Raw genomic sequence first — 52468 nt, 5'->3', positions numbered from 1 at the left:
TGATGGCGCCGATCGAGAAGCCGGAAACAAGCTCCACCAGCGTGTATCCGAGATGCGGCGCAATCAGTGGGAATTCGTCGAACAGCGCGTAGGCGATCGCGCTTGGCGCCGGCATGATGTAGTGCGGCACATTGAAGAGCCGCAGCGCCAGCTCGATGCCGCCGATGATGATCACCGCGACCGCGATGATGGCGGCGACCTCGGCACCCGACCTGATGCCGGGGCCGCTGGCGAAGGCCGAAAGATTGGTCAGGCTGACGTCGTGCCCGTCGCCCGACTTTGTCTTCGAGAATTCCGGTATGGCGTCGCCTCCGCTCACGGCCTGATCCTCACAATTTCGGCGGTGCCGCGCTCCCGCGCCTTCGGCCGCACGCGTTCGCCGACAATGTCCATCTTGATCGTGTTGGTGAGATCGAAGACCTCCTTCGTCGCCATGATCTCCAGCGAGCGCGGGCGTGGGAATGGCACGCGATATTCCTTGGCGACGCGCCCCGGCCGCGCGCTCAGCACCACCACCCTGTCGGAAAGGAAGATCGCCTCCTCGATGCTATGGGTGATGAAGACGATGGTGGTTTTGGTATCGAGCCAGATCTCCTCGACGAGACGGTTCATCTCCTCGCGGGTAAAACTGTCGAGCGCGCCGAAGGGCTCATCCATGAGCAGGACGGAGGGCTTCAGCGCCAGCGCCCGCACGATCGCCGCGCGCTGCTGCATGCCGCCCGAAAGCTCGCGCGGAAACTTGCCGCCGAAGCCGTCTAGCCCGACGCGATTGACGAGGTGGGCAATCCAGGCGCGATCCGGTTTCTCGCCTTTGATCTCGAAGGGAAAATGGATGTTGGCGTCGAGATTGCGCCAGGGCAGCAGGTTCGCCTCCTGGAAGACGATGCCGATATCCGGATGCGGCCCGGTGATCTCTCTGCCGTCGAGCCGGATGGTCCCGCTGGACAGGCGATGCAGCCCGGACATCGACCACAAAAGGGTGGTCTTGCCGCAGCCGGAGGGGCCGACGATCGAGACGATCTCATTGGCGTGGACGTCGAGGCTGCAACGGTCCAGCGCCAAGAGGTCGCCGGAAGCCGTATGATAGATCTTGGTCGCGTCCTGCACGCCAAGCTTCGGGGTTTTTGCACTGCCCGCGTTCATGCGCCCCTCGGAGATTGCGCGATGATCCAGTGGGTCATACGGTCGCAGAAATCAGTCTGTAACTATCCTACTTTACTGTCAAGCGGCGACCGTCGCTATCGCTGGCAAGATCGCTAGGGCCAGCCATATCTGTTTGTTTAAATTACATTTTCTATTTCTTGAAAAGCTTGTTGCTTTCCTACATACTTCGGAAACACGTCGCGTGAAGCGGAGCAGGCAAGCGGTGCGCAAACATGGTAGAGGTCGAGTTCCACGAACGTCAGGGGAATGACTCATGACCGAAGCTGAAGGCCATGCACGACTGACTTCGGATGGCGAGCCGGATACACGCGACCATGTCAGGCGCATCCCCGACATCATCTCGCTGGTCAAGGACTCTTACAGTGAGCTGCGCCCGGCGGAGCGCCGCGTCGCCGACGTCGTGCTCGACGACGTCAGGTTCGCGGTCGACGCTTCCAATGCCGTGCTCGCCCAGCGCGCCGGGGTGAGCGAACCGACCGTGACCCGGTTCTGCCGCGCCATCGGCTGTGAAGGTGTGCGCGACTTCAAGCTGAAGCTGGCGCAGAGCCTCGTCGTCGGCGCGCTCTATCTGAGCAAGCCGCCGCCCGCGAGCGCCGACAATGGCATGCCGTTCTGGAATGCCGTGTTCGGCGAGGCACGCCGGGCGCTGCAGGAAGCCGAACGGCAGCTCGATCCGGCGCAGCTGGTGAAGGCGGCCGAGCTGATCGCCAAGGCACGCCAGGTCACAGTGTTCGGTCTCGGCGGCAGCTCCTCGGCGCTGGCGCAGGAAACCCAATACCGGCTGTTTCGCTACGGCATCACCGTCAGCGCCCAATGCGACCCCTATCTGATGCGGATGACCGCCTCGACCTTGAAGCCCAGCGATCTGGTGATCGCCATCTCGGCGACGGGACGCACGCGCGAAGTGATCGAGGCCGTCGAGCTCGCCAAGCATTACCGCGCCAACGCGATCGGCGTGACCGCGCCCGACACCGACCTTGCCCGCGCCTGCGATGTCAGGCTGACGGTCGCGGTGCCCGAATATCCCGACACGCTGAAGCCGACCGCCTCCCGCTTCGCCTTCCTGGCCGCGATCGACCTGATGGCGGTGGCGGCCGCCTACAAGCTCGACGGCTCGGCCCGCGAAACGGTCCGCCGCATCAAGTACAACGCCCAGATCCACAGGACGGGCAAGGAGATGGAACCGCTCGGGGACTGAAGGCCCTTTTTCCTTCTCCCCTTGTGGGAGAAGGTGGATTGGCGCGCAGCGCCAAGACGGAAGAGGGGTGCTGGACGGAGTGAGACGTTGGTGTTCCTCTGGAACACCCCTCATCCGTCGCCTTCGGCGACACCTTCTCCCACAAGGGGAGAAGGGAAGACCGGGCAGCGCCGACTTGAAAAGGTAGAAGGACAACAGATGCTCGACATGGCACCATCGAAACAGGCGGCCACCTGGCTTTCCTCCCTCGCCCGCGCGCTCGAGGCGGGCGACGCCGAGGCCGCGACCAATCTGTTCGCCGAGGACTGCTACTGGCGCGACCTGCTGACCTTCACCTGGAACATCAAGACGATGGAAGGCCGCGCGACGATCCGCGACTTGCTGAAAACCACGCTGGCGACGACAAGGCCGACTGCCTGGCAGCTCAGTGGCGAAGGAAGCGCGGACGAAGGCATCGTCGAAGCCTGGTTCACCTTCGAGACGTCATCGGCATGGGGCCAGGGCATCATGCGCCTGCAGGACGGCCAGTGCCGGACGCTGTTCACGGCGATGACCGACCTCAAGGGCTTTGAGGAGCGCAAGGGGCCGGCGCGGCCTCTGGGTGTTCGCCACAAGGCCGATCCGGACCGCGAGACCTGGTCGGAGGCGAGAGCGCGCGAGACGCGTGAGCTCGGCGCCGGCCAGCAGCCTTATTGCCTGGTCATCGGCGGCGGCCAGGGCGGCATCATGCTGGGCGCAAGGCTCAGGCAGCTCGGCGTGCCGGCCATCATCATCGAGAAGAACGCTCAAGCCGGCGATTCCTGGCGCAACCGCTATCGCTCGCTCGTGCTGCACGATCCGGTTTGGTACGACCATCTGCCCTACATCCCGTTTCCAGAAAACTGGCCGGTGTTCACGCCCAAGGACAAGATGGGCGACTGGCTGGAAATGTACACGCGCGTCATGGAGCTCAACTACTGGACCTCCACGAGATGCGTCAGCGCCAGCTATGACGAGGCCGAAAAAATCTGGACGGTCGAGGTCGATCGCGCCGGCGAGCGCATCACGCTGAAGCCGAGGCATATCGTCTTCGCGACCGGCGCCTATGGTCCGCCGAGGCAGATCGACCTGCCCGGCGCCGAGGCGTTCCAGGGCGAGATCCTGCACTCCAGCCAGTATTCCAGCGGCGAGAAATTCCGCGGCAGACGCGTCGCGGTCATCGGCGCGGCAAGCTCGGGGCACGACGTCAGCGTCGACCTTTGGGAAAGCGGCGCTGAGGTGACGATGATCCAGCGCTCGCCGACGACGGTGGTCAAGTCCGACACGCTGATGGAAGTCGGCTTCGAGATCTTTTCGGAAAAGGCGCTGGCGCGCGGCATCACCACCGAGAAGGCCGACATGATCGTCGCCTCGACGCCGTTCGCGCTGCTGCCGCAAAGCCAGCGGGCGCTCTACGACATCATCAAGGCGCGTGACGCGGCGTTCTACGACCGCTTGCGCGGCGCTGGCTTCGCCATCGATTTCGGTGACGACGAGACCGGACTGCTGATGAAGGCCTACCGCACCGGCTCGGGCTACTACATCGACGTCGGCGCTTCGGATTTGATCATCAACGGCGAGATCGGCGTTCGCAGCGGCGTCGGAATCAAGTCGCTGACGCCGACAGGGATACTCTTCGACGACGGCACCGAGCTTGCGGCCGACGTGGTCATCTCCTGCACCGGCTATCAGTCGATGAACGAGACGGTGGCGGCGATCGTCTCGCGTGAGGTCGCCGACAAGGTCGGCCCGTGCTGGGGGATTGGCTCGGGCGTGAGAGGCGACCCCGGACCATGGCAAGGCGAATTGCGTAACATGTGGAAGCCGACCGCGCAGGAGGCGCTATGGTTCCACGGCGGCAATCTGGCGCTGTCGCGTTTTTATTCGAAGTATGTGGCGCTGCAGATCAAGGCGAGGATGGAAGGTATTGAGACGCCGGTTTATGGAGCGCCGGGGGTGAAGCCGTAATCTCCCTCCTTGAGGGGGAGATGGCCGGCAGGCCAGAGGGGGTCGCCGCGCGTCGAGCGCCAACTTCCATCCGTTGCAGGAAGGCGAGCCCGGTCGAACCGACCCCCTCTGTCGCCTTCGGCGACATTTCCCCCTCGAGGGGGGAGATCACCCACGCCCGAAATGCCTAGCCACGACATCGACATGCGTCTCATGCGCATGCGCTTCGAAGCGCTCGGTATCGCCGAGATCGCCTGCCGCCTCGTTCGGCCACCAGGTGCCGCCGATCACGATGCCGTCCGAGATCAGCCTTTGCTCGGCGACCAGCGAGGCGCCGACCGCATCGACAAAGGTGAAACTGCCCGGGCGCAGCCGCAGCACTGCGATATCGCCGACCGCGCCGACCGTAAGCGCGCCAAGATCGGTCCGCCCGATCGCCTCGGCCGGCCGCTGTGTCGCCGCGCGCAGCACCTCGACAAGCGGCATGCCGAGCGCCAGCAGTTTCGACATGCACACCAGGATGTCGAAGGCCGGCCCGTCGACGCAGTAGAGATGCACGTCGCTACTGATCACATCGGGCGCCAGCCCTTCGCTGAGCATCGCCTTGGCAACCTCGAAATCGAACGAGCCCATGCCATGGCCGATATCGAAAATGACGCCGCGCTCGCGCGCCAGCCGCATGTCGGGCCGCACCGCGCCGGAGGCGAAGATCGGCGCGTTGGGAAACGGCCGGAAGCAGTGGGTGAGAATGTCGCCCCTGCGCAGCCGCGGCAGCACTTCCGAGCGGCCCGGCGGCGGCTCGTCGATATGCGCCATCAGCGGCAGGCCGACCTGATCGGCGGCTTCCAGCGCTAGGTCGACCGGCGCAATGCCGCTGGTGCCGCCGGCATGGCGGCCCGAGCGGACTTTGACGCCGACAACCACGTCTGCGTGCTCGCGCACCGCTGCCACCGTCTCGCGCGGTTCGCAGAGCCTCAGATCGCTGCACTCGCCGACCGAAACGGTCTGCGAGAAGCCGAAAATGCCGGCAAAGGAAATGTTGACATAGGCCAGGATGCGGACCTTCGAGCGCTCGATGACGTGACGGCGAAAGCCGAGGAAGTTGCCGGCGCCGGCACTTCCCGCGTCGATGAACGTGGTGGTGCCGCTTTTGGCGGCGAGGAGGTCGGCGTCGACGCCGAGCGAGGTGCCGCCCCAATAGACGTGGCTGTGCAGGTCGATGAGGCCGGGCGCGACGATGGAGCCCGTCGCATCGATGACGCGCGCGGCACGGTCGAAGGGAATGTCGGCATCGATCGCCGCGATGCGGCCGTCGGCGATGGCCAAATCGCGCTGCGCATCGAGACCAGACGCCGGATCGATGACGCGGCCGCCCTTCAGGAGGAGATCAAATTGCATCGGCGTCCGCCTCCGTTCCGCCTAGACCGGCCTGTAGGCGACGGCCTCGACCTCGATCTTGATGTCGATCATCAGCCGCGATTCGACGGTGGTGCGCGCTGGCGGATCCTTTGGAAAATGCCTGGCATAGACGGCATTGAAGGCGCCGAAATCGCTGGCATTCTCGAGCCAGACCGTCGTCTTGACCACGTCGTCCATGGTGCAGCCGGCCAGCGCCAGCGCTGCCTTGACGTTCGCAAGCACCTGCTCGGTCTGCTCGGCTATGCCGCCCTTGACCACCATGCCGTCGCTGCCCACTGGCACCTGGCCCGAGACATAGACCATGTCGCCGGCCCGGACCGCCGGCGACAGCGGCACATGGGATGTTCCAAAACACTGTTTGGGCACGGAAAAGTCTCCTGTTCAAACATTGGCGGCAATCGCCGCAGAGTCCGCGCGGGCTCTTTCGCTGCGCCGGTTTGCCCGTTTCCCGCCAGAAGGTCTACGCCTGTCCGAGCGATTCTCATACAGGCTGTGTTGGAAAGCAACATTTTTTGGAAGTCATGTTGCTTTATTACAAGAGCACCAGCATCCTACATGGCAGGCGGTTGCGCTAAGACATCCGGGAGGCGAGGATTGGCGAGGGAAAAACGAGGAGCCGCATGATCGATTTCGGTGGCCGCAGCGTGGTCGTGACAGGTGCCGCCGGCGGCGTCGGCAGCGCCCTGGTTGCCGTCCTGTCCGCCTGCGGGGCCAGGGTGATCGCCTGCGATCGCGAGGGCACCGACCTGACCGGCGCGGGGATAGAAGAGACGCATCATTTCGACCTGCTCGATGACGACGCCGTCGCGGCATTTGCCAAGCGCATTGGCGAAGGCGCTGCACCGGCGGCGGTCATCTCCAACGCCGGCTGGACGCGGGCGGAAACGCTCGCCGATGTCTCGACGGCAGCCCTCGATCACGAAATGGATCTGAATTTTCGCAGCGCCGCACTGCTGTCGCAGGCACTGCTTCCCGTCATGCGCAACCAGCCGCAGGGCGCCGCCTTCGTGTTCATCTCCTCGGTCAACGCGCAAGCCCATTTCGGCAACCCCGCCTACGCCGCCGCCAAGGCAGCACTCAACGCCTGGATGCGCGCCATCGCCACCGAGGAAGGCCGCAACGGCATCCGCGCCAACGCCGTCATTCCCGGCTCGATCCGGACCGGGGCCTGGGAGCATCGCCTTGCCCACAAGCCGGAGATCCTCGCCGCCGTCGGCAAGCTCTATCCTCTGGGAAGGCTGGTCGAGCCGGTCGAGGTCGCCCGCGCCGCAGTATTCCTGGCGTCGCCCTTTGCCAGCGGCATCACCGGCACGACCTTGAATGTCGACGCCGGCCTGATGGCAAGCAATCTGCCGTTTCTGGACCAGATCGGCGACTGATCGGATCAAGTCGAGCCTTCAATTGACCGAAACATCGCAACACCCAAAACATCGCAATATAGGGGAGCAGAAGTGACCTTCGACAAAAATCCGTTTCCGCCCGGCGACGCCGACCGCCATGCGCTCTGGGAGATGCTGGTGCGGCGCGACATCGACGCCTTCCTCGGCCAGGACTGGACGATGGTCGAGGATGATTTCGTGGCCTCGAGCTTCTTCGGCATGCACGCCCATTTCCTCAGCGATGCGGATGCCTGGCGGCTGCAGTTCCCGACGCTCGCCTCCTATCGCGACGAGTGGCTGCGCCAGGCCGGGGAAACCGCGGCGACCAAATTCGCCGAGCCGCTGCGCGAGGCGCTGTTCCGCATCACCAACATGCGCGACATCGATGTCGACGGCGACCGCGCCGTGCTGCACAAGAAGTTCAACGGCTCGGTCGCCAAGACGGACGGCAGCGCCGAGAGACTGAAATGGCAAACCCTGTATTTTTGCGCCAAAGTCGAGGGTCGCTGGAAAATATCGGGCTTCGTCGGCTACATGCCGCACCCGCTCGGCAGCTAGAGGCCGGCCATCACAACGATGCCGGAACCTTTTGATGCCAGCGGGACAGCGCCCCCCTCTGTCCTGCCGGACATCTCCCCCACATGGGGGGAGATCGGCCGTCATCCCGGCTTTCGCCAATCTCCATCGTTGCAGAAGTGAGCGGGGCGCTGAAGCTGCCAATCTCCCCCCTCGTGGGGGAGATGCCCGGCAGGGCAGAGGGGGGCGCGAAGGATCGCTACAGAACGGCTTTAGTTCTGCCGCTCAGCGGTCGATCCGCGTCGACAGGATGATCGAGGACGACGTCCGCTCGACCCCGTCCATCGCGCCGATCTGGTCGAGAAGCGTGTCGAGATCCTTGATCGACGGCGCGTCGACGATGACGATCATGTCGAAATTGCCGCTTACAGAATGCAGCGTCCGCACCGGTGGCAGCGCCTGTAGGCTGCGCACCACCTTGTCGGCAAGCTTGGGCGTGACGGTGAGCAGGACATGCGCCCGCACCAGTCCCTGTTCGTAATCGGGTGAAAGCCTGACGCCATAGCCGGTGATGATGCCGCGCTGCTCCAGCCGCTCGATCCGGCTTTGCACGGTTGTCCGCGACACGCCGAGCCGCCGCGCCAGCTCGGCCGTCGAGGCGCGCGCATTCGCCCGCAGCAGGGAGAGCAGGGCCTGTTCGGCGTTGCTAAGCACTTTCGACGAACCTCATCGGCATATTAATCAATCAGCCGTTTCGTTTCGCACAATTCCACGCTTCCTTTCGACAGGCAAGCTGCGATTCTGTGCGTCGCAATCAATGTTCGGGCGAGGGAACTGTCATGAAGAAAATCATTGTTGTCGGCGCCGGCAAGATCGGCTCGACCATCGCCGAGATGCTGGCTTCAACCGGCGACTATCACGTCACCCTCGTCGACCGCTCGGCGGCGCAGCTTAGCGCGGCCGAACTGCCTGCCACGGTCGAGACGCTGGAGCTCGACATCGAAGCATCAGGCACGCTCGAAGCGGCCATGGCCGGCAAGTTCGCGGTGCTCAGTGCTGCACCCTTCCACCTGACCACGCGCATCGCCGAAGCGGCGGCCAGTGCCGGCGTCCACTATCTCGACCTGACCGAGGACGTCGTCGCGACCCGACGCGTCAAGGAGCTGGCGCGCTCGGCCAACAGCGCTTTCATCCCACAATGCGGGCTGGCGCCGGGCTTCATCTCGATTGTCGCCAATGATCTCGCCAGCCGCTTCGACACGCTGGAAAGCGTGCGCATGCGGGTCGGCGCGCTGCCGCAATACCCCTCGAATGCGCTGAACTACAATCTGACCTGGAGCACGGACGGCGTCATCAATGAATATTGCGAGCCTTGCGAGGCGATCGTCGAAGGCGAGTTGATCGAGGTGCCGCCGCTGGAGGAGCGCGAGGAATTCTCGCTCGACGGCGTCACATACGAGGCGTTCAACACGTCGGGTGGGCTCGGCACGCTGGCCGAGACGCTGAAGGGCAAGGTGCGCACACTGAACTATCGCACCATCCGCTATCCCGGCCACGCCGCGATCATGAAGGCGCTGCTCAACGACCTCGGCCTGCGCCACCGCCGCGACGTGCTGAAGGACATTTTTGAGAGCGCCCTGCCGGCGACGCTGCAGGACGTGGTCATCGTCTTCGTCACCGTCAGCGGCCGCAAGAACGGCCGCCTGCTCCAGGAGACCTACGCCAACAAGATCTACGCCAAGCGCGTCGGCGAAATAGTGCGCAGCGCCATCCAGATCACCACGGCCTCCGCCATCTGCGCCGTGCTCGACATGCTGGCCGACGGCACCTTGCCGGCGAAGGGCTTCATCAAGCAGGAGGACATCGCGCTCGACGCTTTCCTCGCCAACCGCTTCGGCCATGCCTATGCGCAGCATGAGATGGTTAGCCGGCTGGCGGGGTGAGGTGCCACCTCTGTGGAGAAGGATGGGAGCCGGAAGGAATAAGTTCGCGCCATTCCTCTCCCCCGTCGACCGGGGGAGAGGTGTCGAGCGAAGCTCGACGGAGTGGGGGTCGACCTGGCTCGGGCGCCGTTATTTCAGATCGGGGCGATGCCTCGCCCTAATTGAGCCCCTGTGGTGAGTTGTCAGCGGCGGCGCATTTGAGGACCGGCTTCCCCCACTCCGTCGCTGCTTCGCAGCGCCACCTCTCCCCCTCCGGAGAGAGAGGAAAGGCGCCTGGCGACGTAGGTTCGCGCCGTTCCTCCCCTTGTGTCCAACAAGAGGGAAGGGTGAAGCACCTCAAATATGCAGCGCATGCCCCATCGCCTTCAGCGCCGCTTCCTGAAAACCTTCGCCCTGCGTCGGATGGGCATGGATGGTGCCAGCGATGTCCTCCAGCCGCGCGCCCATTTCCAGCGCCAGGCCGAAGGCCGTCGACAGTTCCGACACGCCTTGGCCGACCGCCTGGATGCCGAGCACAAGATGGTTGTCCGCCCGGGCAACGACCCGGACGAATCCCTCCTCACCCATCTTCGTCATGGCGCGGCCATTGGCGGCGAACGGAAACAGCCCGACCTTGATCTCGTCGCCGAGGGCCTTTGCCTCGTCCGGCGACAGGCCTGCGGTGACCAGCTCCGGATCGGTGAAGCAGATGGCGGGAATGCAGCGCTTGTCCCAGCTGCGCTTGTGGCCGGCGACGATCTCGGCGACCATTTCGCCTTGCGCCATCGCCCGATGCGCCAGCATCGGCTCGCCAGTGACGTCGCCAATGGCAAAGATACCGCGCATCGAGGTGCGGCACTGGTCGTCGATGCGGATGAATTTCCCCGCCATGTCGAGGTCGATCTGGTCCAGCCCCCAGTCTTCGATCACCGGCTTGCGCCCAACGGTGACCAGGATCCTGTCGGCAGCGATCTTGGCATTCTTGCCGTCCTTCGTCTCGACCAGCAGCGCATCGCCCTTAGTCGACAGCCCCTTGGCCTTGGCGCCCACCAGCACCTCGATACCGAGCTCGGTGAGCCGCTTCACGACCGGCCGCGTCAGCTCTGCATCATACAGCGCCAGCACGCGCGGCAAAGCCTCGACCACGGTCACCCTGGCGCCCATCTTGGCGAAGGCAATGCCGAGCTCGAGCCCGATATAGCCGCCACCGACGACGGCAAGCCTTTCCGGCACTTCGCTCAGCCCAAGCGCTTCGGTCGACGAGATCACCGGCCCACCAAACGGCAGCGACGGCAGCTCGACCGGCGCCGAGCCTGTCGCGATCACCACCGTCTCGGCGCGGACCACCTGCATCCCGGTCTCGGTCTGGACCTCGACGGTCTTGCCGTCGCGGAATTTCGCCCAGCCGTGCACGGTCTTGACCCCGGCCTTCTTGAGCAGGCCGGCGACGCCACTATTCAGTCGGCTAACAATACCGTCCTTCCAGGCGATGGTGGCTTCGAGATCAATGGATGGTGCTGCGATTGAAATGCCGAGCGGGCTCTTGCCGCCGGCCATGTGGGAGATTTTCTCGAACTCCTCGGCCGCATGGATCAGCGCCTTGGACGGAATGCAGCCGACATTGAGACAAGTGCCGCCCGGTTTGCCGAACTCGACGATAACCGTGTCGATGCCGAGCTGGCCGGCGCGGATGGCGCAGACATAGCCGCCAGGCCCGGCACCGATGACGAGCAGCTTGCAGGAGATTTCTTTCATGTTGTGACCCTAACTCGTCGCCGCACTCGATCCGAAGAAACGTTCTGTAGCGATCCTTCACGCCCCCCTCTGCCCTGCCGGGCATCTCCCCCTCAAGGGGGGAAATTGGCAGCTTTGGCGCTCCGCCTAGTCTTGTAACGCTGGAGATTGTCGAAAGTCGGGATGAGAGCCGATCTCCCCCCTTGAGGGGGAGATGTCCGGCAGGACAGAGGGGGGCGCGAAGGATCGCTACCGCTCTCATTCTGCGCCACTGCGATCCTCTGTTCATGGCACTAATCCACAAAAATCAGCGCCGGGGTCTCCAGCAGCGTCTTGATCCGTTGAATAAACACCGCGGCGTCCCAGCCGTCGATGACGCGATGGTCGAAGCTGGAGGACAGGTTCATCATCTTGCGCGGAATGAACTGGGTTCCGTCCCATACCGGCCGCACCATCATCTTGTTGACGCCGATGATCGCCACTTCCGGGTGATTGATCACCGGCGTCGTCGCGACGCCGCCCATGGCGCCGAGCGAGGTGATGGTGATGGTCGATCCCGAGAGCTCGTCGCGCGTCGCCGTGCCTGATTTGGCCGCCTCGGCCAGCCTGACGACCTCGGCGCCGCAGTCCCAGATGTCGCGCGCCTCGGCGTGCTTGACCACCGGCACCACCAGCCCCGAAGGCGTCTGCGCGGCGATGCCGATATGGACGCCGCCATGCTGGTGGATGATGCCGGCCTCGTCGTCGAACAGCGCGTTGAGGTTGGGCTGGTCGGCAATCGCCCTGACCATCGCCCGCATCAGGAACGGCAGCAGCGTCAGCTTCGGCCGTTCCGCGCCGCCGCGCTTCTCCTTGTTGAGCGCGGCGCGCAGATCCTCGAGCGCGGTGACGTCGATCTCCTCGACATAGGTGATGTGCGGGATGCGCGACTTGGCCAGCGCCATTTTCTCGGCGATCTTGCGCCTGAGCCCGATGATCTTGATGTCCTCGACCGCCTCGTTGCGGGCGAGGCCGGAGACTTTCGCGAGCTGCGGTCCACGCGCCAGAAACGCCTCGATGTCCTCATGCTGGATGCGGCCGGCCGGGCCCGTTCCCGCGACCTGCCGAAGATCGACGCCGGCCTCTTTCGCTCTCAGGCGGATAGCGGGCGACGCCAGCGGCTTTTCACCTTCGGGGCGCGGCGCGCTGCTAACCCTGGACCTGACGCCGTCATCCTCGGGCTCGTCCCGAGGATCTTCCGACCTCTCGGAACTGGTCGCGTCATATCCGTGTGGGACGGCGGACCCTCGGGACGAGCCCGAGGATGACGGCGCTAAATTGAGTGATGACGGCTCCAAGCCCGAGGACGGGCGCGCCCGTGCATCGTCAGTACCGTCCGCCGTAACGTCCGCAAGCGCCTCGCCCGCGCTGACATTGCCCTCGCCCGCCACCTTCAGCCGCACGATCGGCGAGCCGATCGCCACCGTGTCGCCGATCTCGGCGCCGAGCCACAGGATCTCGCCGTCGACAGGCGACGGAATTTCGACCGTCGCCTTGTCGGTCATCACAGCGGCAAGCACGGCGTCCTCGCGCACGAGATCACCGACCTTGACCTGCCATTCGACGAGCTCGGCCTCGGCGACACCTTCGCCGACATCGGGCAGCTTGATTACATATTCGCCCATCGTCAGGCCTCCCCTACCGAGGCGTTTGCGCTGCCCCTCACCCCTGCCCATTCCGGGGCGAGCCGCTTGTCTCGCCCGTCCTTCGGACCCCCGTGAAGAACGGGGAGAGGGGGATCGCCTACGTGGCGGCCAGCCCCTTCTCCCCGTCCCTCACGGGGAGAAGGGGCTGGCCGGCAGATGAGGGGCGGCGCCATGGTTGGCAATTGGTCCGAAGCGATTGCTCTGCCTCCCATCTTCAGGCCTCCATCGTCTCAAGCAAGGCCCGGCCAAGCCGGGCGGGGCCTGGAAAATAATCCCACTCCTGCGCGTGCGGATAGGGCGTGTCCCAGCCGGCGACCCGCGCCACCGGCGCTTCCAGATGATAGAAACAATTTTCCTGCACCAGCGCCGACAGCTCGGCGCCAAACCCCGATGTCAGCGTCGCCTCGTGCACGACCACGCAGCGGCCCGTTTTTCTCACCGAGGCGACAATCGTCTCGAGATCGAGCGGCAGCAGGGTTCTCAGATCAATGATCTCGGCGTCGATGCCGGTCTCCTCGGCCGCCGCCTGCGCGACATAGACCATCGTGCCATAGGCGAGCACGGTGACAGCGGCACCCGGCCGCCGGATCACCGCCTTGCCGAGCGGGACCGTGTAATGGCCGTCGGCGACCTCGCCGAGGTCATGTTTCGACCACGGCGTCACCGGGCGCTCGTGATGACCGTCGAACGGGCCGTTGTAGAGCCGCTTCGGCTCCAGGAAGATCACCGGATCGGGATCCTCGATCGCCGCGATTAGCAGGCCTTTGGCATCGTGCGGATTGGACGGCACGACGACCTTCAGGCCGGAAACGTGGGTGAACAGCGCCTCCGGGCTCTGGCTGTGGGTCTGGCCGCCGAAGATGCCGCCACCGGTCGGCATCCTGACCACGATCGGACAGGTGAAATCGCCGTTCGACCGGTAACGCAGCCGCGCCGCCTCCGAGACGATCTGGTCGTAGGCCGGATAAACATAGTCGGCAAACTGCACCTCGACGCAGGGTTTTAGGCCATAGGCGGCCATGCCGATGGCCGAGCCGACGATGCCGGCTTCGCTGATCGGCGCATCGAAGCAGCGGCTCTTGCCGTACTTCGCCTGCAGCCCTTGCGTGCAGCGGAAGACGCCGCCGAAAAAGCCGACATCCTCGCCATACACGATGACGCGTTCGTCGCGCGCCATCGACACGTCCATGGCATCGCGGATCGCCTCGATCATCGTCCGTCTTGGCATGATCAGACCCCTGCCTGCTGGCGCTGGCGCCTGAGATGCGGCGGCATCTCGGCATAGACGCCCTCGAACATGTCGCGCGCCGAGGGCTTGCCGCCGGCATGCAGCGTGCCGTGCCGCTCGGCCTCCCTTTGCGCCGCGATCACCGTTTCGAGGATTTCTGCCTCGGCCTGGGTGTGGCGCTCGTCAGACCAGACGCCGCGCTGGATGAGGTGGTTTTTCAGCCTGACGATCGGGTCGCCGAGCGGCCATGCGTCGGACTCGGCCTTCGGCCGGTAGGCGGACGGATCGTCGGAGCTCGAATGCGCGCCGACGCGGTAGGTGACGTATTCGACCAGCGTCGGCCCGAGATTTTTCCGCGCCCGCTCGGCGGCCCATTTGGCCACCGCATGGACGGCGAGGTAATCGTTGCCGTCGACCCGCAGCGAGGGAATGCCGAAGCCGAGACCGCGCGCGGCGAAAGTGCCGGAGCCGCCCCGGGCGATGCCCTGAAAAGTCGAGATCGCCCACTGGTTGTTGACGACGTTGAGCACGACCGGCGCCTTGTAGGTCGAGGCGAAGACCAGCGCCGAATGGAAGTCGGACTCGGCGGTCGAGCCGTCGCCGATCCAGGCGGCGGCGATCTTAGAATCATTGCTGATCGCCGAAGCCATCGCCCAGCCGACCGCCTGGATATATTGCGTCGCCAGATTGCCGGAGATCGAGAAGAAGCCATGCTCCTTCGACGAATACATGATCGGCAATTGCCGCCCCTTCAGCGGGTCGGCCTCGTTCGAATAGATCTGGTTCATCATCGTGACCATCGGATAGCCGTCGGCGATGAGCAGCCCGGCCTGCCGGTAAGTCGGAAAGTTCATGTCGCCCGGCGCCAGCGCCTTGCGGAAGGCGCAGCTCACCGCCTCTTCGCCGAGGTGCTGCATGTAGAAGGAGGTCTTGCCCTGCCGCTGCGCCATCTGCATGCGCGCGTCAAAGCTGCGCAGCGTCATCATGTGGCGCAGCCCTTCCAGCAATTCGTCGTCGGAAAGCAGCCCGGCCCATGGCCCGACGGCTTCGCCGGAGCGGTTCAAGACACGGATGATCGAGAAAGCCATGTCGCGGACGGTGCGCGGATCGACATCGATCTCGGGACGCGGCACCGAGCCGGCCTTGGGGATGGTCACGTCAGAGAAATCCGGCGTCCCGCCCGGCCGCACCTCCGGCTCCGGCACATGGAAGCGCAACATTCCTGTATCGGCCATGACCAAGATCCTCCAATGTTGCCTGGCGCGATAGTTGCACACCGCCGGACCAGTGCCAATTCGTCGGGCAAGGCTTCAGGCCAGCGACGCACCGGCCAGCACTCGCCAAGATGAAGATATGTCGGCGAAATTTCTTGTCGATCTTCCGCCGCCACGCGCAATTTGGCGCATGATTGCGCCGGGTTTCCCGCCAGATGAGCAATTCTCGGCGGATTGAGAGGCTTCGCGCGGCGTCTCCTTCTCCCCTTGTGGGAGAAGGTGGCCGAGCGAAGCTCGGTCGGATGAGGGGTGTTCCAGCCTGGCAAGGACGGCGCTCCGTCCAGCACCCCTCAACCGTCTTGGCGCTGCGCGCCAATCCACCTTCTCCCACAAGGGGAGAAGGAAGAAGGAGCCCCGCCGTTCACCCCGCGCCCGCATCATGCTAACCATCCCCGCATGGCACAGAAGAAAGGTTACGAGGTCGATTCGTGGTTGGCGCGGCCCGATCCGCGCATCTCGATCGTCCTGCTCTATGGTCCCGATCGCGGGCTCGTCGCCGAGCGGGCGAAGGCCTTTGCCGGCAAAACCGGCCTGCCGCTCGACGATCCGTTCTCGGTGGTCAGGCTGGACGGTTCGGAAGTCGATCGCGACGAGGGCCGCCTGCTCGACGAAGCCCGCACCGTGCCGATGTTTTCAGAGCGGCGCCTGCTCTGGGTGCGCAATGCCAGCGGTCAGAAAGCGCTTGCCGACGACGTCAAGGCGCTGACCGCGGAGCCGCCGCAAGACGCCATCATCCTGATCGAGGCCGGCGACCTGAAGAAAGGCGTCGGGCTGCGGGCCATCGTCGAAGCGGCCGACATTGCCATGGCCTTGCCGTGCTACGCCGACGAGGCCCGCGACATCGACACGGTCATCGACGACGAATTGCGCAAGGCCGGCATGTCGATGACGCTGGAGGCGCGCCAGGCGCTGCGCCGGAACCTCGGCGGTGACCGGCTGGCCTCGCGCGGCGAGATCGAGAAGCTGGTGCTTTACGCCCATGGCCAGACCGAGATCGGCATCGAGGACGTCAAAGCGACATCGGGCGACGTCTCCGGTCTCTCCTTCGACGACGCCGTCGATGCCTTGCTCGAAGGCAAAGTCGGCGACTTCGACATGGCCTTCACCCGCCACTGCCAGTCCGGCGGCCAGGCTTTTCTGGTGCTGTCGTCGGCGATGCGGCAGCTGCAGGCGATCCAGGCGATGCGCGGCCAGATGGACACCGGCGGCCGCAACGCCGCTTCGGTCGTTGCCGCGGCGCGCCCGCCGGTTTTTTTTACCAGGCGCAAGCTGGTGGAGAAGGCCCTCGAACGCTGGAACAGCGAGGCGCTTGGCCGCGCTTTGACCAGGCTGCAGACGGCGGTCCTGCAGACGCGCCGACGGCCGGATCTGTCGGTCGCGCTGGCACGGCAAGCGCTGCTCGGCATTGCCGTGGAGAGTGCAAGGCTGGCTCAGCGCGGATGATCTCCCCCCTTGAGGGGGAGATGTCGCCGAAGGCGACAGAGGGGGTCCCAGCGCGTGGAATGCCGACGCCTTTCGCGACGACAGACGACGTAGGCGCTAGATGTGAGCCGACCCCTTCTGGCCTGCCGGCCATCTCCCCCTCTAGGGGGGAGATCAGCAGCCTCGGCGATTTCGCCAATTACCAGAGCACTGAAAAAGGAAGAGCGGCATTCGCCAGCCCTCGTTGTATTACCAGGGCGAAGATGTCCGCCGGGTTGCTCCTAAGCCGAAGATTATTTGCCGGCTAAAAACAGGCGTGCCTCAGCACCTACCGCTCCTGCTTCAGCCTTCGGCACAATTCATCGAGCTGGTCCAATGTCCGATAGGCGACGCGCAGCACGCCGCCGCGTTCCTTGTGCTCGATCGTGACGATCATGCCTGTCGTGTCGGTCATCAGCTTTTCCAGCGCCAGCGTATCGGCATCCTTTTGCACCGGTTCCGCAGCCGGTCGCTTCACCGTTGGAGCGCCAGCCGGCATCTGCGCCAGCGCTTCGGCCTGGCGCACCGAAAGCCCCTCCTCGACGATCCTCTTGGCCAGGCCCGCCGGATCCTCCGCCGTAACCAATGTGCGGGCGTGGCCGGCCGACAGCGCGCCGTCGACCAGCATGTCGCGGATCACGTCCGGCAGCTTCAGCAGCCTCAGCGTGTTGGCGACATGGCTGCGGCTCTTGCCGATCACCTGGCCGAGATCGGCCTGGGTGTAGCCGTGATCGTCGATCAACTGCTGGTAGCCCATCGCCTCCTCGACCGGATTGAGGTCGGTGCGCTGGACGTTTTCGATGATCGCCAGCTCGAGTGCGGTGCGATCGTTGACGTCGCGCACGATGATCGGGATCTCGCTCAGCCCGGCGCGCTGCGCCGCCCGCCAGCGCCGCTCGCCGGCGATGATCTCGTAGCGGCCAGCTTGCGTCGGCGACGGCCGCGCCACCACCGGCTGCACCACGCCGTGCTCGCGGATCGACTGGGCAAGATCGGTCAGGTCGGCGTCGCCAAAATGCCGGCGCGGATTTTTAGGGTTCGGGCTCAGGAACTCGATCGGCACCTTGCCGTCGGCATTCATGCCTTGCTTTTCCACTGCTGCCGGACGATCGATTTCGCCGATCAGCGCGGCCAGTCCCCGCCCCAGTCTTTTTCTTGAAAGGTCTTCGCTCATCGTCTGTCCAGATCGTTTCGGTATCGAATTATCTTCTGCATACCAGTTCCCAGTTTTGGGCGACTGCATCAAGCGGCGCGCAGTTTGCGCTCGCGGCGGATCACCTCGGAGGCAAGCTGCAGATAGGCCTGGCTGCCGGAGCATTTGAGGTCGTACAGGATCGCCGGCTTGCCGTAAGACGGCGCCTCGGAGACACGCACATTGCGCGGGATGACAGTTTCGTAGACCTTGTCGCCCATATGCGCCCGCACATCCTGCACCACCTGGTTGGCGAGGTTGTTGCGGCCGTCATACATGGTCAGCACGATGCCCTGAATGATCAGATCTGGATTGATCGAGCGGCGCACCTGCTCGACCGTCTCCAGCAACTGGCTCAAGCCTTCAAGCGCGAAGAATTCGCATTGCAGCGGCACCAGGACCGAATCGGCCGCCGCCATCGAGTTCAGCGTCAGCAGATTGAGCGATGGCGGACAATCGATCAGCACATATCCGAATGGGGCGCCACGCTCGCTCGCGGCACGGAGAGCATTGCGCAGCTTGAGCACCCGGTCGGGCGCGGAAGCGATCTCCATCTCGATGCCGAGCAGATCGAGTGTCGACGGCACGATCGACAGCCCGGGCACCGCCGTCGGGATCGCCGCTGCTTCCAGATCCAGATCGCCGGTCAGCACGTCATAGGACGAGACGGTACGGTCCTTGCGGTCGATGCCAAGGCCTGTCGAGGCATTGCCTTGCGGATCGAGGTCGACGATCAGCACCTTTTCGCCAATCGCCGCCAGCGCCGTGGCCAGGTTGATGGCCGTCGTCGTCTTGCCGACGCCGCCCTTCTGGTTGGCTACGGTGATGATTCGGGGGCCATTCTTCATCATGGGTCTATGCCAGAAATTCATTCCGAGGTCGCCGATCTAAGTCAGTTGGCGCAAATCAGACAGTTCGAGGATGACGCCATGAGCGTCGGTCGCGCTGGCATGTTCTACCAGATCGAACGACCATCGTTGAGCGCTTTCTGCCACTTCGGCGCGGTAATCCCGGCCTTTGTGGAACAGGCCGCGCCCGCCCGCCGTCAGCCACGGCGCCGATAGGTCAAGCAACGTCGGAAGCGACGCCAGCGCCCTGGCCGTGACGATTTGAGGTGTCGAAACAAGCGGATAGGCATCGTCGATGCGCCGCGCGATGACTCTCGCCGGCAGATTGAACTGCCCGACGACCGCTTGCAGGAACGACGCTTTTTTCCGGTTGCTCTCAACCAGATCGATGCTGGCGCCGTCACGCTCGGCAAGCAGGAAGGCAAGCACCAGGCCGGGAAAACCACCGCCAGAGCCGAGATCGACCCAGCGCTTCGCGTCCGGTTTGATTCGCGCAAGCTGCGCGCTGTCCAGGATGTGGCGGCGCCAGACATCGTCCTGCGTCGATTGCGCCGCCAGGTTTATCCGGCGGTTCCATTTCTGGAAAACCACCTCGAACTCGACCAGGCGTTCGAATGTTTCACGTGAAACCGGACCTGCAGCCGCTTGCAGGCTCGCCCAGGAGGCAGCGCTCACGCAACATTCCTTCGCGCGGCAGCCTCGGCGTTGCGAACATGCGCGACAATGATTGCCAGTGCCGCCGGCGTCATGCCTTCCATCCGCTGTGCGTCGGCGACGGAACGCGGCTGGCGTGCCAGCATCTTCTGCTTCAGCTCGTTGGACAGGCCCGGCACAGAAGCAAAGTCGAGCGAAGCCGGGATCAGCCGGCTTTCCTCATGCCTGATCTGCGAGACATCAGCCTGTTGGCGATCGAGATAAACCGAATATTTCGCCTCCGTTTCGAGGCGCTCGGCCGTTTTGGCGTCGATGGCGCCAAATTCGGGAGCGGTTCGGGCCAACCAGGCGATATCGACACCGGGATAAGCCAGCAACTCATAGGCCGAGCGACGCACTCCGTCCCTGTTGATCTCCAGCCCATGGCGCGCCGCTTCGTTGGGGGTCATGGTCGTTCCAAGCGCAAGGTCCCTCGCCTTTTCAAGCTCCTGCATGACATCGTTGAAGCGCTGCATCCGCTCCGGTGAAGCGATCCCGAGCTTCGTCGCCAGCGGCGTCAGCCGCTCATCGGCATTGTCGGCCCGCAGCGACAGCCGGAACTCGGCCCGCGAAGTGAACATGCGATAGGGTTCGGCAATGCCGCGGCTGGTCAGGTCGTCGACCATCACCCCGATATAGGCCTCCGTGCGGCTGAGCACGATCTGGTCGCTTGCCGAAGCCTGCCGCGCAGCGTTGAGGCCGGCAAGCAGCCCTTGCGCGGCGGCCTCCTCATACCCGGTGGTGCCGTTGATCTGCCCGGCCAGGAAAAGAGCGCCAATCCGCTTGGTTTCCAGCGTCGGCTTAAGCTCGCGCGGATCGACATGATCATACTCGATGGCATAGCCGGGCTGCAGCATGATGGCACGCTCAAGGCCAGGAATGGTCTTCAGAATGTCGAGCTGAACGTCCTCGGGCAGCGAGGTCGAAATGCCGTTGGGGTAAACGGTGTCATCGTCCAGCCCTTCCGGCTCCAGAAAAATCTGGTGGCCTTCGCGGTCGCCGAACTTGACGATCTTGTCTTCGATGGACGGACAGTAACGCGGCCCGACCCCTTCGATCGAGCCGGAATACATGGCGGAACGGCTCAGATTGGCGCGGATCAGCTCGTGCGTCGCCGCCGTCGTGCGCGTGATGCCGCAATGGATCTGCGGGTTGGCGATGCGGTCGGTCATCAGCGAGAACGGCACCGGATCCTCGTCCGCCGCCTGGCTCTCCAGCGACGCCCAATCGATCGTCCGCCCATCCAGCCGCGGCGGCGTGCCGGTCTTCAGCCGCCCGAGCTTGAAACCCGCTCTGCTCATCGTCGCCGACAGGCCAAGGCTGGCCTGCTCGTTCATGCGGCCGGCAACGATCTTCTTCTCGCCGATATGGATTAGCCCGCGCAGGAAAGTGCCGGTCGTCAGCACCACGGCGCCGCAGGCAAGCCGGCGGCCATCCGCCAGCAGCACCGCTGCTATGCGCTCATTGTCGACTTCGAAATCCAGGACCTCGCCCTCGACCACGTCGAGACCGGCCTGCTCGCGAATCGCCGCCTGCATGGCGAGCCGGTAGAGCTTTCTGTCGGCCTGCGTGCGCGGCCCGCGAACTGCCGGTCCCTTGCGACGGTTGAGCAGGCGGAACTGGATGCCGGCAGCGTCGGCGACGCGCCCCATCAGCCCGTCCATGGCGTCGATCTCGCGAACCAAATGGCCCTTGCCGTTCCCGCCGATCGCCGGATTGCAGGACATGACGCCGATCGTCTCGAAGCGCAGCGTCACCAGAGCGGTTTTGGCACCGGCGCGCGCGGCAGCGCTGGCCGCCTCGCAACCAGCATGGCCGCCGCCCACCACAACCACATCATAGTGATCGGTCATTTTAGAATCCCGCATTCAAGTCGCCCGACACATGTGCCCGTCAGGACGTGGTGTCAAGAATACGTGGAGTTTGGCGGGCAAATCTCTTCGAAGAAGTGGCGAAGCCGGCGCCGTCTTCCCTTGTCCCCTTGTGGGAGAAGGTGGATTGGCGCGCAGCGCCAAGACGGTTGAGGGGTGCTGGACGGAGTGCGGTCGGTGCCATGCTGGAGCACCCCTCATCCGTCGCCTTCGGCGACACCTTCTCCCACAAGGGGAGAAGGGAGAGCGCACAAAAGCTCTAGCGCCGGCGCGCCACGGCTCGCCCCGGAATCAGTGAGGAGCGAACTCAACCTAAAGCGATTGCCCGGCGAATCGTTTCACGTGAAACAATGCCTTCGACGTGATCACTCAGCGTTTCACGTGAATCATCGCGAGCCTTCCCTCCCCAGTGTTTCACGTGAGTCATTTGCCGATGCAGAATTGCGAGAAGATTACGTCCAGCAAATCCTCGACATCGACCGCCCCAACGATCCGGCCAAGCCTATCAGCTGCCAGCCGCAATTCCTCGGCCCGCAGCTCCTGCCCGCGCTCATCCCCTGCCACCGCCGCAAGCAGAAAGCGTTTCGCCTCATTGAGAAGCTCGACGTGCCGCAGCCGCGACGGCAGGATATCGCCGGCCTCGCCGATCTGCGCTGCCGCGCGACGCCCGATCTCCGCCAGCAGCTCCGCCAGCCCGGCACCGTCTCTGGTCGAGATAACGGCATCGTAGCGCGTCGCAAGCGCCGGTGATTCATCTTGCAACAAATCGACCTTTGTCCCGATCCACAATGTCGGGACCTCCGCTGGTATTGTGCCGATCGGGACCGGGTCCACCATATCCTCCAACACGAGCAACAGATCGGCGGTTCCCGCCTTGCTCCTCGCCCTTTCGATGCCAATCGCCTCGATCCTGCCGGGCGTCTCGCGCAGGCCGGCGGTATCCGTCACCCTGACCCGCATCCCCTCCAAATCCAGCACCACCTCGAGCAGGTCGCGGGTCGTGCCGGGCTCTTCCGTGACGATTGCCGCCTCGCGCCGGGCCAGCGCATTGAACAGGCTTGATTTGCCGGCATTCGGCGCGCCGAGGATGACGACCTCAAACCCGTCGCGGATGATCTCGGCCGCCCGGAATCCCTGGACATGACGCTCGATCTCGTCGGTCATCGCGCGAGCATCCGACCAGACCGTCTCTGCAACGGAACCGGGCACATCGTCTTCGTCGGCAAAATCGATCTCGGCTTCGATCATCGCCCGCGCATGGATGAGCCGACGCCGCCAGCCCAGATAGAGCTCGCTCTGCATACCCTCGGCATTCTGCACGGCAAAGCGTCGCTGCGCCTCCGTCTCGGCGTTAACGAGATCGGCCAGCGCCTCGGTCTCGACCAGGTCGACCTTGCCGTTAAGAAAGGCGCGGCGGGTGAACTCGCCCGGCTCGGCATGCCTGACGCCATCGAAGCCGGCGATCGTCTCCAGCATCTTCGCCACCACGGCGCGGCCGCCATGGACATGGAATTCCGCGATATCCTCACCAGTAAAGCTGTTCGGTCCTGCGAAGAAAACGATCAGGCCGCTGTCGAGCACCGATCCGCCCGGCGCCCTGAACTTGCGATAGGCCGCAACACGGTTCTTAACCACTGGACCGGCAATCGTTTCGACGACGAATCGACTTTGCGGACCCGAAATGCGGATCACGGCAACGCCGGCGGGCAGGCGGCCGCTCGACAGGGCAACAATGGAATCACTTGAAATCATTTGCCGACCCAGCACAACCGCCCTAGCTTCGCTTATTCATCGACAATTCGCCGAGTGCCCGACCGTGACATTACCCGCGCAAAATCTGCCCGCGCAAAATCTACTTGCCGAAGAGGCCAGCCCCTATCTGCAGCAGCATAGCGGCAACCCGGTGCATTGGCGGGCGTGGTCGCCGGCGTCGCTCGCCGAAGCAAAGGCGCTGGAGCGGCAAATCCTGCTCTCGGTCGGCTACGCCGCCTGCCACTGGTGCCATGTCATGGCGCACGAAAGCTTCGAGAATGACGATGTCGCCGCCGTCATGAACCGTCTCTTCGTCAATATCAAGGTGGATCGCGAGGAGCGGCCGGACATCGACCAGATCTATATGGCCGCGCTGTCCTCGATGGGCGAGCAGGGCGGATGGCCGCTGACCATGTTCCTGACGCCGGACGGAAAGCCATTTTGGGGCGGCACCTATTTTCCACGCGAGGCGCGTTACGGCCGTCCGGGCTTCGTCCAGGTGCTGGAGGCGGTCGACAAGGCGTGGCGGGAGAAGAAAGAAAGCGTTAACCAAAGCGCCGACGGACTGACCACGCATGTCGAGGCGCGGCTGGCGGGCACGCATGCCAAGGCCGTGCTCGACCGCGACACGCTCGCGAACCTTGCCCAAGGCATCGACGGCATGATCGACAGGGATCTCGGCGGCCTGCGCGGCGCGCCCAAATTCCCCAACGCGCCTTTCATGCAGACGCTTTGGCTGTCGTGGCTGCGCGACGGTAGCACATCGCATCGCGACGCCGTGCTGCTCAGCCTCGAAAAGATGCTGGCGGGCGGGATCTACGACCATATCGGCGGCGGGCTGAGCCGCTATTCGACCGATGCCGAGTGGCTGGTGCCGCATTTCGAAAAGATGCTCTACGACAACGCCCAGCTCATCCGGCTGTGCAATTGGGCCTATGCGGCATCGGGCAATGATTTGTTCCGGGTACGAATCGAAGAGACGATCGACTGGCTCCTGCGCGAGATGCGCGTCGATGGCAGCGCTTTCGCCGCCAGCCTCGACGCCGACAGCGAGGGCGAGGAGGGGTTGTTCTACACCTGGAGCACGGATGAGATCGAAACCGCTCTTGGCGATGAATCAGCGTTGTTTTTCAAACACTTCACGCTTTCCGGCCCACATGGCTGGGAGGGCAAGCCAATCATCCACCAGACCGGAGCGCAGCAAACGCAAAGCGTGGTCGATCGCGACCGGCTCACTCCGTTAAAAGAAAAATTGCTGGCAGCCCGCGAGCAGCGCGTCAGGCCCGGGCGGGACGGGAAAATCTTGACCGACTGGAACGGCCTGGTGATCGCGGCTCTCGCCGAAGCCGGGCGCGCCCTGAAACGGATCGACTGGATCGAGGCGGCGGAACAGGCCTTCGCTGCCATTGCCAGCGCCAGCCGAGACGGCCGCTTGCCGCATTCGATGCTTGGCGCAAAGAAGCTGTTCCCGGCGCTGTCGAGCGACTACGCCGCCATGGCCAACGCCGCGATCTCATTGTTCGAGGCTACCGGCACATCGAGTTACGCCGAGCTGTCCGGCCAATTCATCGCGCAGCTCGACCAATGGCATCGCGACGATGACGACACCGGCTACTATCTCACCGCATCGGACAGCAGCGACGTGCCGATCCGCATCAGGGGCGATGTCGACGAGGCAATTCCGTCGGCCACCGGCCAGATCATCGAGGCCATGGTCCGATTGTCATCGCTTTCCGGCGATCTCGAATTGCAGGACAAGACCTGGAAGGTCGCCGAGCACGCAGCCGGCCGGGCGGCGCATCAGGCCTATGGCCAGGCGGGTGTCGTCAACGCCTGCGCCTTAGCGATCGAGCCGTTGAAACTGGTGCTGGTGGACAGCCCGGAGAATCCAGGGCTTGTTCCGGTTGCGAATCGAAATCCCGACCCGCGCCGGATCGACAATGTTGTGCCGGTCGGCTCGGCAACAAACCTGCCGATGCTGCCAGGCGGCGTCCTGCCGCCAACCGACAAGCCCGGCGCCTGGCTGTGTACGGGGCAGGTCTGCCTGCCGGTGATAACGGATGCAGAGGAGCTTGAGCAGCGGTTGCGGCGCGGATAGGTGAGGTGCCAGAGACGCGGGGCAATCGTCGCAGATTTTGTATTTGCCCTCACCTGTTCCGGGTGTTTGCGCTGCCCCTCAGCTGCCTACCGGCATCCTCTCCCCGTAAACGGGGAGAGGGACACTCTCATCGGCGGTTTCGCCAATCTCCAGCGTTGCAGAAAAAGTGCCAGGGTTCCGGCCAGCCTCTTTCTCCCCGTTTACGGGGAGAAATGCCCGGCAGGGCAATGAGGGGCGGAGCCGGCATCAACGATTGGTCATCTCCAATACGTTGAGTGCCGATTCCCGGCCCCTCAACCAACCTTACGTATTCATCGAATCGAAGAAATCCGCGTTCGTCTTGGTCTGCTTGAGCTTGTCGATGAGGAACTCGATGGCGTCCGTCGTTCCCATCGGCGCCAGGATGCGGCGCAGCACGAAGATCTTCTGCAGGTCCTGGCGGGCGACCAGCAGGTCTTCCTTGCGGGTGCCGGACTTGAGGATGTCCATGGCCGGATAAATGCGCTTGTCCGCCACCTTGCGGTCGAGCACGATTTCCGAGTTGCCGGTACCCTTGAACTCTTCGAAGATGACCTCGTCCATGCGGCTGCCGGTGTCGATCAGCGCGGTGGCGATGATGGTCAGCGAGCCGCCTTCCTCGATGTTGCGGGCGGCACCGAAGAAGCGCTTCGGCCGCTGCAGCGCATTGGCGTCGACACCGCCGGTCAGCACCTTGCCGGATGACGGCACCACGGTGTTGTAGGCGCGGCCGAGGCGGGTGATCGAATCCAGCAGGATGACGACGTCGCGCCCGTGCTCGACCAGGCGCTTGGCCTTCTCGATCACCATTTCGGCGACCTGGACGTGGCGCACCGCCGGCTCGTCGAAGGTCGAGGAGACGACCTCGCCCTTCACCGAGCGCTGCATGTCGGTGACTTCCTCCGGCCGCTCGTCGATGAGCAGCACGATCAGGTAGCATTCCGGATGATTGGTGGTGATCGAATGGGCGATGTTCTGCAACAGCACCGTCTTGCCGGTGCGCGGCTGCGCCACGATCAGGGCGCGCTGGCCTTTGCCGAGCGGCGCCACCAGGTCGATAACGCGGGCCGAGATGTCCTTCGAGGTCGGAACGTCCATTTCCATCTTCAGCCGCGAGGTCGGATAAAGCGGCGTCAGATTGTCGAAATGGATCTTGTGGCGGATCTTTTCCGGGTCGTCGAAATTGATCGTGTTGACCTTGAGCAGCGCGAAATAGCGCTCGCCTTCCTTCGGGCTGCGGATCGGCCCTTCGACCGTATCGCCGGTCTTCAGCGAGAATCGCCGGATCTGCGACGGCGAAATATAGATATCGTCCGGACCCGGCAGGTAATTGGCATTGGCCGAGCGCAGGAAACCAAAACCGTCCTGCAGCACTTCGACCACGCCGTCACCGATGATCTCGATATCCTGGGTCGCCAGCCTCTTCAGGATCGCGAACATCAGCTCCTGCTTGCGCATGACGCTGGCGTTCTCGACCTCGAGCGATTCGGCATAGGCGATCAGCTCTGGCGGTTTCTTGTTCTTGAACTCTGCGAGTTTCATTTCTTGCATCATTAGACGGACTCTGAGTGAGTAAGCATTGGGAAAATATCGGCGGGATGCGACAAATGCCGGGCGCGGCCGAAGCGATGAATGGGCGGCGCATGACGGGAAGGAAGACCCGTCTTTTATCGTCGGTCGACTGAAAGAGCAAGCCGCCTTTTGCAGGTCATCAAAGCCTCAGAAAGGCTTCACGATGACCAGCACGACGATGATGATCATCAGCAATGTGGGTATCTCATTGATGATCCGCCAGTGCTTCGCGGGTTTTTCGTTACGGTCCTCCGCGAATTTACGAACCGCGCCGGCCAGATAACCATGAACGGCGGAGAGGCAAAGCACCGCAGCGATCTTGGCGTGCAGCCAGCCGCCCTGAAAACCAAAGCCTTTCCAGGCCAGCCACAGGCCGAACGCCCAGGTAATGATCATGGCCGGATTGATGATGCCGCGCAGCAGGCGCCGCTCCATCACCTTGAAGGTTTCCGACTGCACGGAGCCTTTAGCATCGGCATGATAGACCAGCAGCCGCGGCAGATAGAGCATGCCCGCCATCCACGAGATGACGGCGATGACGTGGACCGCCTTTGCCCAGGGATAGAAATCATCAGGTCCGAACACGAACAGAAGCCCGGCCAACACGAGGAAAACCGCGGTCGCGATCGCAGCGCGGCGCATTGCGCCGGCACCACCTTCCACAGAGCCTTTCCCCATCATCGTCATGACGCGCTCCGCACCATTTTGACCATCGCCTCGACATGCGCGATCGGCGTTTCCGGCGTGATGCCATGGCCGAGATTGAAGATCAGCGGTCCATCGCGCAGTGCTTTCAGGATTGCGTCGACGCCGTCGGCTAGAGCCTTGCCGCCGGCCACCAGCCGCAATGGGTCGAGGTTGCCCTGTACGGCGCCGTCGCGCTGCAATTCACGCGCCGCCGTTAGAGGCACGGTCCAGTCGAGCCCCAGTCCCGTGACGCCGGTCTTCTGGCGATAGCTCCGGTAGTGGGCGCCGGCGCCCTTGGGAAAGCCGATGATCGGAACATCGGGATGAACGGCTCGCACCTGCCTGACGATCTCGGCCACGGGCTTGATGCAAAAAGCCTCGAACGAAACTTCATCGAGCACGCCGGACCACGAGTCGAAGATCTGCACCACATCAGCGCCGGCCTCGATCTGGCGGATGAGGTAGGCGGCCGAATGATCGGCAAGCACGTTCAGCAGCTGCAAGAAAGCGGCCGGCTCACGATAGGCAAACAGCCGCGCCGGGGCCTGGTCTGAGGTGCCGTGGCCGGCGATCATATAGGTCGCCACCGTCCAGGGCGCGCCGCAGAAGCCGATCAGCGTCGTTTCATCGGGCAGTTTTGCCCGCAGCCGTCTGACCGTCTCATAGACCGGTTCGAGATTCACGTGAAACGTTTCCCCGTCCAGAGCCGCAATCCCCGTGGCCGAGATCGGCGTCAGTAACGGCCCGCGCCCTTCCTCGAAGCGCACGTCGCGGCCCAGCGCATGCGGCACGACAAGGATATCGGAAAACAGGATCGATGCATCGAAGCCGAAGCGCTCGATCGGCTGCAGTGTCACCTCCACCGCGAAGTCGGGATTATAGCAGAGATCGAGGAACGATCCGGCCCGCCTGCGTGTCTCCCGATATTCCGGCAGATAGCGGCCGGCTTGCCGCATCATCCAGAGCGGCGGTGGAAACACCGCTTCGCCCTTCAACACGTCCCGCATGATCCGGTTTTCAGGCATTCGGCGCTCGCCTCTCCAGGCTTCTCTATAATTAAATATTCTATTTCTAGGAATCTTATGATTCTAAGAGTCTGTTGGTATCGGTGGTTGTCTCCTGTCCCGCTTTGCCCCGGAAAAGGCCAGCCAGCATATTGTCGCGTGCTTCTTCTGCCGGATAGGAGGGGATTGGGGACAGTTGGAAATTTCCGACTAGAGTCAATGCGTTGCCGCCAGCGCAAAGAAAATGGGCCTGTGGATAGGGCCGAGTCAAAAAAGCCCGTCCCCGGACTTGTCCCCAACCGCCCGACGAAGCCGACAGCGCATCGAATTGTGGACAAACCGGCATCTGATACAGTCGCCCCAAACCGACCGACCTTTCCGACCGACCTTATCCACATCGGCCCACAGCTTGGAACGAACCCCTGTGAACAAACCCCAGAGCTTCTTTCACCTCCACCTGATTTCCGATGCCACCGGTGAGACGCTGCTGGCGGCCGGCCGCGCGGCTTCTGCGCAATACAAGGATGCGCGCGCCATCGAGCACATCTACCCGCTCATCCGGACCGAGAAGCAGGTGACGAAAGTGTTCGAGGATATCGAGGAGGAGCCGGGCATCATCCTCTATACGGTCGTCGACCAGAAGCTCGCCCGCGGCATTGACGAACGCTGCGCCGCCATGGGCCTGCCTTGCGTCTCCGTGCTGGAACCTGTGCTGACCGTGTTCCAGTCCTATCTCGGTACACCGGCCGGCCGCCGTGTCGGCGCCCAGCATGTTCTCGACGCCGAATATTTTCGCCGCATCGACGCGCTCAACTTCACCATGGAGCATGATGACGGCCAGCTGCCGGCCAATATGGATGATGCCGACATTGTGCTCGTCGGCATTTCGCGCACCTCGAAGACGCCGACCAGCATCTATCTCGCCAATCGCGGCATCAAGACCGCCAACATCCCGATCGTGCTCGGCGTGCCGGTGCCGGAAAGCCTGGTCAACGCCACGAAGCCGCTGATCGTCGGACTGATTGCCACAGCGGAGCGCATCTCGCAGGTCCGCCAGAACCGCATCCTCGGCAATACGAGTGCCTACGAGCCGACCGACTATGTCGACCGCGCCGCGATCTCCGAGGAACTCGCCTACGCCCGCCAGATCTGCACCCGGCATGGCTGGCCGATGATAGACGTCAGCCGCCGCTCGATCGAGGAGACGGCGGCGGCCATCGTTGCCCTGCGCGGCAAGACACGGTAGGGTTCGGGCGCTTGTGCTGTGGGCGGTCCTTTCCTTCTCCCCTTGTGGGAGAAAGTGGCCGAGCGAAGCTCGGTCGGATGAGGGGTGTTCCAGCTTGGCACCGACAGCGATCCTTCCAACACCCCTCAACCGTCTTGGCGCTGCGCGCCAATCCACCTTCTCCCACAAAGGGGAGAAGGAAAGACCGGACGAAAAACCATGACCGAAAAAATCATCCTTGCCTCGGGCAGCCCGTTTCGCAAGGCGCTGCTCGTCCATGCCGGCGTGGCGGTCGAGGCGGTTCCGGCGGAAGTCGACGAGCGCGCGCTTGAGGCGCCACTAAAAGACAGCGGTATCTCGCCGGAGGACGTCGCCCTGGTGCTGGCCGAGGCCAAGGCTACCGAGGTCAGCGAGCGAAAGCCCGGCGCATTGGTGCTCGGCTGCGACCAGACCCTGTCGCTCGGCGACGAAGTGTTCCACAAGCCTGCCGACATGGAGGCCGCGCGCCGCCATCTTCTGGCGCTGTCGGGCAAGACCCATCAGCTCAACAGCGCCGTCGTGCTGGCCCGCGACGGCGCTGTCCTGTGGCGGCATGTCGGCATCGCCAGCCTGACCATGCGAAAACTCGATCCGGCCTTCATCGGCCGCCATCTGGCGCGTGTCGGCGCCAAGGCGCTGTCCAGCGTCGGCGCTTACCAGATCGAAGGCGAGGGCATCCAGCTGTTCGAAAGAATAGAGGGCGACTATTTCACCATTGTCGGCCTGCCGCTTCTGCCCGTTCTGGCCAAGCTGCGTGAGCTCGGAGCCATCGATGGCTGAGGCCGCGAAAAAGGCCTTCGTCACCGGCCACCCGGTGGCGCATTCGCGGTCGCCGAAGATCCACTCTTATTGGCTGGCGACATACGGTATCGACGGCAGCTACCGGGCCATCGACGTCGCGCCGGACGATTTTGCCGAATTCGTCAGAACGCTCGAGACGAATGGCTACCGTGGCGGCAACATCACCATCCCGCACAAGGAGGCCGCCTTCGCATTGGCGGCGCGCCGCGACGATGCGGCCGAACAGATCGGCGCGGTCAACACGCTGTGGTTCGAGGGCGGATATCTGTGGGGCGGCAACACCGACGCCCATGGCTTTGCCGCCAATCTCGACGAGCACGCGCCGGGCTGGGCAAATAATGGCCCGGCGGTGGTGCTCGGCGCCGGCGGCGCTTCCCGCGCGGTCATCCACGCGCTGATTGAGCGCGGCGTCAGCGACATCCGCATCGTCAACCGGACGCTTGCGAGGGCGCAGGAGCTGCGCGACCGTTTCGGTGCCGGGGTCTCGGCCCATGGCATGGCTGCGACCGACGAGCTGCTTGCCGATGCCGGCCTGCTGGTCAACACGTCAGCGCTCGGCATGCATGGCAATGAAGGCCTGTCCGCCGATCCAGCCAGGCTGCCGGACCATGCCATCGTCACCGACATTGTCTATGTGCCGCTGGAAACGCCGTTGCTGGCCGCGGCCAAAGCGCGGGGCCTGAAGGCGGTCGACGGGCTCGGCATGCTTTTGCACCAGGCGGTGCCCGGCTTCGAGCGCTGGTTCGGGATCAGGCCGGAGGTCACTGCCGAATTGCGGCAGATGATCGTCGCCGATCTCGGTGCCCAAGGAATTACCAAGGAGTGAAAGGCATGATCGTGCTCGGCCTCACCGGATCGATCGGCATGGGCAAGTCGACCACGGCCAAGATGTTTGCCGAGGCCGGCGTGCCAGTCCACGATTCGGACGAGGCGGTGCATCGCCTCTACACCGGCAAGGCCGCTCCGCTGGTGGAGGCGGCTTTTCCCGGAACCACCAGATCCGGCTCGGTCGATCGCACAAAGCTGGCCGAGCGGGTGCTCGGCGATGCAGCCGCGCTGAAACGGCTGGAAGCGATCATCCACCCGCTGGTCCGCGCCGACGCCGACGCCTTCTTGGCCAGGAACCGGGCCGCCGGCGCGCCGCTTGTCGTTCTCGATATCCCGCTGCTGTTCGAAACCGGCGGCCGCGACCGCGTCGACAAGGTTGTGGTCGTCACCGCCTCGGCCGAAATCCAGCGCGCCCGGGTGCTGGCGCGGCCGGGGATGAGCGAAGGGAAGCTCGCGTCGATCCTGGCCAGGCAGGTTCCCGACGCCGAAAAGCGCAAGCGCGCCGATTTCATCATCGACACCGGACAGGGTTTTGATGCGGCGCGCGTGGCGGTCGATGCGATCGTCGCCGAACTGGTCGGGGATAAGGCCGGGAAGCCTGCTTAACGACGCTTGCATCCGGCGTAATATGTTGCCAATTTGTTCCCATCATGATTCGGCTGGAATGACGCCGGAGCCAACGGACTGTTTAGATGCGCGAGATCATCTTCGATACGGAAACCACCGGCCTCGATTTCCGCGATGACCGCGTCATCGAGCTTGGCTGCATCGAGCTGGTCAATCGGTTCCCGACCGGCCGTACCTTCCACCATTACATCAATCCGCAAGGACGACCAATTCACGCGGAGGCGCAGGCGGTTCATGGCATCAGCGCCGCCGACCTCATGGGCAAGCCGACCTTCAGCGACATCGCCGACGAGTTTCTTGCCTTCATCGACGGCGCCAAGCTGGTCGCCCACAATGCCACTTTCGACATCGCCTTCCTCAATGTCGAATTCGGCCGGCTCGGCCACCCGGTCGTCGATCCCGGACTTGTCGTCGACACGCTGGCGTTGGCGCGCCGCAAGCATCCGATGGGACCGAATTCGCTGGACGCGCTCTGCCGGCGCTACGGCATCGACAATGCCCGTCGCACCAAGCACGGCGCGCTGCTCGATTCGGAGTTGCTGGCCGAGGTCTATATCGAACTCATCGGCGGCAAGCAGGCGGCGCTGATCCTCGACAGTGCCACGGCGCCCGCCGGCGGCAGGAGAAATGTCGACGATATCGACATCAGCATCGGCGCGCGGCCGATAGCGCTGCCGTCCCGTGTGACCGACGCCGAGCGCACCGCGCACGCGAGCATGGTCGGCACCTTAGGCGAAAAGGCGCTCTGGCTGCGCGTTACGCCGGAAGCGAGCTCCGCGGCATAGTGATTTTGACGGGAGCGCTCCGTCGCACTCCCCTCTGGCCTGCCGGCATCTCAAACAAAAAGCCCGGCGCGAAGCCGGGCTTTCAGAGGCTGCTCTACAATAGCTTCAGCTCACCTGGACCTTGCTGGCAGCTTGGTCCTCGGCCAGTTTTTGCTGGAACATCTGGGCGAAATCGATCGGGTCGAGCATCAAGGGCGGGAAGCCGCCATTGCGGGTTGCCTCGGCGATGATCTGCCTGGCGAACGGGAACAAGAGCCGCGGGCACTCGATGAACAGCAGCGGCAGCATATGCTCCTGCGGGAAGCCGCTGATGGCGAACACACCGCCATAGACCAGCTCGACGTTGAACAGCACTTCCTGATCGAAGGAGGCCTTGGCGTTCAGGGTCAAATTGACGTCGAACTGCTTGTCCGAAAGCGGATTGGCGTTGACATTGACGTTGATGGCGATGCCGGGGGCCTTGTCGCGGCCGCGCAGCGAGTTCGGCGCGCCGGGGCTTTCGAAGGAAAGGTCCTTCACATATTGGGCGAGCACGTTGAGCGAAGGCTGCGTCACGTCACCGTTGCCATTGGCCGCGCCGGTCGGCGCGTCGTCTTTGCTGGCCATAAGCTGTTGTCCTTTTGCCTGGGCAGCGTTGCTGACCGGATTGAAATCGGGCGTTCGCTACCATGGTCGGCATGACAAGACAAGGTTTGCCGGGCATTCGTTCCGGAGGCGTTTGCCGACCTAGTCGTCCTTGAGGCGACCTAGTCGTCCTTGAGGCGGCGCCAGGGAGAAGTGTGATCCGGTCCACGCCCGTGATCGTCGCCGCGCGAATAGTCGCCGTCGTCGAGATCGATGGTCTTGTCGCGTTGCCGGGCGCGGAAACCGCCGGTGCCGAAATTGGTCGCCAGCACGATACGGCCTTTCAACAGGCGCCAGGCAAGGTCGCGGACCGGCGGCAGGAACAGCAGAATGCCGAAAATGTCTGTTATGAAGCCGGGAATGATGAGCAGGATCGCCGCCAGCACGATCATCGCGCCGTGCGCGAGCTGGCGGCTTGGATCACGTCCGGCGTCCATCTCGGCACGGACCCGGCTCATGACGCCAAAACCCTGGTATCGCAACAACAGCGCGCCGGCGATGCTCGAGGCCAGCACCAGGCCGACCGTCGCCAATGCGCCGACCTGGCGGCCGACAACGACGAAACCGGCGATCTCCAGCAGCGGAAGCGCGAGAATGAACAGGGGAAGCAGCGAAATACGCAAATCTTGACCGATCGTTTCCATGTTTTGCCGGCCGGCGAGCAATCGCCGCTGGCACTGGAGCTTGTAGATAGGTATGCCTGCCTTTAATTTGAATGATGGCACCTTGCGTTCTATATGCTTTGAATGTTGAACGCTATGCGACCGCAGCCATTGCTAGGCCGGGCGGTCCGGCCGGAGTAGGGATTGATTGGCGGAAGATATGGGATTCTTCGACTTCGGCACGATTTTCTTTTTGGTTGCGGCGGTTGTGATCTTTTTCCAGCTGCGCAACGTGCTCGGCCGCCGCACCGGCAGCGAGCGCCCGCCCTTTGACCCCTATACGGCGAGCCGGACGCGCGAGGACGCCGCCCAGAAACCCGAGAATGTGGTCTCGCTGCCGCGCAAGCGAGCGCCGGGAGAGCCGGCCATCGACGCCTACGCTGCGATCGACGCCTTCGCCAAGCCTGACACCGATCTCAACAGGGGCCTGCGCACGATCAAGGACAATGATCCGACATTCGACCCCAAGACCTTCGTCGACGGCGCCAAGATGGCCTATGAGATGATTGTCATGGCCTATGCCGATGGCGACCGCAAGACGCTGAAGAACCTGTTGTCGCGCGAGGTCTATGACGGCTTTGTCGCGGCCATCGGCGACCGCGAGGCGAAATCGGAAAAGATCCAGTCTTCCTTCGTCGGCATCGACAAGGCCGACATCGTTTCCGCCGAGATGAAGGGCGGCGAGGCGCATATTACGCTGCGCATCGTCAGCGAGCTGATTTCGGCGACGCGCGACCAGGCCGGCGCCGTCATCGACGGCGATCCCGAGACCGTCGCCGAGGTCAAGGACGTCTGGACATTCGCCCGCGATACGCGCTCGCGCGACCCGAACTGGAAGCTGGTCGCCACCGAAGAAGAAGACTGAGCCCGGACCACGGCGAGGCTCCGGTGTCGCTTTCACAGGCGTTCGGCGAAAAATCCTTCGACGATCTTCCCGGTTGGGACGAGGACGACCATCTGGCTGCGTTCGCTGCTTTCCGACGTTCGGCTTTTCATGTCCTGACAAAACCCTATCGCTCCGGCGGGCTCGGCGTCGACTTCAACCGCTTCACCGAAGCTTACGCTGAAGCCCGCACCGTTGTCCCAACCGACCGGGCGCAAGCCCGCGCCTTTTTCGAGCATCATTTCATCCCGGCGCACATAACGGCCGAAGACGGCGGCGCCGGCCTGGTCACCGGCTTCTATGAACCCGTGGTCGACGCCTCACCGGTGCGAACCGAGCGATTTACGGTGCCGCTGCTGTCGCGTCCGGCCGATCTCGTCGACATCGACGACGCCAACCGGCCGCCCGGCATGGACCCTTATCTCGCCTTCGGCCGCGCCACGCCGAACGGGCCGGTCGAGTATTTCGATCGCGGCGAGATCGAGCGCGGCGCGGTTGCTGGCGAAGGTTTGGCCGGAAAAAGCCTGGCCGGCAAGCGGTTGGAAATCGCCTGGCTCGCCGACAAGGTCGACGCCTTCTTCATCCATGTGCAAGGTTCTGCGCGGCTCACCATGAGCGACGGCCGGCTTTGCCGCGTCACCTATGCCGCCAAGTCCGGCCAGCGCTTTACCGGACCGGGCAAGATCCTGGGCGAGCTAAACGAAATCCCGCTGCAAGCGGTGACCATGCAGTCGATCCGCGCCTGGTTCAAGGCGCATCCGGATCGCATCGACGAGATCCTGTGGCGCAACCGCTCTTATATTTTTTTCCGCGAGATTTCCTTCAGCGAGGCGGGGGTCGACGACCCGGAACTCGGGCCGATCGCCGCCGCCAAGGTGCCGCTGACGCCGGGCCGCTCCGTTGCCGTCGACCGCCTGCTCCATACATTCGGCACGCCGTTCTACATCGACGCACCGTCGCTGAACGCCTTCGACAAAAAGCCGTTCCGGCGGCTGATGATCGCGCAGGACACCGGCTCGGCCATCACCGGGCCGGCCCGCGGCGACCTGTTCGCCGGAACGGGCGATGCGGCCGGCGAGATGGCCGGTGTTGTCCGCAACCCTGCCGATTTCTACGCACTGATACCGCGTCCGCTCGTTCCGGGGGCGGGGCGATGACCCGGCGCATCGACAGGCTGAGCGAGGACGACCGGGTTCTGTGGAACCTGGTGGCGCGCACGGCCAAGCCGCTGAAGGGCAGGACCGCTATCGACAGTCCAGACATCGGCCCGGACAACGGTGATGACACGAAGCCACCGCCGCGTGCCCAGGCCATGGCTCCGGCGGCGGCGGCGAAAGCAAAGACGCAGCATGTTTCGCATGCGCTCGACGAACCGACGCTGGAAAAACTGTCGAAGGGCCGGCTGCCGATCGAAGGGCGCGTCGATCTGCATGGCCTGACCCAGGACGAAGCCTATTCGCTATTGTTTTCCTTCCTGCACCGGGCGCATGCCGGCGGCATCCGTTATGTGCTGGTCATCACCGGCAAAGGCTCCTCATCGGGCGGCGACGGCGTCTTGCGGCGCGCCGTGCCGGCTTGGCTGTCGACCCCCGCATTCAGGCCGCTCGTCTCCAGCCACGATCATGCCGCCCGCAACCATGGCGGCTCGGGCGCGCTCTATGTCCGCCTGCGGCGCGCGCGCCCATGAGGATGTACTTGTGACCCCGTTCGGCGAAAAGCTTCGCGCACTGCGAAGCGAACGCGGCGTCAGCCAAAAGTCCATGGCCGAAGCGATCGGCGTCAGCGCCGCCTATTTGTCGGCGCTGGAGCATGGCCGTCGCGGCGCGCCGACCTGGACGCTGATCCAGAAGATCATCGGCTATTTCAACGTCATATGGGACGATGCGGAAGAGCTCGCGCGGCTGGCCGAGACCTCGCACCCGCGGGTGAAGCTCGATACGTCAGGGCTCAGCTCGGCCGCCACCGAGCTTGCCAATCTGCTGGCCGAAAACATCGAGAAACTCGACGAAGCCGAGCTTCGCCGCATCAACGCATCGATCAGGGCGGCGCTGAAGCAGCCAAAGTGATGGCCTGCTACTGGACCGCGCCGACCAGAACCTGCTGGCCATCACGGATCGAGACCCAGCGGCCGGTATTGTCGATCGCCTGCCGCTTGAGGAAGCGGTAGCCGGTCCGGTCCCACGCGCGGATCTTCCCGTCCAGATTGTCGAGGATGTAGTCGCCCTTGCTCGTGCGCACCGTCAGCACTGCATGGCCTTCGCCGTCGGGTTTGCGCACCACGGTCATCAGAAGATCGGCGTAGGACACGCCCATGCGGTTCAATTCGCGGCGCTTCTCCAGGACATAGTCCTCACAGTCGCCAACACCCTTGACCGGATAGGCCCAGACCTCGTCCTTGCCGTAGATGTCGAAGTCGCTTATCGGCTTGACGGAGGCGTTGACCCTGGCGTTGACGCTGAGCATCTTGCGCCAGAGCGAGCCGGTCATGGTGGCGGGGGCGAGATTGCCCGGGCGGATCGAGCATTCGGCCGGATTGGTCTTGCAGAAATCGTAATGGCCGATCGGCTGCGATGTCGGGCCGCCGGTTGCCATTGGTCCGGCCGCCGAAGCCGCTGTCGACCAGCCTGCCGCAAGTACCAGCCCTGCGAGTGCGCACACGCGCACCTTTCTCGCCATTGGTGAGGAAATCATTGTCCCCCTCGTCCCTTGTTGTTAACGAAACGTTAAGGGCGATTAACAGTCCCGTCAATTATACGAACGGCCAGATTTGCGACATGGTTACCGGCACGGCCGAAACCGCGGCTATTGTGCAACAGGTCGATCTGAGCGGCTGCTACCATCCGGGCCTCATAAGGTACATTCTTACTTTTTGGCGGTGCGGACCAGCTTCGGCTTCACTGCAACGCGGGTCTGGCGGCCATAGCTGGTGATGAAGTCGACGATGCGCGGCACGATTTCGGAGCGGAAGCGCGAGCCGTTGAAGACGCCGTAATGGCCGACCGCCGGCTGCATGTAATGAGCGTGCCTGTCCGCGGGGATGTTGACGCAGAGGTCGTGTGCGGCCTGGGTCTGGCCGAGGCCGGAAATGTCGTCGTTCTCGCCCTCGACCGTGAACAGGGCGACATTGCGGATCGCTGAGGGATCGATGGCCACGCCGCGATGTGTCATTTCGCCCTTGGGCAGAGCGTGGCGGACAAACACGGTGTCGACGGTCTGCAGGTAGAACTCCGCCGTCAGATCCATCACCGCCATATATTCGTCGTAGAAGTCGCGGTGCTTCTCGGCATTATCGCCATCATGCTTCACCAGATGCATGAAGAAGTCCTTGTGGGCGATGATGTGGCGGTCGAGATTCATGCTCATGAAGCCCGAAAGCTGCAGGAAGCCGGGATAGACCTCACGGCCGAAGCCCGGCACCGGCCACGGCGCCTGCATGACGACGTTGTCGCGGAACCAGTCGATGCCCTTTTCCTCGGCCAGAAGATTGACCGCGGTCGGATTGCGGCGCGTATCGATCGGCCCGCCCATCAGCGTCATCGTCGAGGGAACGAACGGGTCGCCGCGCGTTTCCATCAGCGCTACCGCCGCCAGCACCGGCACCGACGGCTGGCACACCGCCATTACATGGGTGTCGGGGCCCAGCGCATGCAGCATGTCGACGATGTAGTCGATGTAGTCGTCGAGATCGAAGCTCCCGTCGCTGAGCGGCACCATGCGTGCGTCGACCCAGTCGGTGATGTGCACGTCGGCATGGGGCAGCATCGCCTCGACCGTGCCGCGCAGCAGCGTCGCATAGTGGCCCGACATCGGCGCCACGATCAGCAGCTTCGGATCAGGCCGGCGGCCAGCGGGAACCGCCCGCTCGAAACGGAGCAGATTGCAGAAGGGCCGCGACCACACCGTCTTTTCGGTGACATCGACGCTTTTCCAGTCGACCACGGTCTTGGTCAGGCCGAATTGCGGCTTGCTGTAGCGGCGCGTCGTGCGCTCGAACAATTCGGCCGTTGCCGCCACGGAGCGGCCCCAGGACGTGTGCGTTAATGGATTGAGCGGATTTGTGTAGAGCATCCGCACCGCATCGGCATAGAGGCGGGCCGGCTGCAGGGCGGCGTGGTTCAATTCGTAGAATTGGTAGAACATCGAGAACCCCGCTGCTGCGACCGAAGGGACGACGGGCAGCGCCGAGCCTTAGATGTCTCGCGGCGACGTTAGCAACAAATTGCTGCGATGCAATACGTCAAGTGACCCGATTTATACTCATCCTTTCGTCCAAGGCCTTGAAAATCGGCTTTGAACGACGGGAGCCGGCTTATTGTGCAATTGCGAAGGCGCCGGGGAGAGCATGGGCAATCGCTTCAGATTTGCGGCCATCCGGCCGTGAGACCGGCCAGCATATCTCAGACGCTTACACGCGGGCCGTGCACACGGAGGTATGGCCCGAGCTGATGAAGCCGAGCCGGCTGGCGGCGCCCTTCGACAGGTCGATCACGCGCCCCCTGATGAACGGGCCGCGGTCGTTGATGCGCACGACGACGCTGCGGCCGTTGTTGCGGTTGGTGACCTTCAGCTTGGTGCCAAAAGGCAAGGTGCGGTGCGCCGCGGTCAGTGCCGACGGGTTCATCCGCTCGCCGGACGCGGTCTTCGAGTGCAGTGCGTACCAGGAGGCGCGGCCGCATTGAGCGGCGGCAGGGGAGGTGGATGCGCCGACCATGAGGCCAGCCGCGATCGTCGCCGCGACAAGCGCAGTCTGTTTGTTTTTGTTCATGTTTGGGAATGTCTCCGTTGACAGACCCAAGCCGTTGGAGGCGAATAAGGCAGGAAATGCGGCAAAGGCCCGGCAGTTCCGTGGCAGCGGCACACGTTTGGAGTCGGCGCGAAACAGTCTGTCAGAGTTTTCTGCTGGCTGGTTGCGAGTCTTCGATGATCTTCGCGCTGATCTTCGAGATGTCGTCATCAAGATCAGACGTTAAGATGCAAGGTCAGGTGAGCGCGATAGGGTCGCTTCCTTTCGCTCTTGCATCACGGTCATGGCGCAATTGACGATCGACTTGGGAAGGAAATTCCGGCGATGAGATTGATCAAGAATCTGCTGGCGTTGTTGGTGCTCGCCATTGGTGCGCTCTGGTCGCTGCAAGGCATCGGCCTCGTCGGCGGCAGCTTCATGACCGGCCAGTCGCAATGGCTCTATATCGGCATCGTCGCCATGCTGGTCGGGCTGGTGGGATTGGTGTGGGCGAACCGTTCGCGCGGTTGACCCAATGCATGGCGTTCAGAGCAAGCCTTGGGCTTGGACCGGGGTGCGCAGCGGTTTGTTGCAGGGACCAGACCAGATGGCGCGGGAGCCGGGTCGCGCTATTCACTGTGACCAATACTGCCAGGCCCAGTAGAAGCTTTCGTCGCGCGGCGGCAGGCGGCTGCGCCCGGCGTCCAATTGGACGGGGACTGGCGATCTGGGCTCGTCCTCGGCCGCCTGACTGTCCCTGGCCTGGATCAGGCGAAGCCGGCTGCCAAGAAAGGCAAACAGCGTTGCGGTGGAATGGTCCATCACTGTCTCTCCTTTGTTCACTCCCGTCCTGCCCATGGAACGAGCGCGCGCTCGAGCCTGCGAATGATGAATTCGAGCACGAAGGCGATGGCAGCGATCACCAGGATGCCCATCACCACCACGTCGGTGACGAGGAACTGGGCGGCCGACTGGATCATGAAGCCAAGCCCGCGCGTCGCCGCCACCAGCTCGGCGGCGACCAGCGTCGACCAGCCGGCGCCAAGCGCGATGCGCAGGCCGGTCAGGATCGAGGGCAGGGCGCTGGGCAGGATCACATGCCGTATGACCTGCGCCCGCGTCGCGCCAAGCGAACGGGCCGCGTTGACGCGTTCCTGCGAGACGCCGCGAACGCCCGAAGCCGTCGACAGCGCGACCGGTGCCAGCATGGCGATGGCGATCACCAGGATCTTCGACGGCTCGCCGATGCCGAACCAGATGATGACCAGCGGCAGATAGGCGAGCGGCGGGATCGGCCGCAGGAATTCCAGCAGCGGATCGAAGATGCCGCGGCCTATCACGCTGGTGCCGATGGCCAACCCGACGGGGACGCCGACGATGACGGCCGCGACCAGCGCTGCGAACACCCGGCCCAGGCTGGCGACGATATGCTGGACGAGCGTCGCGTCTACAAAACCATCGCGGACGACGGCAATGAACTTGGTCCAGACGGCAGCAGGCGACGGTAGAAAGACCGGCGACACCAGTTGCAGGCGAGCCGACAGCGCCCATGCCGCCAGCACGGTCAGAATGGTGACAGTGCTGACCATGCGTGCCGAAACCCAGCCCCGTTTTGGCCGCGGTCGCGACCACGGCACCGACAAGGCGTCGGTCTCGTCGGCCTTGGCGCCGGTGTTGGCAATTGGCCGTTCCGTGTAGGAGGAGACGGTCATGCCGCCTCTCCCTCGAAGATCGCGTCGGTCAGTTCGCCGCGGGACGCCGCGAAGGCCGGATCGGCCTTGATGGCGCGGATGGGCTCGCCGGCCGCATAGCGCCGGCTGAAACCGGTTTCGAAAGTCCGCACCACCCGGCCCGGCCCGGGCGCCAGCACCACGATGCGGGTGGCGAGCACCAGCGCTTCCTCGATGCCATGCGTGACCATCAGCACGCCGACATGGCTTGCAGTCCACAGATCGAGCAGCGTCGTCTGCATGCGCTCGCGCGTCAGCGCGTCGAGCGCGCCCAGCGGCTCGTCGAGCAGCAGGAATTGCGGTTCGGCGGCGAGAGCGCGGGCCAGCCCGACGCGCTGGCGCATGCCGCCGGAAAGCTCCCAGATGTGCTTGTCGCCGGCGCCCTCGAGCTTGACCAGCCTGAGCAGCTCGTCGGCGCGCCGCGCCCGCTCGTCCGGCCGGACGCCGCGCAGCCTGAGAGCAAAGGCGACATTTTCCCGTGCGCTCAGCCACGGAAACAGTGCATCGTTCTGGAACACGACGGCCCGGTCCGAGCCGGGCGCGGTGATCGGCCTGCCGCCAATCGTGGCGATGCCGCGCACCGGCTCGACCAGACCGGCGGCAACATTGAGCAGTGAGGTCTTGCCGCAGCCGGAGCGGCCGACCAGAACGACGAAGTCGTGCTTGGCGACATCGATCGACACGCGCTCGACGGCCGGCTGGCCGTCATAGTGGACAGAGACTTTGTCGAGCACGAGATGCGTCATGTGGCCTCGCAGAACCTTTGAAGAGAATCCGCCTGCCCCGAAGCCGCTCCTCGTCAGCGGTTCGGGGCAGACAGCACGCGGCGTCAGGGAAGGAGAACCGCGCGCGTTTGGCGTCAGTTCGAGGCAAGCGCCTCGCTGACATATTTCGACGACACATATTTCGAATAGTCGGGCAGCACGGCGTCGACCTTGCCCTGCTCCTTGAGGAAGGCCGATGTCGCCTCCACAGCCTTGACCGTGCCGCCGCCGAGGAACTTGTCCGAGGCCTGCTCTCCGAGCGTCGGGAAGACATAGCCCTTGAGCAGCAGCGGCACGTCGTCCAGCTTGGCGCCGGTGAGCTTGGCGATCTTTGCCGCTTGTGGCGACGACACCGACCAGGCGTCCGGCTTGGCCAGGAACTCGGCATAGGCCGCACCCGTCACCTTGACGAAGTCGCGCACCGCTTCCGGATTCTTCTCGGCGAAATCGGTGCGCACGATCCAGGCGTCGTATGTCGGCGCGCCCCAGGCGGCGACCTGTGAGGAGTCCACCACGACCTTGCCGGACGTCTTGATCTGGCCGAGCGCCGGATCCCAGACATAGGCCGCGTCGATGTCGCCGCGCGCCCAGGCCGCCGCGATCTCCGGCGGCCTGAGATTGAGGATTTCGACCGACTTCGGATCGACGCCCTCATGCTTCAGCGCGGCAAGCAGGCTGTAATGCGTCGTCGAGACGAAAGGCACGGCCACTTTCTTGTCGGCGAGGTCGGCGACCTTTTCGATGCTGGCGCCGTTACGGGCGACAAGGGCCTCGGATTCGCCGATCAGGCCGACGATGAAAATGGTCTGGATCGGAAGCTCGCGGCTGGCCGCGGCAGCCAGCGGGCTCGACCCGACATAGCCGATGTCGACCGAACCGGAAGCGATGGCGGCGATCACATCGGCGCCGGAGTCGAATTTCCGCCAGTCGATGGCCGCCTTGGTCGTGCTCTCGTAGACGCCGTCTGCCTGCGGCACTTTCGAGGGCTCGACCACCGTCTGGTAGCCGATGGTGATCTTGAGGTCTTGCGCCTGGGCCGGGCCGAGGAAGGCGGCGCCCGCAAGGGCTGCCGACGACAGGAGAACGATGCGTCGTGAAATGGTGGACATGAAAGGCTCCTTGAAAAGAGAAAACCGGACTGCCTTTCATAGTCATCTAATTCTATCGTTCTTGTAGAGTTAAATCCTTCCAACGGCGAAGGGTTTGGTGGAAAAAAGCTGTCGGCGACGGGCTGGCGAGCGGATAGAGCGGCTGCGGCGGGGTCGTTGCTACAGGTGGCACTAAAACCTTGGAGCTTGGTCGAAGCCATTACGGTGCTGGGTGCGACCGGCAGTAATCGGGGTGAACTTCAATTCCCGATCCAGCGCCAGTCCGGTAAATCCATACTTCAAACAAGCGATAAATTGGAACCTCATTCCCTGTCTTCGCGAGTAACTATAGTATTCTTATCGACTTAGGGAGTTGACGAGATGAGCGACCATACCCACCGTGCTCCGGCGATCGCTCGTGGCATCGGCCCACATGCTCCGATGCATGCGAGCCGTGTTTCTGTGTCCTCGGCGTCACAAGCCTGGCCCAAAATCGCTGCCACGGCTTGAAAACCAAGCAAAATCAACAGCAACTGGCTTGTATATCATGTCACTAGAAATTATGTGTCATACAAGCTTGGCCGCGGTGGGGACCCACGCCAGGCGTTTCACAACCGGTGGCCCTGCGCCATCGCACGACAGAGAAACGTTCGGTCTATGCTCACAAAAAAGGGCAAGTACGGCCTCAAGGCGCTCGTGCATCTTGCACGGCTGCCGGTTGGACAGCTCGCCTTCGTCGGCGATATCGCCACCGGAAACAACATTCCGAAGAAGTTTCTCGACGCCATCCTCGGCGAATTGCGCAATGCCGGTTTCGTCCAGAGCCGCAAGGGCAAGGAGGGCGGCTATCGCTTGGCGCGGCCGGCGGATGAAATCAAGATCGGCCATGTCGTGCGCGTGCTCGACGGGCCGCTGGCCCCCATTCCCTGCGCCAGCCGCACCCGGTATCAGCGCTGTGAAGACTGTAACGAGGCGACATGCCAAGTCCGACACCTGATGCTGGAGGTCCGGCAAGCGATCGCCGAGGTGCTGGATCAGCGCAGCCTCGCCGAGATGCGCGATATCGCCAGCGACGAAGACCTTTCGGTTGCGTTGGAAATCCAGGCCTGAGCCAACAAAGCCTGAACCAGCAACGCTGGAACCATTGGCTCCTGAGGCAATTGGTGCGCGCATGACCAGTCGCGCAAATTCGATCATCCCAAATTCGATCATTATCGTCGGTGGCGGCGCCAGCGGCGTCGTCCTTGCCGCGCATCTGTTGAAGTCGCCCAATCCCGATCTCCGCGTCACGCTGATCGAAAAGCGCCCGCATTTCGGCCAGGGCATCGCCTATTCCACGCTGCTGTCGGCGCATGTGCTGAATGTCAGCGCGGCCGGCATGAGCGCCTATGCCGACGACCCCGGCAATTTCTGGCGCTGGCTGCTCGAACGCGGCCTGGCAACCCCGGAGCAGGCGCCGGTCTACGCGCCGCGCAGTGTCTATGCCCGCTATCTGAAGGAGCTGCTGGACGAGCTTGAGGCCCGCGAGACGGGGCGCCTTCGCCTGATCCGCGAGGAGAGCCTGTCGATCTCGCCGACCGCATCCGGGGTCGAGGTGGCGCTGGCCAACGGCACCAGCGTCGTCGCCCACCTTGCCGTGCTGGCGACCGGACATGACGAGGAGCCGGGCGCCGGCCAGGGCCACGCGATCAGGATGGGATCGGAAGCCGACACCGCGCTGGACCCCGAGGCCCGAGTCCTGGTGCTGGGCACTGGCTTGAGCATGGTCGATGCGTTCCTGTCGCTCGAACAGCGCGGCCATCGCGGCGATATCGTCGCGGTGTCACGGCGCGGCCTGCTGCCTTCGCCGCACCGCAAGGGCAACCCGATCAAGCTCGACGTTGCCGATATTCCGCTCGGCACCCAGCTCTCCTATTTCGTCGGGTGGTTCCGCGACCTGATCCGGGAAAACCAGAAAGCCGGCATCGACTGGCGCGATGTCGTCGATGGTCTGAGGCCCTTCAACCAGAAAATCTGGCAGAACTGGCCGTCCTCGGCCAAGCGCCGCTTTGTCGAGCACACCAAGGCATGGTGGGACATCCACCGCCATCGCATGGCGCCGGAAGTCTACGGCCGTGTCACCGAGGCGGTTCAAAAGGGACGCATCCGGCTTGTCGCCGGGCGCGTCGTCGACATCACGGCGGGCGACGAATTCACAGTGCAGGTCCAGTCCCGCCACACGCAGCGTCTCGAAACGTTCGAAATCGCCCGCATCTACGATTGCAGCGGCATCGCCAGGGACATCTCGACCACCTCGAACAGCGTGGTGCGGTCGCTGGTCGACCGCGGGCTGGCCCGGCCGGATCCGCTGCGCCTTGGCCTCGACGTATCAGACAATTGCGAGGTCATCGCCGGCGACGGCACTGTATCGGCCAAGATACTGGCGGTCGGGCCACTGACACGCGGCACCTTCTTCGAGATCGACGCCATTCCAGATATTCGCGTCCAATGCGCGCGGCTGGGGAAGCGGTTGCTGGGTTAGGGCTGTGGGTCGGCGCTCTACGGCGCCCCCCTCTGGCCTGCCGGACATCTCCCCCACAAGGAGGGAGATCGGCAGCTTCGCTGACCGCGCCATTCTTTCAACGTTTGAGATTGGCGAAACCCATTGCGACATCCAATCTCCCCCTCGTGGGGGAGATGGCCGGCAGGCCAGAGGGGGGCGCTGTCCTGGAGCCTTTTGCGAGCGGCCCACACCTCCAGCCGTGGAATCCCATTCCTCGTCTGGCCAATGGATTGGCACGATCTATCTTCTTTCAGACTGCAAACGGCTGGAAAAGAGGATAGGCTGACAGCCTGCCCAAGGCGGTCGCTTGACCATGGAGCATCTGATATGAGCAAGCATAAGATCGTGGCACGGGACGATGAACTGTCCCGCCTGCGTCCGCCCTATGCATCGGTTCTCGATCTGATCGGGCAGACGCCGGTCGTCGAGCTGACCAAATTCGATATCGGCAAGTGCCGGCTGTTCATCAAGCTTGAAAGCCAGAATCCCGGCGGCTCGATCAAGGACCGCATCGCGCTGTCGATGATTGCCGCCGCCGAAAAACAGGGCAAGCTGAAGCGCGGGGGCACCATCGTCGAGGCGACCGCCGGCAACACCGGTCTCGGCCTCGCGCAGGTCGGCATCCCCAAGGGCTACCGCATCATCCTCGTCGTGCCCGACAAGATGTCGCGCGAGAAAATCCAGCATCTGCGCGCGCTCGGCGCCGAAGTGCGCATGACCCGTTCCGATGTCGGCAAGGGTCACGCGGAATACTATCAGGACATGGCCGAAAAGATCGCCGCCGAGCTGCCCGGCGCCTTCTATGCCAACCAGTTCGCCAATCCCGCCAATCCGCTGGCCCACGAAACCACGACCGGCCCGGAAATCTTTCAACAGCTCGATGGTGACGTCGATGCGGTGGTCGTCGGCGTCGGCTCGGGCGGCACGCTGACCGGGCTTGGCCGCTATTTCGCTGAGGTCTCGCCGAAAACCGAGATGATTCTCGCCGATCCGGTCGGCTCGGTGCTGGCGCCGCTGATCAAGACCGGCAAGATGACAGAGGCCGGAAGCTGGACCGTGGAAGGCATCGGCGAGGATTTCGTCCCGCCCAATGCCGATCTGTCGCTGGTCAAAAAGGCCTACTCGATCACCGACAAGCAGAGCATGCTGGCGGTCCGCGACCTGCTTTCCAGGGAAGGCATCCTCGCCGGCTCGTCGTCCGGCACGCTGCTTTCGACCGCGCTTCGCTATTGCCGCGAGCAGACCGTGCCGAAGCGCGTCGTCACCTTCGTCTGCGACAGCGGCAACAAATATCTGTCGAAAGTGTTCGACGATTTCTGGCTGGCCGAGCAGGGCCTTGCCGAGCAGGAGCAGCATGGCGATCTGCGCGATCTGGTGATGCGCTCGCACCGCACCGGCGACACCGTGTTTGTCGGCCCCGACGAAAGCCTGCTCAACGCCTATGGCCGCATGCGCCGTTCGGATGTCTCGCAATTGCCGGTGCTGGATGAGGGCAAGCTCGTCGGTATCGTCGACGAAAGCGATATCCTCGCCCACGTCGAAGGCCCCTATGACAGCCGCTGGGACCGCTTCAAAGCCCCTGTGCGCACGGCGATGACCTCCACCCTGCACACGCTGCAGGCCAGCCAGACGCTCGACGCGCTGCTGCCGGTCTTCGATCGCAACGAGGTCGCCATCGTCTTCGACGGCGACGAGTTCATCGGGCTGATAACCCGCATCGACCTGATCAACCATCTGAGGCGCGCCCGATGACCATCAAAGCCACCGTATCGGGCAGGAACCGTCTGGCCTTCTCGACGCGCACGATCCATGGCGGCCAGAGCCACGACCCGACGACCGGCGCGGTGATGGTGCCGATCTATGCGACCTCGACCTATGGCCAGCAGAGCCCGGGCGTGCACAAGGGCTTTGAATATGCGCGCAGCCAGAATCCGACCCGCTTTGCCTTCGAGCGCGCGGTGGCCGACCTCGAAAGCGGAACCAATGCCTTCGCCTTCGCTTCCGGGCTGGCGGCGATCGCCACCATTTTCGAGCTGCTCGATTCCGGCGCGCATGTCGTCGCCACCGACGACATCTATGGCGGCACTTTCCGGCTGCTGGAGCGGGTGCGCAAACGCTCGGCAAACCTGCAGGTCGACTTCGTCGACTTCACCGATCTTGCGGCGGTCGAGGCGGCGATCCGCCCGGAAACCAAAATGCTCTGGGTCGAGACGCCGACCAACCCGCTGCTGCGTGTCGTCGACCTCGAAGCGGTGGCCGCACTGGCCAAGCGCAGGGGCGTGCTCTCGGTCGCCGACAACACCTTTTGCAGCCCCTATCTGCAACGGCCGCTGGAACTCGGCATCGACATATCAGTCCACTCGACGACCAAATACCTCAATGGCCATTCCGACATGGTCGGCGGCGTCGCCGTGGTCGGCGACAACAAGGATCTCGCCGACCAGCTGAAGTTTCTGCAGAACGCCATCGGCGCCATATCCGGGCCGTTCGACAGCTTTCTGGCGCTGCGCGGTCTCAAGACGCTGGCGCTCAGGATGGAGCGCCATTCTTCGAACGGCCAGAAGATCGCGCACTGGCTGGAAAGCCGCCCCGACATCCGCCGCGTCATCTATCCCGGCCTCCCCAGCCATCCGCAGCACGCCATCGCCAGGCGGCAGATGCACGCTTTCGGCGGCATGATAACGGTCGAGCTCGACCGCGACCTCGCCGGCACAAAACGCTTCCTCGAACACACGCAGCTGTTCACGCTGGCCGAGAGCCTCGGCGGCGTCGAAAGCCTGATCGAGCACCCGGCGCTGATGACGCACGGCTCGATCCCGGCGCAAAAGCGCGCGGAAATCGGGATTTCCGATTCGCTGGTGCGGCTGTCGGCAGGTATCGAGGATGGCGACGATTTGATTGCGGATTTGGATCAGGCGCTGGCGAGTTGAGCGGGAATCCATGCCGAGGCGGCTGGTATCGTCTCGAAGTTCTGGCTGGGGCCAAGACGATATTTGCTAAGTGATCGGAAGAGAAAAAACGTTGGGGGCGTTGGACTACAGGAGCCGCTCCCCTTTAATCCGCCGTGCCGAATGGGCGGCGAGGGCTTGTTTCTAGTAGGTCCCTCTCCTCTCCCACAATTTAAAAAATGGTTCAGGCACTACCGTTTCAGGGTCCCTGTTAAATTCGGCACTGTGCGGCGAGCCATCTTCCAGAAACCAATCCTTGCCCTCAGATTTCGAATTGGCAAGGTAGGCCCACAAAGACTTTGCTGGATATATCCGGTATAAACCTCGCTGGAAGCGAACGTCTCCTTGATCTAACACGCGGCTTACAAGGCTCAACCGAATTGTCGATTGCGGGCTGTTTATATCCAACCTTTCCAACAAATAGACATGCATCTGGAAATTGGAGATCCCATCGCGCAACCGTGGCATCGACTACTCGCTCCCTAGAGGCACCAAGACGCGAGCCCAGGTTCGCATTGTCTTCCTTCTCAGGACTAGCCTAGGCAGTTCCATTGGCCTCCAACATTTATTAGATACCCGACGCGAACCTTTTGGATGGCTCTCTGATTTTCCGGAATTATGCCAACTCCGATCGGAATATTTCCAAACGGAGCGTGGTTTTTGCCTGCAAGATGCAGGAGCATCGTTTCCGTGACACCCGTCAAGCTGTCGACCCATGCTGACATAAACGCGGTCAGATCGGTCTCATCTATCGGAGTCTTGGGGTGCACCACCTTAATCGACGGCCGCGTAACCGTCCCATTTAAACTGAGGCAAAAATCCGTTGCTATGACCCGCTGATCATCTTTGCGGTGTTCGACACAATGGCGGGTGTTGCGAACTTGATGCGCAAACTTCGCCAACTCCCTAGCAAAAACCGTTGTGACGTCATTCTCGCCAAACTCCTTAGTTAGGACTGAAGTCAAACTATCCGGCCATTTTCCCGCAGCTTTCATTTGCGGACCGTAAAAAACCTCTGCGAGGCGATAAATCGCTTGGAGGGCGTGCTCCGCTTTTTGAATGAAAGTGTTCGCTAGAGTTTCGACCTCCGTCACCGCGGGCAATCGTGTGGAATCCTTGGAGGAGTTCACCTCTGCGATTTGCCTCGCCTCATCAGTTTCGAGCTGGGACAGGATTTTCTGTGCCGCTAAGAGCTGGGTCATGATGTCGGCGGAGGTCGAAATGCCGAAGTCTCTTGTCTTGGGGTCCGGAAAATGGGTTTTTGAAAAAAGCCGACCAGCCGAAAGTAGGGTCCGGGCTACGATATCGGACTCGGAACCGGCATCAGCAAACAATTGCTGGGTGTTGGGGAGGTCAATGTTCGTGCGATCGGGATCAAGTTGATCCGCCAATCTGATCGAATGTACGGAATGTTCCTTGATAAGAAACATCGAATCCGTGGTCACGACCATATCAGTGAGTTTTCCGTCGCCGTCGTGACCAATGGTCATCGAAAAGGCTGACTCACGCTTCCGGTCGATTGGGCGTTTCAAGACTTTGTCTATTGGAGGTTTGCTCATAGTCTCGAATGTCGTGCGTATCTGGTGCCTGAAAAGTTGCCGATGCTACGAAATCGCAATTAGAAGCGTGCGCCTTATTCCCCGCTCATCCTACTGCGAAAATATACCGGCCTTTTGAGCCTGCATTACGGCCTCATAGCGCCTTGAAATCTCGTTCAGTGGCAAAACTTGGCTATCGTCGAAACAGTCCTCCCATGCCGCAGCCCATTGATAAAATGTCGACTTGGCGCGATCCCCCTCCTCGTTCCGAATATGAGTGCGTAAACGCGCATCCTCACCAGCGCCGTTGTAGGTCAGAAACAAAGCGTCCATGAAACTGGAATACGATTCAAAAAATTTGTCATCAAGAAGGTAGCGGTAAATATATACTAGGTGATCCAAGTTTCTTTTTGTATCGATTATCTCATGGGGAGAGAATTTTTTCCAATCCCCAATCCAGCGATAATAGCAAAATAACCTATTTATTTGAGGGGAAATCCTGTCATAGATTTCTATCCTTTTCTCCACTAGCTTTCTGCTAGCCCATTGTTTTTGTTCGATCTCCTTGAGTGTCCGGCTAATTCTCCAACCTAGAATAGCAACGACGATCGGCGTAAGCGCCGAGATAACAAGTTTCGCAATTTCCATCTGCTTCCCCCGCTCCCCTCGGGGGGAACAAACTACATTGTGCACAAATGCTCAAGCTCCACCTCCAACAGTCTCGCCGCCTACGCTTTTGGCGTGAACGATCACCTGATTGATGGAAGGATGGCGGTTCCAGTTGACCCCGACTGTATTCGGCAGAATTGTACGCTCCATCCAATTGCCGGCGAGCACACCCATGACCACCCCCACGCGCGACCCACTGAAACCCACCGACGCTCCCCTCACCTTTGCCATCCTGGTCTTCCCCGGCTTTCCGATGATGGCGTTCAGTTCGGTGATCGAGCCGTTGCGCGCAGCCAACGTGCTGGCGAAGAAAAAATGCTACCGCTGGATCATCGTCGGTGCCGCCGAAGGCCCGGTCGAGGCCTCGAACGGCGTCGTCATCCAGCCCGGCTTTCTCGCCGGCGATGCGCCGAAGGTCGACCGCATCGTCGTCTGCTCGGGCGGCAATGCCGATCATCTCGTCGCCGACGATGCGGTGAGCTGGATCCGCAAAAGCCTGCGCAGCGGCGCCCATATCGGCGCGGTGGCGGATGCCGCCTTCTTCCTGGCGCGGGCCGGCCTGCTTGACGGCCATGCCTGCACCTTGCACTGGACAAGCCAGGCCGCCTTCACCGAGGCGTTCCCGGACATCGAGCTGAGGCGCGATCTCTACGTCATCGACCGCAAGCGCTTCACCTCGGCCGGCGGCGTCGGCAGCCTCGACATGATGCTGGAGATCATCACATCGGACTATGGCGCCGAACTTGCCGCCGGCGTCGCCGAATGGTTCGTGCACAGCCCGCTGCGCTCCAGCGTCGACCGCAAGCTGATGCCGCTGCGCTTACGCACCGGCGTCCAGAACGAACTGGTGCTGTCGGCCATCGCCATCATGGAGGATGCGGTGGAGGAACGGCTCTGGATGGCGGCGCTGGCGGAAAGGCTCGGCGTGTCCTCCGACAAGCTCGAACGAAACTTCCGCTCCGAGCTCAGCATCTCGCCCAACGGCTATTACCGCCGCCTGCGGCTGAAGCGCGCCGCCGATCTCTTGGCGCATTCGACGCTGATGGTGCGCGACGTGGCGCTCGCCTGCGGCTTCGCCTCGATGTCGAGTTTTGCGCGGGCATTTCGGGAGGAGCATGGGCACGCGCCGAAGGTGACGCGGAGGCGCTAGGTCCTCTCGGACGTTGGCGGGACAGCGCCCCCCTCTGCCCTGCCGGGCATCTCCCCCTCAAGGGGGGAGATTGGCAGCTTCGATGCTCCGCTCCTCCTGCGACGGGCGAAATTCGCGAAAGCGGCGATGACGGCCGATCTCCCCCCTTGAGGGGGAGATGCC

General features: G+C 63.3%; 49 protein-coding genes and 1 pseudogene. 22 read left to right on the top strand and 28 right to left on the bottom strand.

Annotated features, from left to right (window positions below):
* Together EOB36_RS15140 and EOB36_RS15135 are read right to left on the bottom strand one after the other, a co-directional pair.
* Positions 1-319: pseudogene (locus tag EOB36_RS15140) on the bottom strand (ABC transporter permease); the annotation flags it as partial.
* On the bottom strand, positions 316-1143 hold the full coding sequence (locus EOB36_RS15135) for an ABC transporter ATP-binding protein (protein WP_127206358.1): 828 nt from the start codon (positions 1141-1143) through the stop codon (positions 316-318). The pseudogene EOB36_RS15140 and the gene EOB36_RS15135, both read right to left, overlap by 4 nt.
* Before the next feature lie 274 nt (positions 1144-1417).
* On the opposite strand from EOB36_RS15135, the gene EOB36_RS15130 reads away from it, so the two are divergent.
* Both EOB36_RS15130 and EOB36_RS15120 read left to right on the top strand, forming a co-directional pair.
* On the top strand, positions 1418-2362 hold the full coding sequence (locus EOB36_RS15130) for a MurR/RpiR family transcriptional regulator (protein ID WP_128285152.1): 945 nt from the start codon (positions 1418-1420) through the stop codon (positions 2360-2362).
* 198 nt (positions 2363-2560) lie between these two features.
* Positions 2561-4348: an NAD(P)/FAD-dependent oxidoreductase gene (locus EOB36_RS15120; protein ID WP_128285151.1), complete on the top strand. Its 1788-nt coding sequence runs from the start codon at positions 2561-2563 to the stop codon at positions 4346-4348.
* A gap of 147 nt (positions 4349-4495) precedes the next feature.
* Here EOB36_RS15120 and EOB36_RS15115 read toward each other — a convergent pair whose 3' ends face one another.
* Complete coding sequence (locus EOB36_RS15115; RefSeq protein ID WP_128285150.1) at positions 4496-5725, bottom strand: amidohydrolase/deacetylase family metallohydrolase; 1230 nt, start codon at positions 5723-5725, stop codon at positions 4496-4498.
* 21 nt (positions 5726-5746) lie between these two features.
* Positions 5747-6112: a RidA family protein gene (locus tag EOB36_RS15110; protein WP_128285149.1), complete on the bottom strand. Its 366-nt coding sequence runs from the start codon at positions 6110-6112 to the stop codon at positions 5747-5749.
* Positions 6113-6366: 254 nt separating this feature from the next.
* On the opposite strand from EOB36_RS15110, the gene EOB36_RS15105 reads away from it, so the two are divergent.
* Together EOB36_RS15105 and EOB36_RS15100 are read left to right on the top strand one after the other, a co-directional pair.
* Positions 6367-7125 (top strand): SDR family oxidoreductase, encoded by a 759-nt coding sequence (locus tag EOB36_RS15105; RefSeq protein WP_128285148.1) that lies wholly within the window; start codon positions 6367-6369, stop codon positions 7123-7125.
* A gap of 72 nt (positions 7126-7197) precedes the next feature.
* A complete protein-coding gene (locus EOB36_RS15100) occupies positions 7198-7683 on the top strand; it encodes a hypothetical protein (RefSeq protein WP_128285147.1) in 486 nt (161 codons plus the stop codon).
* 243 nt (positions 7684-7926) lie between these two features.
* Here the strand turns inward: EOB36_RS15100 and EOB36_RS15090 are convergent, their stop codons facing one another.
* Entirely contained in the window at positions 7927-8355 is a 429-nt protein-coding gene (locus EOB36_RS15090) for an Lrp/AsnC family transcriptional regulator (RefSeq protein WP_128285146.1), read from the bottom strand.
* A 125-nt stretch (positions 8356-8480) separates the two neighbouring features.
* On the opposite strand from EOB36_RS15090, the gene EOB36_RS15085 reads away from it, so the two are divergent.
* Positions 8481-9584 (top strand): saccharopine dehydrogenase family protein, encoded by a 1104-nt coding sequence (locus tag EOB36_RS15085; RefSeq protein WP_128285145.1) that lies wholly within the window; start codon positions 8481-8483, stop codon positions 9582-9584.
* A 336-nt stretch (positions 9585-9920) separates the two neighbouring features.
* Here the strand turns inward: EOB36_RS15085 and lpdA are convergent, their stop codons facing one another.
* From lpdA to EOB36_RS15060, 4 genes are all read right to left on the bottom strand, one after another.
* Entirely contained in the window at positions 9921-11318 is a 1398-nt protein-coding gene (gene lpdA, locus EOB36_RS15080; RefSeq protein ID WP_128285144.1) for a dihydrolipoyl dehydrogenase, read from the bottom strand.
* A gap of 272 nt (positions 11319-11590) precedes the next feature.
* Positions 11591-12961: a dihydrolipoamide acetyltransferase family protein gene (locus tag EOB36_RS15070; protein WP_128285143.1), complete on the bottom strand. Its 1371-nt coding sequence runs from the start codon at positions 12959-12961 to the stop codon at positions 11591-11593.
* 235 nt (positions 12962-13196) lie between these two features.
* Positions 13197-14210, bottom strand: coding sequence for an alpha-ketoacid dehydrogenase subunit beta (locus EOB36_RS15065; RefSeq protein ID WP_095484793.1), 1014 nt, complete (start codon positions 14208-14210; stop codon positions 13197-13199).
* Positions 14211-14212: 2 nt separating this feature from the next.
* Positions 14213-15445 (bottom strand): 3-methyl-2-oxobutanoate dehydrogenase (2-methylpropanoyl-transferring) subunit alpha, encoded by a 1233-nt coding sequence (locus EOB36_RS15060; RefSeq protein ID WP_128285142.1) that lies wholly within the window; start codon positions 15443-15445, stop codon positions 14213-14215.
* Between the two features lie 435 nt (positions 15446-15880).
* On the opposite strand from EOB36_RS15060, the gene holA reads away from it, so the two are divergent.
* On the top strand, positions 15881-16927 hold the full coding sequence (holA, locus tag EOB36_RS15055; protein WP_128285141.1) for a DNA polymerase III subunit delta: 1047 nt from the start codon (positions 15881-15883) through the stop codon (positions 16925-16927).
* Between the two features lie 307 nt (positions 16928-17234).
* Here the strand turns inward: holA and EOB36_RS15050 are convergent, their stop codons facing one another.
* The 5 genes from EOB36_RS15050 to mnmE all read right to left on the bottom strand — a co-directional run bounded on the left by EOB36_RS15050 (position 17235) and on the right by mnmE (position 23301).
* Positions 17235-18119, bottom strand: a complete 885-nt coding sequence (locus EOB36_RS15050; protein ID WP_128285140.1) for a ParB/RepB/Spo0J family partition protein — start codon at positions 18117-18119, stop codon at positions 17235-17237.
* A 68-nt stretch (positions 18120-18187) separates the two neighbouring features.
* Positions 18188-18988 carry a ParA family protein gene (locus EOB36_RS15045; protein WP_128285139.1) on the bottom strand — a complete coding sequence of 267 codons (801 nt, stop codon included), beginning with the start codon at positions 18986-18988 and terminating at the stop codon, positions 18188-18190.
* Between the two features lie 36 nt (positions 18989-19024).
* A complete protein-coding gene (rsmG, locus tag EOB36_RS15040) occupies positions 19025-19660 on the bottom strand; it encodes a 16S rRNA (guanine(527)-N(7))-methyltransferase RsmG (RefSeq protein ID WP_128285138.1) in 636 nt (211 codons plus the stop codon).
* A complete protein-coding gene (gene mnmG / locus EOB36_RS15035) occupies positions 19657-21531 on the bottom strand; it encodes a tRNA uridine-5-carboxymethylaminomethyl(34) synthesis enzyme MnmG (RefSeq protein ID WP_128285137.1) in 1875 nt (624 codons plus the stop codon). Before mnmG ends, rsmG begins: the two co-directional genes overlap by 4 nt.
* A gap of 441 nt (positions 21532-21972) precedes the next feature.
* Positions 21973-23301 carry a tRNA uridine-5-carboxymethylaminomethyl(34) synthesis GTPase MnmE gene (gene mnmE / locus EOB36_RS15025; protein WP_128285135.1) on the bottom strand — a complete coding sequence of 443 codons (1329 nt, stop codon included), beginning with the start codon at positions 23299-23301 and terminating at the stop codon, positions 21973-21975.
* A 64-nt stretch (positions 23302-23365) separates the two neighbouring features.
* On the opposite strand from mnmE, the gene EOB36_RS15020 reads away from it, so the two are divergent.
* On the top strand, positions 23366-25399 hold the full coding sequence (locus EOB36_RS15020) for a thioredoxin domain-containing protein (protein WP_245467800.1): 2034 nt from the start codon (positions 23366-23368) through the stop codon (positions 25397-25399).
* 303 nt (positions 25400-25702) lie between these two features.
* Here EOB36_RS15020 and rho read toward each other — a convergent pair whose 3' ends face one another.
* The 3 genes from rho to hemE form a co-directional block, all read right to left on the bottom strand.
* On the bottom strand, positions 25703-26968 hold the full coding sequence (gene rho / locus EOB36_RS15015; RefSeq protein WP_095485107.1) for a transcription termination factor Rho: 1266 nt from the start codon (positions 26966-26968) through the stop codon (positions 25703-25705).
* A 168-nt stretch (positions 26969-27136) separates the two neighbouring features.
* Positions 27137-27676, bottom strand: a complete 540-nt coding sequence (hemJ, locus tag EOB36_RS15010) for a protoporphyrinogen oxidase HemJ (RefSeq protein ID WP_128285133.1) — start codon at positions 27674-27676, stop codon at positions 27137-27139.
* Positions 27673-28701 (bottom strand): uroporphyrinogen decarboxylase, encoded by a 1029-nt coding sequence (gene hemE / locus EOB36_RS15005; RefSeq protein WP_095484781.1) that lies wholly within the window; start codon positions 28699-28701, stop codon positions 27673-27675. Before hemE ends, hemJ begins: the two co-directional genes overlap by 4 nt.
* Before the next feature lie 403 nt (positions 28702-29104).
* On the opposite strand from hemE, the gene EOB36_RS15000 reads away from it, so the two are divergent.
* From EOB36_RS15000 to dnaQ, 5 genes are all read left to right on the top strand, one after another.
* Positions 29105-29926, top strand: coding sequence for a pyruvate, water dikinase regulatory protein (locus EOB36_RS15000; protein ID WP_095484780.1), 822 nt, complete (start codon positions 29105-29107; stop codon positions 29924-29926).
* Positions 29927-30124: 198 nt separating this feature from the next.
* On the top strand, positions 30125-30724 hold the full coding sequence (locus EOB36_RS14995) for a Maf-like protein (RefSeq protein ID WP_095485106.1): 600 nt from the start codon (positions 30125-30127) through the stop codon (positions 30722-30724).
* Complete coding sequence (locus EOB36_RS14990; protein ID WP_127205789.1) at positions 30717-31571, top strand: shikimate dehydrogenase; 855 nt, start codon at positions 30717-30719, stop codon at positions 31569-31571. The genes EOB36_RS14995 and EOB36_RS14990 overlap by 8 nt, the downstream gene beginning before the upstream one ends.
* A 5-nt stretch (positions 31572-31576) precedes the next feature.
* Positions 31577-32179: a dephospho-CoA kinase gene (coaE, locus tag EOB36_RS14985; protein ID WP_095484778.1), complete on the top strand. Its 603-nt coding sequence runs from the start codon at positions 31577-31579 to the stop codon at positions 32177-32179.
* A gap of 86 nt (positions 32180-32265) precedes the next feature.
* Positions 32266-32985 carry a DNA polymerase III subunit epsilon gene (dnaQ, locus tag EOB36_RS14980; protein WP_095484777.1) on the top strand — a complete coding sequence of 240 codons (720 nt, stop codon included), beginning with the start codon at positions 32266-32268 and terminating at the stop codon, positions 32983-32985.
* A 105-nt stretch (positions 32986-33090) separates the two neighbouring features.
* On the opposite strand, the gene secB is transcribed toward dnaQ, so the two are convergent.
* Both secB and EOB36_RS14970 read right to left on the bottom strand, forming a co-directional pair.
* Positions 33091-33591: a protein-export chaperone SecB gene (gene secB, locus EOB36_RS14975; protein WP_127205790.1), complete on the bottom strand. Its 501-nt coding sequence runs from the start codon at positions 33589-33591 to the stop codon at positions 33091-33093.
* A 140-nt stretch (positions 33592-33731) separates the two neighbouring features.
* Positions 33732-34232, bottom strand: coding sequence for an FxsA family protein (locus EOB36_RS14970; RefSeq protein ID WP_095485105.1), 501 nt, complete (start codon positions 34230-34232; stop codon positions 33732-33734).
* 199 nt (positions 34233-34431) lie between these two features.
* Here EOB36_RS14970 and EOB36_RS14965 point away from each other — a divergent pair, with 199 nt between their 5' ends.
* The 4 genes from EOB36_RS14965 to EOB36_RS14950 are packed head-to-tail and all read left to right on the top strand — an operon-like array spanning position 34432 to position 37220.
* Positions 34432-35136, top strand: a complete 705-nt coding sequence (locus tag EOB36_RS14965; RefSeq protein ID WP_127205791.1) for a Tim44/TimA family putative adaptor protein — start codon at positions 34432-34434, stop codon at positions 35134-35136.
* A 23-nt stretch (positions 35137-35159) separates the two neighbouring features.
* On the top strand, positions 35160-36311 hold the full coding sequence (locus EOB36_RS14960) for a murein transglycosylase A (RefSeq protein ID WP_128285132.1): 1152 nt from the start codon (positions 35160-35162) through the stop codon (positions 36309-36311).
* On the top strand, positions 36308-36841 hold the full coding sequence (locus EOB36_RS14955; protein WP_128285131.1) for a Smr/MutS family protein: 534 nt from the start codon (positions 36308-36310) through the stop codon (positions 36839-36841). Before EOB36_RS14960 ends, EOB36_RS14955 begins: the two co-directional genes overlap by 4 nt.
* Before the next feature lie 10 nt (positions 36842-36851).
* On the top strand, positions 36852-37220 hold the full coding sequence (locus EOB36_RS14950; RefSeq protein WP_128285153.1) for a helix-turn-helix transcriptional regulator: 369 nt from the start codon (positions 36852-36854) through the stop codon (positions 37218-37220).
* A gap of 7 nt (positions 37221-37227) precedes the next feature.
* Here EOB36_RS14950 and EOB36_RS14945 read toward each other — a convergent pair whose 3' ends face one another.
* The 3 genes from EOB36_RS14945 to EOB36_RS14935 form a co-directional block, all read right to left on the bottom strand.
* Positions 37228-37845 (bottom strand): transglutaminase-like cysteine peptidase, encoded by a 618-nt coding sequence (locus tag EOB36_RS14945; protein ID WP_128285130.1) that lies wholly within the window; start codon positions 37843-37845, stop codon positions 37228-37230.
* A 171-nt stretch (positions 37846-38016) separates the two neighbouring features.
* Complete coding sequence (locus EOB36_RS14940) at positions 38017-39294, bottom strand: polyhydroxyalkanoate depolymerase (protein ID WP_128242757.1); 1278 nt, start codon at positions 39292-39294, stop codon at positions 38017-38019.
* 265 nt (positions 39295-39559) lie between these two features.
* Complete coding sequence (locus EOB36_RS14935; RefSeq protein ID WP_128285129.1) at positions 39560-39919, bottom strand: septal ring lytic transglycosylase RlpA family protein; 360 nt, start codon at positions 39917-39919, stop codon at positions 39560-39562.
* A 303-nt stretch (positions 39920-40222) separates the two neighbouring features.
* On the opposite strand from EOB36_RS14935, the gene EOB36_RS34385 reads away from it, so the two are divergent.
* Positions 40223-40408, top strand: a complete 186-nt coding sequence (locus EOB36_RS34385; RefSeq protein ID WP_095484769.1) for a hypothetical protein — start codon at positions 40223-40225, stop codon at positions 40406-40408.
* A 102-nt stretch (positions 40409-40510) separates the two neighbouring features.
* Here the strand turns inward: EOB36_RS34385 and EOB36_RS14925 are convergent, their stop codons facing one another.
* The 4 genes from EOB36_RS14925 to tauA all read right to left on the bottom strand — a co-directional run bounded on the left by EOB36_RS14925 (position 40511) and on the right by tauA (position 43480).
* Positions 40511-40699 carry a hypothetical protein gene (locus tag EOB36_RS14925; protein WP_095485103.1) on the bottom strand — a complete coding sequence of 63 codons (189 nt, stop codon included), beginning with the start codon at positions 40697-40699 and terminating at the stop codon, positions 40511-40513.
* 17 nt (positions 40700-40716) lie between these two features.
* A complete protein-coding gene (locus tag EOB36_RS14920) occupies positions 40717-41589 on the bottom strand; it encodes an ABC transporter permease subunit (RefSeq protein ID WP_128285128.1) in 873 nt (290 codons plus the stop codon).
* Positions 41586-42353, bottom strand: a complete 768-nt coding sequence (locus tag EOB36_RS14915) for a taurine ABC transporter ATP-binding protein (RefSeq protein WP_128285127.1) — start codon at positions 42351-42353, stop codon at positions 41586-41588. Before EOB36_RS14915 ends, EOB36_RS14920 begins: the two co-directional genes overlap by 4 nt.
* 113 nt (positions 42354-42466) lie before the next feature.
* A complete protein-coding gene (gene tauA, locus EOB36_RS14910; protein WP_128285126.1) occupies positions 42467-43480 on the bottom strand; it encodes a taurine ABC transporter substrate-binding protein in 1014 nt (337 codons plus the stop codon).
* 636 nt (positions 43481-44116) lie between these two features.
* Here tauA and EOB36_RS14905 point away from each other — a divergent pair.
* From EOB36_RS14905 to EOB36_RS14885, 4 genes are all read left to right on the top strand, one after another.
* Positions 44117-44569: an Rrf2 family transcriptional regulator gene (locus tag EOB36_RS14905; RefSeq protein WP_095484765.1), complete on the top strand. Its 453-nt coding sequence runs from the start codon at positions 44117-44119 to the stop codon at positions 44567-44569.
* A gap of 61 nt (positions 44570-44630) precedes the next feature.
* On the top strand, positions 44631-45980 hold the full coding sequence (locus tag EOB36_RS14900) for an FAD/NAD(P)-binding protein (RefSeq protein WP_095484764.1): 1350 nt from the start codon (positions 44631-44633) through the stop codon (positions 45978-45980).
* Positions 45981-46328: 348 nt separating this feature from the next.
* Entirely contained in the window at positions 46329-47753 is a 1425-nt protein-coding gene (locus EOB36_RS14890; protein ID WP_095484762.1) for a pyridoxal-phosphate dependent enzyme, read from the top strand.
* The gene (locus EOB36_RS14885) at positions 47750-48931 is read left to right on the top strand and encodes a cystathionine gamma-synthase (RefSeq protein WP_128285125.1); all 1182 of its coding nucleotides are present in this window, start codon (positions 47750-47752) and stop codon (positions 48929-48931) included. Before EOB36_RS14890 ends, EOB36_RS14885 begins: the two co-directional genes overlap by 4 nt.
* Positions 48932-49482: 551 nt before the next feature.
* On the opposite strand, the gene EOB36_RS14880 is transcribed toward EOB36_RS14885, so the two are convergent.
* Together EOB36_RS14880 and EOB36_RS14875 are read right to left on the bottom strand one after the other, a co-directional pair.
* On the bottom strand, positions 49483-50508 hold the full coding sequence (locus EOB36_RS14880) for a hypothetical protein (protein WP_164897526.1): 1026 nt from the start codon (positions 50506-50508) through the stop codon (positions 49483-49485).
* Positions 50509-50598: 90 nt separating this feature from the next.
* Positions 50599-51135 (bottom strand): hypothetical protein, encoded by a 537-nt coding sequence (locus tag EOB36_RS14875; protein WP_128285123.1) that lies wholly within the window; start codon positions 51133-51135, stop codon positions 50599-50601.
* A 193-nt stretch (positions 51136-51328) separates the two neighbouring features.
* Here EOB36_RS14875 and EOB36_RS14870 point away from each other — a divergent pair, with 193 nt between their 5' ends.
* Positions 51329-52306, top strand: a complete 978-nt coding sequence (locus tag EOB36_RS14870) for a GlxA family transcriptional regulator (RefSeq protein WP_128285122.1) — start codon at positions 51329-51331, stop codon at positions 52304-52306.
* The last annotated feature ends 162 nt before the right edge of the window (positions 52307-52468 follow it).

The organism is Mesorhizobium sp. M6A.T.Cr.TU.017.01.1.1 (assembly GCF_004023115.1).
In the GTDB taxonomy this organism is placed as follows: Bacteria; Pseudomonadota; Alphaproteobacteria; order Rhizobiales; family Rhizobiaceae; genus Mesorhizobium; species Mesorhizobium mediterraneum.
This window is presented reverse-complemented; position numbering and strand designations above follow the sequence as displayed.

Coding starts and splice junctions, on each gene's coding strand:
- EOB36_RS15135 (WP_127206358.1), bottom strand. CDS start 1,143: ATGAACGCGGGCAGTGCAAAAACCCCGAAGCTTGGCGTGCAGGACGCG.
- EOB36_RS15130 (WP_128285152.1), top strand. CDS start 1,418: ATGACCGAAGCTGAAGGCCATGCACGACTGACTTCGGATGGCGAGCCG.
- EOB36_RS15120 (WP_128285151.1), top strand. CDS start 2,561: ATGCTCGACATGGCACCATCGAAACAGGCGGCCACCTGGCTTTCCTCC.
- EOB36_RS15115 (WP_128285150.1), bottom strand. CDS start 5,725: ATGCAATTTGATCTCCTCCTGAAGGGCGGCCGCGTCATCGATCCGGCG.
- EOB36_RS15105 (WP_128285148.1), top strand. CDS start 6,367: ATGATCGATTTCGGTGGCCGCAGCGTGGTCGTGACAGGTGCCGCCGGC.
- EOB36_RS15085 (WP_128285145.1), top strand. CDS start 8,481: ATGAAGAAAATCATTGTTGTCGGCGCCGGCAAGATCGGCTCGACCATC.
- lpdA (WP_128285144.1), bottom strand. CDS start 11,318: ATGAAAGAAATCTCCTGCAAGCTGCTCGTCATCGGTGCCGGGCCTGGC.
- EOB36_RS15070 (WP_128285143.1), bottom strand. CDS start 12,961: ATGGGCGAATATGTAATCAAGCTGCCCGATGTCGGCGAAGGTGTCGCC.
- EOB36_RS15065 (WP_095484793.1), bottom strand. CDS start 14,210: ATGCCAAGACGGACGATGATCGAGGCGATCCGCGATGCCATGGACGTG.
- EOB36_RS15060 (WP_128285142.1), bottom strand. CDS start 15,445: ATGGCCGATACAGGAATGTTGCGCTTCCATGTGCCGGAGCCGGAGGTG.
- holA (WP_128285141.1), top strand. CDS start 15,881: ATGGCACAGAAGAAAGGTTACGAGGTCGATTCGTGGTTGGCGCGGCCC.
- EOB36_RS15050 (WP_128285140.1), bottom strand. CDS start 18,119: ATGAGCGAAGACCTTTCAAGAAAAAGACTGGGGCGGGGACTGGCCGCG.
- EOB36_RS15045 (WP_128285139.1), bottom strand. CDS start 18,988: ATGATGAAGAATGGCCCCCGAATCATCACCGTAGCCAACCAGAAGGGC.
- mnmG (WP_128285137.1), bottom strand. CDS start 21,531: ATGACCGATCACTATGATGTGGTTGTGGTGGGCGGCGGCCATGCTGGT.
- mnmE (WP_128285135.1), bottom strand. CDS start 23,301: ATGATTTCAAGTGATTCCATTGTTGCCCTGTCGAGCGGCCGCCTGCCC.
- rho (WP_095485107.1), bottom strand. CDS start 26,968: ATGCAAGAAATGAAACTCGCAGAGTTCAAGAACAAGAAACCGCCAGAG.
- hemJ (WP_128285133.1), bottom strand. CDS start 27,676: ATGACGATGATGGGGAAAGGCTCTGTGGAAGGTGGTGCCGGCGCAATG.
- hemE (WP_095484781.1), bottom strand. CDS start 28,701: ATGCCTGAAAACCGGATCATGCGGGACGTGTTGAAGGGCGAAGCGGTG.
- EOB36_RS14995 (WP_095485106.1), top strand. CDS start 30,125: ATGACCGAAAAAATCATCCTTGCCTCGGGCAGCCCGTTTCGCAAGGCG.
- EOB36_RS14990 (WP_127205789.1), top strand. CDS start 30,717: ATGGCTGAGGCCGCGAAAAAGGCCTTCGTCACCGGCCACCCGGTGGCG.
- coaE (WP_095484778.1), top strand. CDS start 31,577: ATGATCGTGCTCGGCCTCACCGGATCGATCGGCATGGGCAAGTCGACC.
- dnaQ (WP_095484777.1), top strand. CDS start 32,266: ATGCGCGAGATCATCTTCGATACGGAAACCACCGGCCTCGATTTCCGC.
- secB (WP_127205790.1), bottom strand. CDS start 33,591: ATGGCCAGCAAAGACGACGCGCCGACCGGCGCGGCCAATGGCAACGGT.
- EOB36_RS14965 (WP_127205791.1), top strand. CDS start 34,432: ATGGGATTCTTCGACTTCGGCACGATTTTCTTTTTGGTTGCGGCGGTT.
- EOB36_RS14955 (WP_128285131.1), top strand. CDS start 36,308: ATGACCCGGCGCATCGACAGGCTGAGCGAGGACGACCGGGTTCTGTGG.
- EOB36_RS14945 (WP_128285130.1), bottom strand. CDS start 37,845: ATGATTTCCTCACCAATGGCGAGAAAGGTGCGCGTGTGCGCACTCGCA.
- EOB36_RS14940 (WP_128242757.1), bottom strand. CDS start 39,294: ATGTTCTACCAATTCTACGAATTGAACCACGCCGCCCTGCAGCCGGCC.
- EOB36_RS14935 (WP_128285129.1), bottom strand. CDS start 39,919: ATGAACAAAAACAAACAGACTGCGCTTGTCGCGGCGACGATCGCGGCT.
- EOB36_RS34385 (WP_095484769.1), top strand. CDS start 40,223: ATGAGATTGATCAAGAATCTGCTGGCGTTGTTGGTGCTCGCCATTGGT.
- EOB36_RS14925 (WP_095485103.1), bottom strand. CDS start 40,699: ATGGACCATTCCACCGCAACGCTGTTTGCCTTTCTTGGCAGCCGGCTT.
- EOB36_RS14920 (WP_128285128.1), bottom strand. CDS start 41,589: ATGACCGTCTCCTCCTACACGGAACGGCCAATTGCCAACACCGGCGCC.
- EOB36_RS14915 (WP_128285127.1), bottom strand. CDS start 42,353: ATGACGCATCTCGTGCTCGACAAAGTCTCTGTCCACTATGACGGCCAG.
- tauA (WP_128285126.1), bottom strand. CDS start 43,480: ATGTCCACCATTTCACGACGCATCGTTCTCCTGTCGTCGGCAGCCCTT.
- EOB36_RS14905 (WP_095484765.1), top strand. CDS start 44,117: ATGCTCACAAAAAAGGGCAAGTACGGCCTCAAGGCGCTCGTGCATCTT.
- EOB36_RS14900 (WP_095484764.1), top strand. CDS start 44,631: ATGACCAGTCGCGCAAATTCGATCATCCCAAATTCGATCATTATCGTC.
- EOB36_RS14890 (WP_095484762.1), top strand. CDS start 46,329: ATGAGCAAGCATAAGATCGTGGCACGGGACGATGAACTGTCCCGCCTG.
- EOB36_RS14885 (WP_128285125.1), top strand. CDS start 47,750: ATGACCATCAAAGCCACCGTATCGGGCAGGAACCGTCTGGCCTTCTCG.
- EOB36_RS14880 (WP_164897526.1), bottom strand. CDS start 50,508: ATGAGCAAACCTCCAATAGACAAAGTCTTGAAACGCCCAATCGACCGG.
- EOB36_RS14875 (WP_128285123.1), bottom strand. CDS start 51,135: ATGGAAATTGCGAAACTTGTTATCTCGGCGCTTACGCCGATCGTCGTT.
- EOB36_RS14870 (WP_128285122.1), top strand. CDS start 51,329: ATGACCACCCCCACGCGCGACCCACTGAAACCCACCGACGCTCCCCTC.